The sequence below is a fragment of the Shewanella sp. NIFS-20-20 genome (assembly GCF_019209865.1).
In the GTDB taxonomy this organism is placed as follows: Bacteria; Pseudomonadota; Gammaproteobacteria; order Enterobacterales; family Shewanellaceae; genus Shewanella.
Window position 1 is genome coordinate 57,672 of sequence record NZ_JAHUTT010000006.1, and the last position, 57,671, is coordinate 115,342.

The 57,671-nt window shown below is 48.7% G+C and carries 49 protein-coding genes (2 of these 49 cut by a window edge); 23 read left to right on the top strand and 26 right to left on the bottom strand.

From position 1 onward, the window contains the following. Positions 1-2,852 carry the 3' portion of a bifunctional proline dehydrogenase/L-glutamate gamma-semialdehyde dehydrogenase PutA gene (putA, locus tag KU855_RS03275; protein WP_218528922.1) on the top strand. Its footprint begins 325 nt before the window's first position, so the window shows 2,852 of its 3,177 coding nt (coding positions 326-3,177); its start codon lies off the left edge, out of view; its stop codon occupies positions 2,850-2,852. A gap of 142 nt (positions 2,853-2,994) precedes the next feature. Here putA and KU855_RS03280 read toward each other — a convergent pair whose 3' ends face one another. Both KU855_RS03280 and KU855_RS03285 read right to left on the bottom strand, forming a co-directional pair. Beyond that, complete coding sequence (locus KU855_RS03280) at positions 2,995-4,242, bottom strand: NupC/NupG family nucleoside CNT transporter (RefSeq protein ID WP_218528923.1); 1,248 nt, start codon at positions 4,240-4,242, stop codon at positions 2,995-2,997. Positions 4,243-4,251: 9 nt separating this feature from the next. Further along, positions 4,252-4,812 carry an NAD(P)H-dependent oxidoreductase gene (locus KU855_RS03285; RefSeq protein WP_218528924.1) on the bottom strand — a complete coding sequence of 187 codons (561 nt, stop codon included), beginning with the start codon at positions 4,810-4,812 and terminating at the stop codon, positions 4,252-4,254. Between the two features lie 465 nt (positions 4,813-5,277). Between KU855_RS03285 and KU855_RS03290 the strand changes: the two genes are divergently transcribed. Beyond that, positions 5,278-6,303, top strand: a complete 1,026-nt coding sequence (locus KU855_RS03290) for a GTP-binding protein (RefSeq protein WP_218528925.1) — start codon at positions 5,278-5,280, stop codon at positions 6,301-6,303. A gap of 62 nt (positions 6,304-6,365) precedes the next feature. On the opposite strand, the gene KU855_RS03295 is transcribed toward KU855_RS03290, so the two are convergent. From KU855_RS03295 to KU855_RS03305, 3 genes are all read right to left on the bottom strand, one after another. Beyond that, complete coding sequence (locus KU855_RS03295) at positions 6,366-7,844, bottom strand: amino acid permease (protein WP_218528926.1); 1,479 nt, start codon at positions 7,842-7,844, stop codon at positions 6,366-6,368. Between the two features lie 82 nt (positions 7,845-7,926). Then, entirely contained in the window at positions 7,927-9,303 is a 1,377-nt protein-coding gene (locus KU855_RS03300; protein WP_218528927.1) for a glutamate decarboxylase, read from the bottom strand. A gap of 150 nt (positions 9,304-9,453) precedes the next feature. Continuing rightward, positions 9,454-10,413, bottom strand: a complete 960-nt coding sequence (locus KU855_RS03305) for a lysine exporter LysO family protein (protein WP_256260854.1) — start codon at positions 10,411-10,413, stop codon at positions 9,454-9,456. Positions 10,414-10,553: 140 nt separating this feature from the next. Between KU855_RS03305 and KU855_RS03310 the strand changes: the two genes are divergently transcribed. The 3 genes from KU855_RS03310 (at position 10,554) to KU855_RS03320 (ending at position 12,959) form a co-directional block, all read left to right on the top strand. Continuing rightward, positions 10,554-10,730, top strand: coding sequence for a helix-turn-helix domain-containing protein (locus KU855_RS03310; RefSeq protein WP_218528928.1), 177 nt, complete (start codon positions 10,554-10,556; stop codon positions 10,728-10,730). 175 nt (positions 10,731-10,905) lie between these two features. Next, entirely contained in the window at positions 10,906-12,270 is a 1,365-nt protein-coding gene (locus KU855_RS03315; protein WP_218528929.1) for a DUF5666 domain-containing protein, read from the top strand. Between the two features lie 206 nt (positions 12,271-12,476). Beyond that, positions 12,477-12,959 carry a NifB/NifX family molybdenum-iron cluster-binding protein gene (locus tag KU855_RS03320; protein ID WP_218528930.1) on the top strand — a complete coding sequence of 161 codons (483 nt, stop codon included), beginning with the start codon at positions 12,477-12,479 and terminating at the stop codon, positions 12,957-12,959. Between the two features lie 50 nt (positions 12,960-13,009). On the opposite strand, the gene cydC is transcribed toward KU855_RS03320, so the two are convergent. Then, positions 13,010-14,743, bottom strand: coding sequence for a cysteine/glutathione ABC transporter ATP-binding protein/permease CydC (gene cydC / locus KU855_RS03325; protein ID WP_218528931.1), 1,734 nt, complete (start codon positions 14,741-14,743; stop codon positions 13,010-13,012). After that, positions 14,743-16,551, bottom strand: coding sequence for a cysteine/glutathione ABC transporter permease/ATP-binding protein CydD (gene cydD, locus KU855_RS03330; RefSeq protein WP_218528932.1), 1,809 nt, complete (start codon positions 16,549-16,551; stop codon positions 14,743-14,745). The genes cydC and cydD overlap by 1 nt, the downstream gene beginning before the upstream one ends. Positions 16,552-16,863: 312 nt before the next feature. Between cydD and KU855_RS03335 the strand changes: the two genes are divergently transcribed. Beyond that, on the top strand, positions 16,864-18,336 hold the full coding sequence (locus KU855_RS03335) for a DEAD/DEAH box helicase (protein ID WP_218528933.1): 1,473 nt from the start codon (positions 16,864-16,866) through the stop codon (positions 18,334-18,336). Between the two features lie 81 nt (positions 18,337-18,417). Here the strand turns inward: KU855_RS03335 and dbpA are convergent, their stop codons facing one another. The 3 genes from dbpA to KU855_RS03350 all read right to left on the bottom strand — a co-directional run bounded on the left by dbpA (position 18,418) and on the right by KU855_RS03350 (position 21,692). Next, positions 18,418-19,821, bottom strand: coding sequence for an ATP-dependent RNA helicase DbpA (dbpA, locus tag KU855_RS03340; RefSeq protein ID WP_256260855.1), 1,404 nt, complete (start codon positions 19,819-19,821; stop codon positions 18,418-18,420). 173 nt (positions 19,822-19,994) lie between these two features. Beyond that, entirely contained in the window at positions 19,995-20,990 is a 996-nt protein-coding gene (locus KU855_RS03345) for an endonuclease/exonuclease/phosphatase family protein (protein WP_218528935.1), read from the bottom strand. A 30-nt stretch (positions 20,991-21,020) separates the two neighbouring features. Then, positions 21,021-21,692: a nitroreductase family protein gene (locus KU855_RS03350; RefSeq protein ID WP_218528936.1), complete on the bottom strand. Its 672-nt coding sequence runs from the start codon at positions 21,690-21,692 to the stop codon at positions 21,021-21,023. A gap of 400 nt (positions 21,693-22,092) precedes the next feature. Here KU855_RS03350 and codB point away from each other — a divergent pair, with 400 nt between their 5' ends. From codB to KU855_RS03390, 8 genes are all read left to right on the top strand, one after another. Continuing rightward, complete coding sequence (codB, locus tag KU855_RS03355; protein WP_218528937.1) at positions 22,093-23,364, top strand: cytosine permease; 1,272 nt, start codon at positions 22,093-22,095, stop codon at positions 23,362-23,364. Beyond that, entirely contained in the window at positions 23,361-24,641 is a 1,281-nt protein-coding gene (locus KU855_RS03360) for a cytosine deaminase (protein ID WP_218528938.1), read from the top strand. Before codB ends, KU855_RS03360 begins: the two co-directional genes overlap by 4 nt. Positions 24,642-24,811: 170 nt before the next feature. Continuing rightward, a complete protein-coding gene (kch, locus tag KU855_RS03365) occupies positions 24,812-26,026 on the top strand; it encodes a voltage-gated potassium channel protein (RefSeq protein ID WP_256260856.1) in 1,215 nt (404 codons plus the stop codon). 135 nt (positions 26,027-26,161) lie between these two features. Continuing rightward, positions 26,162-26,395, top strand: coding sequence for a hypothetical protein (locus KU855_RS03370; protein WP_218528940.1), 234 nt, complete (start codon positions 26,162-26,164; stop codon positions 26,393-26,395). 210 nt (positions 26,396-26,605) lie between these two features. Next, entirely contained in the window at positions 26,606-28,477 is a 1,872-nt protein-coding gene (locus KU855_RS03375; RefSeq protein ID WP_218528941.1) for a methyl-accepting chemotaxis protein, read from the top strand. A gap of 124 nt (positions 28,478-28,601) precedes the next feature. Next, positions 28,602-28,850 carry a GlsB/YeaQ/YmgE family stress response membrane protein gene (locus KU855_RS03380; protein WP_218528942.1) on the top strand — a complete coding sequence of 83 codons (249 nt, stop codon included), beginning with the start codon at positions 28,602-28,604 and terminating at the stop codon, positions 28,848-28,850. Between the two features lie 260 nt (positions 28,851-29,110). After that, positions 29,111-29,578 (top strand): rhodanese-like domain-containing protein, encoded by a 468-nt coding sequence (locus KU855_RS03385; RefSeq protein WP_218528943.1) that lies wholly within the window; start codon positions 29,111-29,113, stop codon positions 29,576-29,578. 155 nt (positions 29,579-29,733) lie between these two features. After that, positions 29,734-30,312 carry a histidine kinase gene (locus KU855_RS03390; protein ID WP_218528944.1) on the top strand — a complete coding sequence of 193 codons (579 nt, stop codon included), beginning with the start codon at positions 29,734-29,736 and terminating at the stop codon, positions 30,310-30,312. Between the two features lie 51 nt (positions 30,313-30,363). Here the strand turns inward: KU855_RS03390 and KU855_RS03395 are convergent, their stop codons facing one another. Then, positions 30,364-31,539: a type III PLP-dependent enzyme gene (locus KU855_RS03395; protein ID WP_218528945.1), complete on the bottom strand. Its 1,176-nt coding sequence runs from the start codon at positions 31,537-31,539 to the stop codon at positions 30,364-30,366. A 204-nt stretch (positions 31,540-31,743) separates the two neighbouring features. Here KU855_RS03395 and trxC point away from each other — a divergent pair, with 204 nt between their 5' ends. Beyond that, entirely contained in the window at positions 31,744-32,166 is a 423-nt protein-coding gene (gene trxC / locus KU855_RS03400; protein WP_218528946.1) for a thioredoxin TrxC, read from the top strand. 135 nt (positions 32,167-32,301) lie between these two features. Continuing rightward, complete coding sequence (locus KU855_RS03405) at positions 32,302-32,484, top strand: hypothetical protein (protein WP_218528947.1); 183 nt, start codon at positions 32,302-32,304, stop codon at positions 32,482-32,484. A 74-nt stretch (positions 32,485-32,558) separates the two neighbouring features. Here the strand turns inward: KU855_RS03405 and KU855_RS03410 are convergent, their stop codons facing one another. Both KU855_RS03410 and KU855_RS03415 read right to left on the bottom strand, forming a co-directional pair. Continuing rightward, positions 32,559-32,765: a cold-shock protein gene (locus tag KU855_RS03410; protein WP_218528948.1), complete on the bottom strand. Its 207-nt coding sequence runs from the start codon at positions 32,763-32,765 to the stop codon at positions 32,559-32,561. Positions 32,766-32,823: 58 nt separating this feature from the next. Then, complete coding sequence (locus tag KU855_RS03415) at positions 32,824-33,036, bottom strand: cold-shock protein (RefSeq protein ID WP_218528949.1); 213 nt, start codon at positions 33,034-33,036, stop codon at positions 32,824-32,826. 451 nt (positions 33,037-33,487) lie between these two features. Here KU855_RS03415 and KU855_RS03420 point away from each other — a divergent pair, with 451 nt between their 5' ends. Then, positions 33,488-35,491 (top strand): Cache 3/Cache 2 fusion domain-containing protein, encoded by a 2,004-nt coding sequence (locus KU855_RS03420; RefSeq protein ID WP_218528950.1) that lies wholly within the window; start codon positions 33,488-33,490, stop codon positions 35,489-35,491. 65 nt (positions 35,492-35,556) lie between these two features. Here KU855_RS03420 and lysS read toward each other — a convergent pair whose 3' ends face one another. Together lysS and prfB are read right to left on the bottom strand one after the other, a co-directional pair. Continuing rightward, complete coding sequence (gene lysS / locus KU855_RS03425; RefSeq protein WP_218528951.1) at positions 35,557-37,068, bottom strand: lysine--tRNA ligase; 1,512 nt, start codon at positions 37,066-37,068, stop codon at positions 35,557-35,559. Positions 37,069-37,129: 61 nt separating this feature from the next. Beyond that, positions 37,130-38,228 (bottom strand): peptide chain release factor 2 gene (prfB, locus tag KU855_RS03430; protein WP_218528952.1). Its coding sequence is split into 2 segments (ribosomal slippage): positions 37,130-38,152 and positions 38,154-38,228, totalling 1,098 coding nucleotides; the frame shifts between segments, so codons are not numbered across the junction. Between the two features lie 257 nt (positions 38,229-38,485). Between prfB and KU855_RS03435 the strand changes: the two genes are divergently transcribed. Next, positions 38,486-39,493, top strand: a complete 1,008-nt coding sequence (locus tag KU855_RS03435) for a pentapeptide repeat-containing protein (protein ID WP_256260857.1) — start codon at positions 38,486-38,488, stop codon at positions 39,491-39,493. A 294-nt stretch (positions 39,494-39,787) separates the two neighbouring features. Continuing rightward, positions 39,788-43,993: a formate dehydrogenase subunit alpha gene (fdhF, locus tag KU855_RS03440; protein ID WP_218528953.1), complete on the top strand. Its 4,206-nt coding sequence runs from the start codon at positions 39,788-39,790 to the stop codon at positions 43,991-43,993. A 64-nt stretch (positions 43,994-44,057) separates the two neighbouring features. On the opposite strand, the gene chrA is transcribed toward fdhF, so the two are convergent. The 3 genes from chrA to mltC all read right to left on the bottom strand — a co-directional run bounded on the left by chrA (position 44,058) and on the right by mltC (position 47,703). Beyond that, positions 44,058-45,236 (bottom strand): chromate efflux transporter, encoded by a 1,179-nt coding sequence (gene chrA / locus KU855_RS03445; RefSeq protein ID WP_256260858.1) that lies wholly within the window; start codon positions 45,234-45,236, stop codon positions 44,058-44,060. Positions 45,237-45,323: 87 nt separating this feature from the next. After that, the gene (gene rlmC / locus KU855_RS03450) at positions 45,324-46,466 is read right to left on the bottom strand and encodes a 23S rRNA (uracil(747)-C(5))-methyltransferase RlmC (RefSeq protein ID WP_218528954.1); all 1,143 of its coding nucleotides are present in this window, start codon (positions 46,464-46,466) and stop codon (positions 45,324-45,326) included. A 142-nt stretch (positions 46,467-46,608) separates the two neighbouring features. Beyond that, on the bottom strand, positions 46,609-47,703 hold the full coding sequence (gene mltC / locus KU855_RS03455; RefSeq protein ID WP_218528955.1) for a membrane-bound lytic murein transglycosylase MltC: 1,095 nt from the start codon (positions 47,701-47,703) through the stop codon (positions 46,609-46,611). Between the two features lie 309 nt (positions 47,704-48,012). Here mltC and KU855_RS03460 point away from each other — a divergent pair, with 309 nt between their 5' ends. The 4 genes from KU855_RS03460 to KU855_RS03475 all read left to right on the top strand — a co-directional run bounded on the left by KU855_RS03460 (position 48,013) and on the right by KU855_RS03475 (position 51,386). Then, complete coding sequence (locus tag KU855_RS03460; RefSeq protein WP_218528956.1) at positions 48,013-48,477, top strand: hypothetical protein; 465 nt, start codon at positions 48,013-48,015, stop codon at positions 48,475-48,477. Positions 48,478-48,554: 77 nt separating this feature from the next. Continuing rightward, complete coding sequence (locus KU855_RS03465; protein WP_218528957.1) at positions 48,555-49,442, top strand: DUF692 domain-containing protein; 888 nt, start codon at positions 48,555-48,557, stop codon at positions 49,440-49,442. A 3-nt stretch (positions 49,443-49,445) separates the two neighbouring features. Next, positions 49,446-50,258 carry a DNA-binding domain-containing protein gene (locus tag KU855_RS03470; RefSeq protein WP_218528958.1) on the top strand — a complete coding sequence of 271 codons (813 nt, stop codon included), beginning with the start codon at positions 49,446-49,448 and terminating at the stop codon, positions 50,256-50,258. Between the two features lie 108 nt (positions 50,259-50,366). Further along, entirely contained in the window at positions 50,367-51,386 is a 1,020-nt protein-coding gene (locus tag KU855_RS03475; protein ID WP_218528959.1) for a class I SAM-dependent rRNA methyltransferase, read from the top strand. 185 nt (positions 51,387-51,571) lie between these two features. On the opposite strand, the gene KU855_RS03480 is transcribed toward KU855_RS03475, so the two are convergent. The 8 genes from KU855_RS03480 to cobU all read right to left on the bottom strand — a co-directional run. Next, a complete protein-coding gene (locus KU855_RS03480; RefSeq protein ID WP_218528960.1) occupies positions 51,572-52,348 on the bottom strand; it encodes an AraC family transcriptional regulator in 777 nt (258 codons plus the stop codon). A gap of 26 nt (positions 52,349-52,374) precedes the next feature. Continuing rightward, positions 52,375-52,878, bottom strand: a complete 504-nt coding sequence (locus KU855_RS03485) for a YbhB/YbcL family Raf kinase inhibitor-like protein (RefSeq protein WP_218528961.1) — start codon at positions 52,876-52,878, stop codon at positions 52,375-52,377. A 243-nt stretch (positions 52,879-53,121) separates the two neighbouring features. Next, positions 53,122-53,553: a cold shock domain-containing protein gene (locus KU855_RS03490; RefSeq protein WP_218528962.1), complete on the bottom strand. Its 432-nt coding sequence runs from the start codon at positions 53,551-53,553 to the stop codon at positions 53,122-53,124. Between the two features lie 125 nt (positions 53,554-53,678). Then, on the bottom strand, positions 53,679-54,206 hold the full coding sequence (sodC, locus tag KU855_RS03495) for a superoxide dismutase family protein (RefSeq protein ID WP_218528963.1): 528 nt from the start codon (positions 54,204-54,206) through the stop codon (positions 53,679-53,681). 72 nt (positions 54,207-54,278) lie between these two features. Next, complete coding sequence (locus KU855_RS03500) at positions 54,279-55,112, bottom strand: cobalamin-binding protein (protein WP_218528964.1); 834 nt, start codon at positions 55,110-55,112, stop codon at positions 54,279-54,281. 173 nt (positions 55,113-55,285) lie between these two features. Next, the gene (cobO, locus tag KU855_RS03505) at positions 55,286-55,924 is read right to left on the bottom strand and encodes a cob(I)yrinic acid a,c-diamide adenosyltransferase (protein ID WP_218528965.1); all 639 of its coding nucleotides are present in this window, start codon (positions 55,922-55,924) and stop codon (positions 55,286-55,288) included. Next, the gene (locus KU855_RS03510) at positions 55,917-57,491 is read right to left on the bottom strand and encodes a cobyric acid synthase (RefSeq protein WP_218528966.1); all 1,575 of its coding nucleotides are present in this window, start codon (positions 57,489-57,491) and stop codon (positions 55,917-55,919) included. Before KU855_RS03510 ends, cobO begins: the two co-directional genes overlap by 8 nt. 63 nt (positions 57,492-57,554) lie before the next feature. Then, a protein-coding gene (cobU, locus tag KU855_RS03515) for a bifunctional adenosylcobinamide kinase/adenosylcobinamide-phosphate guanylyltransferase (protein ID WP_218528967.1) crosses the window boundary here: on the bottom strand, positions 57,555-57,671 show its 3' portion. Its footprint extends 414 nt past the window's final position; the window shows 117 of its 531 coding nt (coding positions 415-531); its start codon lies off the right edge, out of view; its stop codon occupies positions 57,555-57,557.

A 57,671-nucleotide genomic window follows, 5' to 3' on the forward strand; every position in this document is an offset into this window, starting at 1 on the left:
CCGATGCCTTAATTCAGGATAAATTGTCTGGCGCTAAATGGGACAAGCACATTAAGCAAAGCGAGTCAGTGCTCGTCAATGCATCCACCTGGGGGCTATTGATGACGGGCAAGATAGTCAAGATGGATAAAAACCTTGATGGTAGCCCGAGTCATTTATTGAAGCGCTTAATTAACCGTCTCGGTGAGCCGGTGATCCGCAAAGCGATTTACGCCGCCATGAAAGTCATGGGCAAGCAATTTGTCTTAGGCCGCAGCGTCAGCGAAGCGCTAAAAAACAGTCAAGACACGCGTCAATTGGGCTACACCCATTCCTATGATATGCTCGGCGAAGCTGCCCTGACCAGCAGCGATGCTCGCAAATATTTCAACGATTATGCTAACGCTATACGTACCCTTGGCAGTCATGAATACCATGAGCAGGATGCCCCCCGCCCCACCATTTCGATCAAATTGTCAGCCTTGCACCCTAGGTATGAAGTCGCAAACCGCGAGCGGGTGTTGAGCGAACTCTTTGATACCGTCATGGAGCTTATCCGCCTTGCTCGCAGCGTCAATATCGGCATATCTATCGATGCCGAAGAAATGGATCGCCTCGAGTTATCGCTGCAGCTATTCCAACAACTGTATCAAACTGAGGAAGTCCGTGGTTGGGGCTTACTCGGGTTAGTCGTGCAAGCTTATTCCAAGCGCGCCTTACCGGTATTGTGCTGGATCACCCGCTTGGCCAAAGAGCAGGGTGACATCATTCCGGTCCGTCTCGTGAAAGGTGCCTATTGGGACAGTGAGATCAAATGGGCTCAAGTGGCTGGCGAAGGTGGTTACCCGCTGTTTACCCGCAAGGCGTCGACCGATGTCTCTTATTTAGCCTGCGCGCGCTACTTATTAAGTGAGCAAACCGCCCATGCCATCTACCCCCAATTTGCGACCCATAACGCCCAAACGGTGGCCAGCATACTTCATATGCACGATGGTCAGCGCGCGTTTGAATTCCAACGCTTACATGGCATGGGCCAAGAATTGTATGACACCTTACTCAGCCAAAAACGCATCAACACAGTGCGGATTTATGCCCCGGTTGGCGCTCATAAAGATTTGCTGCCCTACTTAGTGCGTCGCCTGCTGGAAAACGGCGCCAATACTTCTTTCGTCCACAAACTGGTCGATCCTAAAACCCCCATCGAGGGCTTAGTGACACATCCGTTAGTGACCCTGAACAGCTTTAGCAGTTTTGCCAATCGTAAGATTGCGCTGCCCGCCGATATTTTTGGCCAGCAGCGACGTAATTCCAAAGGACTCAATATGAATATTCAATCAGAAGCCGCCCCATTTTTCAGCGCGTTAGCACAATTTAGCCAACACCAATGGCAAGCCGGTCCGCTGGTCAATGGCGAAACATTGGCAGGAACCATTCATCCCGTAGTGAGCCCTTTTGATACCCGCCAAACCGTTGGTCAAGTGGCGTTTGCCGATAAACTTGCCGTCGATATGGCATTATCTTCCGCCCACCATGCCTTCCCACGTTGGCGCGAAACCCCAGTTGAGCACCGCGCACAAGCCCTGCAAAAACTGGCAGATTTACTCGAAGAGAATCGCGATGAATTAGTCGCGCTGTGTACTCGCGAAGCAGGAAAAAGCCTGCAAGATGGCATTGATGAAGTCCGTGAAGCGGTCGATTTTTGCCGTTATTATGCCCTTAACGCCAAGAAAATGATGGCTCAACCCGAACTGATGCCAGGCCCCACTGGTGAACTCAATGAGTTATTTTTGCTGGGGCGCGGGGTCTTTGTCTGTATTAGCCCATGGAACTTCCCCTTAGCGATTTTCTTAGGCCAAGTCACCGCCGCGCTTGCCACCGGTAACTGTGTTATCGCCAAACCCGCAGAACAAACCAGTATCATAGGGTATCGCGCTGTACAGCTGGCGCATGAAGCTGGCATCCCCAACAATGTGTTGCAATTCTTACCCGGCACCGGCGCTGAAATCGGCGCACAACTGACCGCCGATCCTCGCATTGGCGGTGTATGTTTTACCGGCTCGACCCAAACGGCGAAGCGGATCAATATGACGTTAGCTGAGCGTAATGGCGCCATTTTGCCATTTATCGCCGAAACCGGTGGCCAAAATGCGATGATCGTCGATTCGACCGCCCTGCCGGAGCAAGTGGTCAATGACGTCGTGTCATCATCTTTTACCAGTGCAGGTCAACGCTGCTCTGCTCTGCGGGTGTTGTATTTGCAAGATGAAATCGCCGACCGTGTGCTTGATTTACTCAAAGGCGCCATGGATCAACTGATCATAGGCAATCCTGGAGAATATAAAACAGATGTTGGCCCGGTGATTGATGCCAATGCCAAGGCCGGACTCAATGCCCATATCCAGCATATTCAGCAAGTCGGACGCACCATTAAGCAACTGGAGCTGCCCCCTGAGTGTGAGCATGGCTACTTTGTAACACCTTATGCCGTCGCTATCGACTCGATCACCGTGCTAGAGAAAGAACAATTTGGGCCAATACTGCACGTTATCCGCTATCAAGCTGATAAGATTGATGATGTGATTAACGAGATTAACAATACGGGTTACGGCTTAACGTTTGGTATTCATAGTCGCAATGAAAGCCACGCACTGGCTATTGCTAGTCGTCTCAATGTCGGCAATGTCTACATTAACCGTAACCAAATTGGTGCCGTAGTTGGAGTTCAACCTTTTGGTGGTCAAGGTCTATCCGGCACGGGACCTAAAGCGGGTGGTCCTCACTACCTGAGCCGCTTTGTCACCGAAAAGACGCGCACTAACAACATTACAGCCATTGGCGGCAACACCACACTGTTATCCTTAAGCGATAATTAACCGGTAGTAAAGGCGTCTGCCTCACGGCTAAGTGACTCACAGATAAGTGACTCGCAGATAACAAAGAACCCAAGCTAGCTTGGGTTCTTTTGCCTCCACTCTTTAACAGCTAACGCACCGCTAGCCGCCAGTGACTGGCACCTTAGAAAGAGACAAATATACCGACCACAGTCGCCGACAATAAGTTAGCTAACGTAGCGGCTAATAACACCTTCATGCCCACGTCAGCAATGTAACCTGACTTGTTTGGGATCATCGTCCCCATGGCCGCCACGACCATAGAAACTGAACCAATGTTGGCAAAACCACACAGGGCGACGGTCATAATGGCCACCGACTTAGGCGACATCGCTTCACCTGTCGTGGCAATCACAGCTTCACCGCTGATATAAGGAGCAAAACCGGCATAGGCAACAAATTCATTTAACACCAGCTTTTGCGCAATAAAGGCACCGGCTACTGTGGCTTCTGACCAAGGCACCCCGATTAACCACGCCACTGGCGCAAAAGCATAACCTAAGATCAGCTCTAAAGTCAGACTCGGAAAACCAATATAAGCGCCAATACCGCCCAACATGCCGTTTACCATCGCCATCAAGCCGATACAGGCGATTAAGATGGCACCCACAACAACCGCAATCCGTAAGCCATTAATGGCCCCTTTGGCAATGGCATCGATAAAGTTAGTCGGCTTTTCATCATCAGGTAGCTCAGGCACATTATTCACGGGCTGCTCGGTCTCAGGCACCATTAACTTGGCAAATAACAAGCCTGCTGGCGCACTCATAAAGCAAGCCATAACCAAGTATTTCACTTCAACGCCCATGCCCGCAAGCCCGGCTAAAATAGAGCCTGCAATCGATGCTAAACCACCCACCATGATGGCGAAAATCTCTGACTTGGTCAGGTGTGGATGCCAAGGTTTTACAAATAAAGGCGACTCGGTCTGACCACAAACCGTGTTAGCAATAGCATTCATCGACTCCGCTTTAGACGAGCCAATGGCTTTTTGGAGGCCACCCCCTAAAATGCGAACGAAAAACTGCATAATACCTAAGTAATGTAGCAAGCTGACCAAGGCCGCGGTAAAGATAATCGCGGGCAATACTTGAAAGGCGAACACAAAGCCCAAGTTTTCCACTTGGAATGTCACCAAATTACCAAAGACAAATGAAATACCTTGCGCCGCGTATCCCAATACACTCGACACACCATTTGAAATAGCTAATAACACTTCACTACCAAACTCGGTCGCTAATACAAATCCCGCAATAACGATTTGAATAACTAATGCGCCAGCCACTGTGCGCCAATTAATACTGGCTTTAGCGTTTGAGCATAAATACGCCACGAGCAATAAAACGGCGACACCTAATAATGATTGCAACATTTCAGAACCTTATATTTTATTTTTATATTGACGAATAGTTTGTAACAACTGTTGGGCATGTTGCTGCGATAATTGCATTACTCGCTCTACATCCCCACCTTCGGCTGGTGTCGAATTCATTTCAAAAGTCACGACAGTATCAACAATAGCCATTTGCGCCGCATGCACAGGATGCATCGCCGCGGCTAAATATTTATCCAGCTCAAAAAAATTAAAACCATCAGGGCCGTAGGAGGCGGCGGTCGCACCGCAGGTTATCGAGAGGATCAGCGGTTTATCTTTCAGTTTGCTGCCCGCTGGGCCGAAGGCGAAACCATAACTAAACACCTGATCAAACCATAGTTTCATTAACGCCGGGTAAGTTGACCAATAAAGTGGAAACTGCAGCACGACCAGCTCGGCCGACATTAATGCTTGCTGCTCAGCATCCACATCAATGCCATAGCTAGGATAAAGCTCGTCCAAACAGCGGCATGTGAGGGTTGGCTCGGCCTGCAATAATCGAATAATTTCCGCATTAGCTACGGATTGTTTTAAATCGGGATGACCCGACAGCAATAGTATTGACACAGCAACTCCAAAGAGACATCAGCGGTCAGCAAATAACACGATAACTTATGGTTGGAATAAATAAATCCAGACTGAAAGTGAGCAACAAATAACGCGCAATTTTTATACTCACCTAGCCATAGTAATCATTTTATTGAATAAATTTGAAGGCGTTTAATCAGGTATATCCTAAGGATAATTGCAACCAATTAGCCTTATAGCCCGCACTTGAACGACCAAAATAATATTGCATGTGATTATTTAATTCTGCATAACAAAAATATGACTATGTCAGTCAGCTCACACTAATTCACCCCCAAATGAGTACAACTGGAATAAACGTCGATATTTTAGTCAGCACTCCGCAAATATCTCTGTTATCTATGCCATGAGGTCCAGTTAATACTCACGCAAGCAATGGATGACAGCCAATAACATAAATCATGTTATTATTTTTCAACTTCTTGGGGCAGATTCGAGATAAGCATGATCGTAACAGCGGTGGCGGTAAACCTGATCACAGGTTTGTTGGGGGCAGGGAAAACCAGCCTAATTAAAGAGTTATTGGCACATAAGCCGCCGCACGAGCGCTGGGCGGTGTTAGTCAATGAGTTTGGTCAAGTCGGCTTAGATGCCGCGCTCTTGCCCCAAGTCAATCAGGTGCAGATCAAGCAAGTCGCTGGCGGCTGCATGTGCTGTGCCAGTGGTGTGCCCACCCATATTGCCATCAATCAAATTTTACAGCAGGCTCGCCCCCATCGTTTGTTGATAGAACCCTCAGGCTTGGGTCATCCACGCCAAATCCTTAAATTACTGCAATCAGAGCATTTTGCCCAAGTACTCAAGCTGCAAACTAGCCTGTGTGTCATCGATGCTCGAAAGCTCAAGGATGAGCGCTATCGCCAGCTCCCCAATCTTCAAGAGCAGCTCCATTTGAGCGATATAATTATTGCCAGTAAAGCCGATTGCTATGCTGATAACGAGCTGGCGACGCTTACAAGCTTTACTCGCAAGCTCGGCATTCAATCCCCCATCGTGGCCCATGGCCGCCAGCAATCCATCGCGGCGCAACTCATCCCAAAACTCAATCAAGCCTCAGGTCAATCAACCGCAGCCGAACAAGCCCCAAGGCCATTAAGCGTCATGGCGTTAGCTCAGCAAACACTTGGGCGCGACGATAACCAAGCGCCCGCTATTGCCTATGACCACTTAGGGATCTGCCACCATCAACAGCACCTCGCTGGGCATTACAGTGCGGGCTGGGTATTTGATTTGCGCTGGCAATTTGATTTGCGCCGTCTATTAACTGTGATCAACAGCATTCACGGCATCCGTCTCAAAGCAGTATTTATTACCCCAGATGGCATTGCTGCCTTTAACCGTGTCGATGATGACTTAACCATCACTGAACTCGATGACGCCTTAGACTCACGTATCGAAGTCATTAGTCAGCAAGCCATCGACATCGCTAGCATTAAGCAAGCACTCCAAGAGTGTCGAAGCCCCAATTAATGGCGCCCTTAAGACAAAAAACGCCAGCGAAGCTGGCGTTGTTTCTCAGAGCATCACCTTGATTAATCGCCCGTTTTCTCCGCGGGATCATCATCCAACATCCGCACGCCTGCGGGCAGTGGATTTTTACTACGCATCCAGTGATATATCACAAATGGAATAAACAAAGTCACCACAAAACTGATGACCAATATGGTCATATATTCCGATGCCGCCGCGCCCCCACCGAGCTGCGCTGGCGGCACAAAAGAAATCGCCAACGCAACAATAGAGATAATTAAGCCCGCAAACGCCACCCCCAGTTTCACCGGTTTGCCCCCTGGGATTTCAAAGGCGCGCTTTAGGGAACTATCACTGATGACCACCTTAATATAGGCGAGGAAGAAAATGATGTAGCCGACCACATAAATCACCACAGTCAATGAAATCGCGGTAAAGAATGAGACATTGGCTCCGCCGCCACCAAAGGTCAGTACCGCAGCCCAAATGGTCACGATAGCGCCTTGCAATAACAGAAAGTTCACCGGTACACCTTGGCTATTTGTCGCCGACAACCCTTTGGGTAACAACCCTTTTTTACCCGCTTCTAGCATCCCCCACGAAGGACCGACGACCCAAGCGGATACCTCAGCCACCACCCCTAAAGCAATTAACACGGCAATCACTCTGACCGCCCAATCCATGCCATGAGTAAAGTAATTAAACAGTCCTTCAAAGCCTTGTACTACGCCGATAGATAAGCCCAATTGCTTTTCAGGAACCACGGCACCAATGGCAACCCCACCGATGGTATTGAGCACAATGGCCAGTACAACCAACATGATTATGGCAATGGGGTAGTCACGTTTGACATTACTCATTTCATTGGCATGGGTCGCCGACGCTTCGATGCCAGCATAAGCCAGAATAAATGACACAAACACCACTAAGGTATTGAGCTGGGTAAAGTCTGGGATCACCGCGTCCATGGTGATAGGCATATCGCTGATGCCGCCGGTGGCAAAAAAGGCAATCGATAAGCCAAATAAGATACAAGCGGGGATCAAGATCCCGAAAATAAAACCAATTTTAGATATCATTGCCGTGTACTGAGTACCGGCAAACTGCGACAAGGTTAATCCCCAAAAGATCACCATGACCCCAATAAACTTAATGGTGTTGTTATCATTGAGCGCTGCCCAATCAAACACATAGGATAAGGCCCCTAAAATAAAGTAAATCATGGTGACGAAGCCAACGGTGATTTGGAACCATTGGAAGAAAATATTGGCAAAGCCCCATTTCTCCCCCAATGCATGCCCAGACCAAGTGAAGACCCCGCCGCGATCCCAGCCCTCAACAGTGGCCATTTCTGCCGCACATAAGGCCACAGGTAAAAACCAAAATACCCCAGCAATCACTAAGTAGAACACCAATGATATACCTGATGACGCAAAGGTCGGGTACTCGTAAACCGTCATTACCATGGTGGCGGTTAACGCAAAAAAACCAAATAAACTGAGGTGACGCACCGAACCCGGTGGATTGACTAAATGTCTCATGGCTATTTCCTTCTAACCTGTCGCCAACAGTAGAGTTTAGATGTTGGCGACAGTGGTTGACATCATTCCTAACTCATCAAACTCAACTGTGATTGAAGCTTTGAGTTGCGCCGGAATTAACTTGAGGATATTGCGTAAAGTGACTGACGGCAGCCTTAATGTCTTCCAGTAACAGGGCCGCCATATCTCGACTGACACCATGCCGGATCATAATGCGCTGGATCACTGTGTCATGACGATGACTTGGCAACGGATAAGAAGCAATTTGCCAACCGCGCATCCGCACACGATCAGAAAGATCGTAGAGGCTAAAGCCATGGTCGCCAGCTTTAAGGGTGTAGCTCAATGCCGGTAAGCCACCACGTCCATCGTAAAAGAGTTCAAAGGGGCCAATTTTAGCAATTTCATCGGCCAACCATTGAGCGGTATCCATACAAGCTTCTTGAATGCCTTTATAACCGGCAAAGCCTAACCGCATAAAGTTGTAATATTGAGCCACGATTTGTCCGCCAGGACGCGAGAAATTGAGGGCAAAGGTCGGCATATTGCCGCCGAGATAGTCGACATTAAAGATCAAGCCTTCGGGTAACTCTTCCTTAGCGCGCCAAATAACCCAACCCACTCCCAGTGGCGATAAGCCATATTTATGACCTGAGGTATTGATGGATTTCACCCGTTCAATCCGAAAATCCCACTTGAGATCGGGTTGCACAAACGGCGCAATAAAACCACCAGAGGCAGCATCCACATGAATGGGAATATCCCAACCAAACTTGGCCTCAATCGCGTCGAGGACTTTAGCGACTTGCTCAACCGGCTCATATACACAGGTAAAGGTCACACCCAAGGTGGGCACCACGCCGATGGTGTTTTCGTCAACATAGTCTTTAATTTTATCAGGATTCATGCACACCTCGTCACCATCGAGTGGGATCTCGCGTAGTTCCACATCAAAATAACGAGCAAACTTATGCCAACACACTTGCACGGGACCACAGACTAAATTGGGCTTACTGGTATCCAGCCCTTTGGCCTCACGCAAGGCGCGCCAGCGCCATTTCATGGCCAAGCCCCCAAGCATCGCCGCCTCGGAAGATCCTGTGGTAGAACACCCTAAGGTTGTTTCAGCTTGTGGACTATTCCACAGCGCAGCCAGAATATGTACGCATCGGGATTCCATTTCAGCCGTTTGGGGATATTCATCTTTATCTATCATGTTTTTATCGACACATAAATCCATGATTTCATGGACCTGTTCTTCCATCCATGTCGAACAAAATGTGGCGAGATTTTGCCGAGAATTACCATCCATCAGCAATTCATCTTTGATCATTTGCGCAATAACTTGCGGCGGGTGACTGTCGGCAGGCAACTGAAATTTAGGTAATACGGTTTCAGTCAGGGGATCTTGATAAATATCTTCGGCATGTTCCGATTGACGCTGACTATGCAAGCCCATTTGAACTCTCCTTGGTTAAATGACCTCCTTAAGATAGACCAAACCTAGCTGCATAACAGTTTATGAAATGAATTTAATTGCAAGGATATTGCAACAATACCCAGCAACCAATTTGAAAAATTGAGCGAATTTTGTCGCTGAGTTAACTAGTTAAAGTGTCATAAAGAACACCACTAAAACCGGCACCGCCATACTCAAAATAAAACCACTGACGATGGCAACGGGGACAAACTGATTGCCGCCAGCTTGCTGGATCACCGGCAAGGTAAAGTCCATGGCCGTCGCGCCAGCATAACCTATGGTGGTGTGCGGGTAACGACTGATTAACGCTGGGATCAATAAAATTGCGACTAACTCACGTAATAATTCGTTGAGGAATGCGGCGGTGCCTATCACCGGCCCCAAGTAATCACTGACTAAAATCCCGGTTAATGAATACCAACCAAAGCCTGATGCCAAGGCCAACCCCTGATTCCAGCTAAAACCTAATAGCCAGGCCGCCAACATCCCCCCAGGAAATGCTGACAACATCACCACCAAGGCCAGTACCATCGCCTTAGGATTAACGATGATTTGCTTTAAGGACATCCCTGAATTGCGTAAACCGATGCCAATTAACAGCAGCAGTAATAACAAGATAAATTCACTGCCAGCATCCACCCAAAACAGGCCCGTTGGCACCAGAGCGACCACAACTAACCCTACCGCTAAACCTGCCAATACCGACCCAATTAATTTGCCCGAGTCGGTTAACATATGCCGCAGTGGCAATGGCACTCTCTGAGCCTTCACTGTGGGACGCCATAAGCTATCTAACAAAGGTAAGGCCAACAAGTTGGTGGCACTGATACACACAAACAAGGTTCCGGCGATGGTCAAAATTTGGGTAAGATTTTGCCCCAGCTGATCTAACTTAGCTAAACTCATGCCCATTAAAAACAAGATCACTACCACTAAGTGACCACAGCTTTGATTAATCCGCTCGAGCCACAGGGCTTGCTTGATAACAAACATATAGCCCATCAATAAGGGAATTAATACAAACAATAAACCTGATAACATACCTTTGCCTTCACGTAACCAATGCGCCACTTTACCGAGTGTTATCAAACAAGTAAAACCTTACGCATGCAATTAATGCGCTTGGCAATTTACCCCTTGGATCTTTGACTATACTTTGCTCAGGCCTGACATTTTTTTAGCGATTAACGTCAGGTCATTAGCCCAAGGATCACAGAGGAAATGGAATCATGAGTGACAAACTACTGACATTGGATGAAGTGTGTAAAATTTTGGATAAATCCCCCACCACCATAAAACGCTACGCTCGTGAGAATTTACTCAGCAGTGTCGAAGAAGGCGATGACATTCGCTTTCCTGAAGCCGAAGTGATGCGTTATTTAGACTTTGCAAAACGCTTAGGCTAGTTCAATTTTTTGACACTTTCGTGCCCGCCATTGCGGGCACACCTCCTTAGCAGCAACACATGTATCAAACAGTTACAGCAACCTTACAATTGGATTAACTCAGCTTCATTTGCTAGAAAAAACACCTAATACAGAGTATTATTGCGGCAATTTTAGCAACCTAAGAGCATCCCCCATGAAGCGCAGTATCTTCATTTTACCTTTAATCGCTGGTTTATCAGCCTGTGGTGGTTCCGATAGTGGTAGTGATAACGGTGGTAATCCAACCCCGCCGCCAACACCTACCCCGCTGGCTAAAGTCATCTCTGGCGAACTGACCGCGAAAAATGGCAACCTGCTAACCATTAATCAACAAACCGTCGATGTGAGCAGTGCCAGCGTGAACCCAGTTCCAAGCCGCACTCAGCCACAGCTAAACCTTGCCGACTTAAGAGTCGGTATGCAATTAACCGTGACCACCGACGGCAACATTGCCGACGCCATCATTTTTGATAGCCTGATGACAGCCCCTGTCACGAGCATAGATAGCGACAACAACCTGATGGTTGCAGGCATGAAAGTGTTAACTAACAATGCCAAACTTGAGGGTGTGACCTCCATTAGCCAACTGGCCGATAAATTTGTCGAGATCAGCGGTTATGCTGTGGATGGTAAAACCATCCAAGCGACCTTTATTGAACTGGAAGATGATACGACTCAAACTGAGCTCGAAGGTGTGGTCACCCAACTGGATACGGTTAATAACACCTTTATGTTGAACCAAGTCAAAGTCTCAGGGGTATTACCTCAAGGCATCAAACTGGGTGACTGGGTAGAAGTTGAAGGTGAATTAACCGACACCAATGGGGTATTTAGCCTCAGCGCCACCGACATTGAAATCGACAATCCAAGTTTCGATGACTTGCTAGACAATGATGATGATTTAGAAGTCGAAGGCATTATCAGCTGGATCAGCCCAAAGATGGATCACTTAGTGATCAATCAAAATCAATCGGTCGCTATTTTAACTAATACCCAATTCGATGATGGTACTAAAGCCGATCTTAAAGTGGGGGCCAATATCGAAGTTGAAGGCACTTGGGACTTAGGTGCGGCCAACATCAAAGCCAGCAAGATTGAATTTGACGATAACGATAGCATTCCAGAATCAGAGATAGAGAATATTGAATTTGAAGTGCCAGGTAAGCCAGTATTAAGTGCCGCCAAAAACACCATCACTATGAATGGCATTACCTTTTTGGCCACACCTTACACTGAATTTGATGATGTCCAATCAAACCAGTTAAACGGTCAAACTTGGGTTGAAATGTCAGGTTATGAGCAAAATGGCCAACATATTGTGCTGGAAGTTGAGCTTAGTGAACAAGATTCTCAAATCGAAATCGAAGGCGTGGTATTGAACGCTAATGGTACCCCTTCAATCTTCGGCTATAGCGCTAGCGATGATAGCTTAAATGGCTATGTGGGTCAGCGCGTTGAAGTTGAATGTACCTTAGGTGCTAACAATGAAATCTCTAGTTGTACCAAAGACAACGACTAAGCACTGATTGTCATGCTTGATGTTATAAAGGCTGCTATGCAGCCTTTTTCTTTTTCAGTCAGCGCATTTATGGAGATTAACCCTAAAGTGCGAAGGCAGGCACAGACCTTAAGGGTGGGATTGGGCACACTAAGCGCCTTATTGACTATCCCTTTTTAGCGCGGCAACGGAGTCAAGCGCTTGCCCTGCTATTTACCGAGGTAATTATGCTAGCAATTCCCATCAGTCGCGATCATATGGCCAGCCACTTTACCAAGGCTAAAACCATTGCCCTGTACGATAGCCATGGTGCCATCAGCCAGTTTGATAATCCGGCCATCGATCCTAACGCGAAAAGCGGCTGCGCCGCCAAAAAAGCCATGTTGAACCTCATTAAGCGTCAAGGGGCAAAGGCCATCATAGTGCAGAATATTGGTGAGCGGATGCTCGGCAAATTACTCAGTGCGGGTATTGCGGTGTATCAAGGAGATTATCGCCAAGGGATCGACCAACTGCGGGCACAGTTTGCAGCAGGTCAACTGCCCTTGATGGATATCAGTCAGGCGCGAGTATCCCTTAATCATGCCAAAAAAGGCGGCTGTGGTGGCGGTTGTGGCTGCTCAGGTCACGATAAGGCGCCAAGCTTACTCACCGCCCCAGAAATGGCCCCAGAAAGCCTGAGATTCAACCACTTCAAAAGCATCAACTAAAACCTATGAGGCTGGTAAGCCAGCCTCACTTGATCCCCGTTATCCCGCGGCTAAATCCGTTGATATAGGCTTTGATAATAAGCATTGGTAGCTAACAGGTGGCGGTGATCGCCACTGGCCGTAATGACACCATTATCGAGCAAATGAATGTCATCCATGAAATTCATCGCCGTCAAACGATGACTGATCATTAACACGGTTTTGTCTTTGGCAAAATCAAATAACAAGGCCAGAATTTCTCGCTCAGTGCGTTTATCCAAGCCCTCAGTCGGCTCATCCAATAATAATAAGGGAGCATCACGCAATAGCAGCCTAGCAATACCAATCCGGCGGCGCTCCCCTCCAGACAATTGACGGCCACCATCCCCGAGCCATTGCCCTAGCGGGTTATCGCCTTGAGTGAGTACCCGCAGGCCAACGCGCTCTAAGACCGCCAATAGCTTAGCATCACTGATCGTTTGATCGGGTAATAGCGCCATTTTAAGGTTATCGCGCAAACTGGCGCTGAGTAAAACCACCCGCTGACTCATCACCGACATACCCGAGCGCAAACTCAACTCTTGAAAATCAGCAATGGCAGTGCCATCAATCTTGATGTCACCACTCTCAGGCAGCCAATCGCGAGTTAACAATGCCAGTAAACTCGATTTACCCGAGCCCGTTTGCCCAAGTAATGCCACCTTAGTGCCGGCCTTAACGTCGAGATCAATGCCATTGAGCACTGGGACGTCGGCGCGATAACCAAACCTTAACTGCGAAATACTGATCTTGCCGTGACTGATAGTCGCGGCGCTTGCACCAAAGCTCACATTCGACGTTTGCGAGGTTAATTCATCTAAACGCTGCGCGGCTAACACGCAAGAAGATAAATGCTGAAACGCCCCCGCCAACGGCATCAACATTTCTAAGCAGGCCATGGCCGCAAACACCATTAACGCAAACATAGGTCCTGGGGGCACATGCTCTCCCACCCCCTTTGCAGCCAATACCAGCATCAATAGAATGACAGCGCCGCTGGCGACCACTAAGGCCGCTTGACTTAAGGCGGTCACCTTGGCCATCTGGTGTTGGCTGAGTAATAATGCCTGCTCAGCATTATCGAGTTGGGCGCGATAACGCCTATCCGCTCCAAATAAAGTCAATTCCGCTTGGCCTTGAATAAACTCAACCAGCTTAATCCGATATTGACGCTTGGTATTCACCAGCGCGCGACCATGATCTTTACCCAACCAATAAAACAGCGCCGGCAATACGCACCATGCCAGCAATAAGGCCGCCACCAAGATCTTGGCTAAACCGGCATCAAACCATGATAAAAACCCATATAAACAAGCCATCATAATCAGCGCCGCGACCACAGGGGTCAGCAAGCGCAAATAGAGATGATCTAAGGTATCAATATCCGCCACTAAGCGGTTGAGCATATCCCCTTGGCGTAGGCCTTTGAGGTTGGCCGCGCTTAATGGCATGATTTTTTGCCACACATGCACCCTCAATTCCGTCAAAAGTCGAAAGGTCGCCTCATGGGTCACTAAACGCTCACCATAACGACTGGCGGTGCGAGTGATGGATAAAAACCTCACCCCCCCCGCGGGGGTAAAAAAGTTAAATGCTTGCGCCGTCGCGACGGTTAAGCCCGCCACCGCCGTGGCCGATAAAAACCAGCCGGATAACGACAACAAGCCAAAACCTGTGGCCAAGGTAGTCACACTCAGCAAGATCCCAAGGCTCATGAACAGGGCTTGACGGGAAAATAATTTCACTAGCGGCAATAACACTCGCATTAGCTGTGCTCCTGATGATCACCCATCGATGAAGGAAACAAGGGTCTTGGCTGGGCACTCATGACGCCATCATCTTCAAGCTCACTTAACATGTCTTTAAATACGCCGGGGGTATGTGCTAACTGCTCAAACGAGCCTTGCTGCACCAATAAGCCTTGATCCAAGACTAAGATGGTCGGTTGCTGTTGCAGTAAATCTAATCTGTGGGTCACCAATAAACAGCCCTGATGCGCCGTTGCCTTAGTTAAGGCCTTGATCACTTGTTGTTCACTGTGAAAATCTAAACTGGCCGTGGGTTCGTCGAGCAAATACAAGCGCGGCGACAAGGCCAACGCCCGAGCCAAGGCTAGGCGCTGCGCCTGCCCCACCGAGATCCCGCCACTATGCTCATCGATTTCTTCGGTTAACCTATCCTGAAACTCAGCGATATGCGCCGCTGCCAATAATGAGCGGCAGTCATCATCACTTAACTCAGGCATTCCCATGGCCACATTGTCACGCACTGAACCAAAAAACAGTTGTGGCTCTTGGCCTAACCATGCCACCTGTTGGCGCCAGTGCGACATATCTAAGTGCTTCAGCTCCACCCCATTGACAGTCAATTGACCTTTGTAGGGCAAAAATCCAAGTAATGCGTTAATTAATGTGCTTTTGCCGGCGCCACTGGGGCCAACTATGGTTAAGGTTTGCTCGGGCGTCAACTCAAAACTAATGGGGCCTAGCAGCACTTGATCATCATGACTCATTACCATTAACTTATGGGCGCGAATGGTCAGCGCCCCTTGGATTTTTGCATCACCATGGCTAAGATTTTCATCATGGGATAACAAGGTTAACACTGACTCCGCCGCACCGACCGCTTGCGCTTTGGCATGATAATGCGTACCCATATCTCGTAAGGGTTGATAAAATTCAGGCGCAAGGATCAGCACAAATAAGCCCACAAATAAACTTAAAGGTTCACCGTAATGCCCAAAATTTAAGTGACCTAAATAGCTGAAGCCAAAATACACTGCCAACACCGCAATCGACACCGCCGCGAAAAACTCTAAGACCGCCGAGCTTAAAAAGGCCAGTTTAAGCACCGACATGGTGCGGCTGCGAAACTCTTCACTGGCAGAGGATATTTGACCGAGCTCAGCCTGACCACGGTAAAACAGCTTGAGAGTACTTAACGCACTGAGCCTATCCATAAAATGGCCACTTAAGCGGGACAATGCCTGAAAGTTTTTGCGATTCGCTTCAGCCGCGCCCCACCCCACCAAGATCATAAACAGCGGGATCAAAGGCGCGGTTAACAGCAAAATCGCTCCCGCGGCCCAGTTCAATGGAAACACCACCAGTAATATGATCACCGGGATCATTGCCGCTAGGCTCATTTGCGGTAAATAGCGCGCATAAAAATCTTGTAAGTCTTCAACTTGTTCGAGCACCATGCTGGCCCAACTGCCGGCGGGGCGCCCTTTGATATACGCTGGGCCCAAACGCGCCAATTTATCGAGCACCGCGGCTCGCATGGTTTGGCGTAAACGCATCCCCGCCATAAATCCCAAACGCTCACGCCCATAGGCTAAGGCGGCGCGCGCGATAAATAACCCCACTAAGGCAAGGTATTGCGCCACAAACGCCGAGGCGCTGTCACCCGCCATGATCACCCCTTGCAGCACGTCGGCTAACAAATATGCTTGAGCCACCAAGGCCAAGCCATTGGCTACCCCCAATAGCACAGTTAACTGCACATACCGACCACAGGCCTTTTGCTGCTGTTTGAGCCATTTAATCAGTTGTTGTTCCCGCGACTTATCCATGACTTATGTATTACCACTATGACCGCTTGCTTCTAGGCAGTCAGTATCGCAGGCCACAAGGCAGAGATAAACCAAGATGCTGACTTTTGTTAGCCGACTCACATAAATTGATTTAGATCAATTAGCGGCCGTTAACCTCCACTGTTAGCGCGGTTTCATGGCCGCAAACCATGCCCGTATTGTTTATTTGATAGCCATTGTGCTCAAGATCAGGTAAGCTGCCCGACCTTCAGGCGCCATTGTGTGACTTAATGTGTGCCAGCCGTATTTGGCGTATGCGCTTTTTGGCAATACGCAACAAGAGATTAATGCATGAGCTTTGCCTCCCTGGGTCTGTCGGCCCCGATTTTAAAAGCGGTAGCGAAACAAGGTTACCAAACTCCTTCCCCCATCCAAGCACAAGCCATTCCAGCAGTATTGACTGGACGCGATATTATGGCTGCAGCCCAAACCGGTACGGGCAAGACCGCAGGTTTTACCCTGCCGATGTTACAATTATTAAGTCGTGGCGAGCGTGCTCGCGGCGTCAGTATTCGTGCCTTAGTGCTCACTCCTACGCGTGAGTTAGCGGCACAAGTCAGCGAAAACGTCAGCCAATATAGCGCCCATTTACCCTTAAAAAGCACCGTGGTTTTTGGTGGCGTCTCCATCAATCCGCAAATTGCTGAATTACGCCGCGGGATGGATGTGCTGGTAGCAACACCTGGTCGTTTGCTGGATCTGCACCAACAAGGCGCGGTGAAGTTCGACAAGCTCGAAATTCTGGTATTAGACGAAGCCGATCGCATGCTGGATATGGGTTTTATTCACGATATCCGCCGCATCTTAAAAGTGCTGCCACCTAAGCGTCAGAACCTGATGTTTTCGGCGACCTTTAGCGATGACATTCGTGCCCTAGCCAAAGGGTTAGTGAACGATCCTGTTGAGATTTCAGTCACCCCAAGAAACAGCACTGCCACCACAGTGACTCAGTGGATCACCACTGTCGACAAGAGCCGTAAGTCGGCGTTACTCACTGAGCTGTTCGAGCTGTATGACTGGAACCAAGTGCTGGTGTTTTCACGCACCAAACACGGGGCCAACCGCTTGGCACGCTATTTAGATGAGCGCGGCATTTCAGCGGCTGCCATTCATGGCAACAAGAGCCAAAATGCCCGCACGCAAGCCTTAGCAGATTTTAAAGCTGGTAAGGTAAAAGCCTTAGTTGCCACCGATATTGCCGCCCGCGGCTTAGATATCGAGCAACTTCCTCAAGTGGTGAATTTTGATTTACCTCAAGTGGCCGAAGATTATGTGCATCGCATTGGCCGTACTGGCCGCGCAGGTGCCACAGGCCAAGCCGTATCTTTGGTGAGCAGTGAAGAAACCAAGATGCTGCGGGATATTGAAAAGCTGATCCGTCAAACCTTAAACCGTAAAGTGTTTGATGGCTATGAGCCGTCACAAGCGGTACCGGATAGCCCGACCAGCCCAAGCCCAGCGAAAAAGCCGGCACAAAATCGCAACCGTGGCGCGGCGAAGCCAAAAACCGCCGGTGCAGGCCAGCGTGCTCGCCAAGTAAACCCCAAAGCCGCCAACAAGAGTGGAACCAACCAAGGCCATGGGGCGCGCACCGGTCAGTCACGCAGCCAAGCTAAGCCGAGTGGCGAAAACTCAAGCCCTTACGCTAACAGCAAACCCTCACGTCAAGCCGGTGCCGACAAGCATCAGGACAAGGGCAGCAAGCCTGTCGCCAAAGGTAACAAGGGCAATTATCAAGGCCAGAGACGCAGTCATTCGGCTTAACCGAATCGCCTAACTCGCCATGACATCATAAAAAAACGCCGCTAACTCAGTTAGCGGCGTTTTTATTGGCGCGTGGTCGCGCTAGCGATTTTGCATTAAGGTCGCGCGGAAGTTTTTACCTTTAAGCTTTCCTTTTGCCAAGATGGCCAAGGCTTTACGAGCCAAAGGACGCTTAACCGCCACGAAGCTGCGAATATCTGTGATCATGATTTTACCGATATCATCGCCACTGAGTTGCTTATCAGCCGTTAAGGCACCCAGCACATCCCCAGGTCTTAGCTTGTCTTTCTTGCCACCGTCGATGAGTAAGGTGATCATAGCCGGCTCGGCTGGCGCACGGCTTAACACGCTCTCGCTTGGCAAGTGATCATATTGAATACTGATGTCCAAGGTTTCTTCTAACAAGGCAATTTTGTAATCGTCATTGCTGCGGCAAAAGCTGAATGCTTTACCTTGCGCGCCGGCGCGTCCGGTACGACCAATGCGGTGCACATGCAATTCTGGCTCATGAGCCAATTCATAGTTAACGACCACATCCAAGTTATCGATATCTAAGCCACGAGCGGCCACATCGGTTGCCACCAGCACATTGATACTCTTATTCGCAAATTGCACTAAGGTCCGATCGCGATCGCGCTGATCTAAATCACCATTGAGGGATAAGGCGCTAAATCCCCAATTTTGCAGACTGTCTGCCACTTGTTGGCATTCACTCTTAGTATTACAAAAAACGACCGCTGATTGCGGCTGCTCAGCCAACAGTATTAAGCGCAAGGCATCTAAGCGATCGCTGCGCTCTAACTGATAAAAATGCTGAGCAATCGCCAGATTATCGTGGCCACCGGCCACTTCGACCATTTCAGGTTGGGTCATAAAACGCGCCGCCATGGCGTTAATTTTTTCAGGATACGTCGCACTAAACAGCAAGGTTTGGCGATAATGAGGCGTGCTGTCGACAATGGCTTGCAGCGGCTTTTCAAAGCCCATCTCTAACATACGATCGGCTTCATCGAGCACCAAGGTCGTCAGGTGGCTTAAATCTAAACGGCCCCGCTCTAAGTGATCTAATACTCGACCAGGCGTACCAACAATAATATGGGCGCCGTGCTCTAATGAACCAATTTGCGGGCCGACTGCCATACCGCCACACAAGGTCAGTACTTTGATATTATGGATACCACGAGCGAGATTTCTGATCTCTTGCGCCACCTGATCGGCCAACTCACGGGTGGGACACAAAACCAAGGTTTGGATCCGAAAACGCTTCACATCCAATTTATTCAGCAGACATAAACCAAAGGCAGCAGTCTTGCCACTTCCTGTTTTAGCTTTTGCGATCAAATCTTTGCCATTTAATGTCAGTGGCAAGGATGCGGCTTGAATGGGCGTCATTTGGGTATAACCTAAGGTCGTTAGGTTAGTCAGCAGCTCGGTACGCAAAGGCAAGCTAGCAAATAGACTGGTTTCAGAAACTGGTGCGGTCAAGGGTAAACCTCTAGCCCGAAGGCGAGTAATAAAGACAAAAACGGCGCCGACTAGGCGCCGCACATGGCGACAATCATAGCAAATTGCCACTGTCTCAGCCATGAATAACTGGGGGAGATCAGCGCTAGACTTTCAAATAATTCCCATCAGCAACCGCAAGACGGTTACGCAAGCTAACGGCGTAATTGCACGCTAACCATCACCGCGGCGTGATCGGTACTGTGGCTATCTAAAGCATAATCTGGGCGTAATAAATGGCGGTCAAATACTTCATAGCCTTCAACGCAGGCTAATTGCAACGAATAATGCGGCGCAAAGTCTTGGCTCAATAACACATAATCGAGCACCCGCCCTTGGCCACCATAATAATGGGTCGGTATGGGCGCTAAACTCTGGCCAGTTTCTTGTTGATATAGTTGGAAACTATCGTGCAATTGTAATGAGATTGTCGCCGGATTGGCCGCGGACAAATCCCCTGTCATCGGGGTTAACAGTCCCGCTAATAAATCGCTAGACAGCGCATCATTAAAATCCCCCATTACCAGCATAGGCAAACCATAGCGCCGATAGCGCTCGGCTAAAGCACCATGCAACAAACTGGCTTCACCGAGACGCTGCAAGGCCGACGCGCCGTGAGAATAATCGCTGTTAATGGCGCCGGTAGCCGTGGCATTCAATTGTGGCCGTTTCGATTTAAAATGGATTACATAACAATCGCAATGACCGAGACCGGCAATATCAACCTCGACCCATAACGGCTGACGACTAAATTCAAAATCTGGACTCACCCCGAGCTGCTGTCTGGCATCGGCACTGATGTTAATTGTGCCCAGCTCGATAATGGGATAACGGCTCGCCAGCGCTGTAACCGGTTGGTGGTAAATGTAGGCGTCTAATAATTGGGGTTCATCAATCACGGCAAAGTATTCATAACCGGCTTCAGCCATGAGCTGGCGCAACTCGGCGACACTAAAGACCTCTTGAAACCCGACGATATCCGGTTGATGTAAGGCTAAATAGTCACTAATCCAACGACACTTTTGCTGCCATTGCGATGCCGAATAGATATTAAACTGCTCGTAATAAGCCAACGGGGGCGCGATAAAATTCAATAAATTGATGGTGGCAATCCGAATGCCTTTGTCGCCCCTCAGCTGTGGTTGCATCATTTTCTCTTTGGGTTGTTTGCGCTGATTTACTTATAAAAAACTGACTAACTGTTCAATCGGTTTCTTATACTTAGCGTGCTCAGGCACCGTGGCATCAGCCCGCGGGTAGCCGGCCACAATAAGTATATAGGGTCGTTCATTGTCGGCATCCCGCCCACAAATGTCAGTTAAAAAACTCATGGGCTTGGGGGTGTGGGTTAAGGTGGCTAACCCCGCATGATGCAGAGCCTGAATTAAAAAGCCAGTCGCAATCCCTACCGACTCATGGACATAATAATTTTGGGTATGACCATCTTCATGCTGACCGCCGCGTTTTTGGCTAAACACGGCAATTAACCAAGGGGCTTCACTCAAATAAGGTTTACTGGCATTGGTGCCCAAGGGCTTGAGTGCCGACAACCATTCTTCGCCACCTCGGCCCTCGTAAAAGGCACTTTCAATGGCCTCGGCTTGGGCGCGGATCTGCAATTTAATCTCGTCACTCTCAATAGCAACAAAGTGCCACGGTTGATGGTTAGCGCCATTAGGTGCCGTGCCCGCTGCTAATAAACATTGCTCAATAATGGCTCTATCTACCGGTCGAGAGCTAAATTGACGAATGGAATGACGCCGTTTTACCTCGTGGTAATTAGCCTCGGCGCGACTGAGCATGTCTTGAGGAGAGTATTCAATAAAGTCCGTTAATGCTTGATGTTCATTCATGCTCACTCCGAGTCGATGGTAATTTTTTCAGCCGTTATCCTCCAGACTAAGCTAAGCCAGCAGCAACATCAATATTCGCCGCCGCTGGGATCAGCGTCAATGCAACAGCGAGGGGCATAGCGACGACACATCCAAAAAACACCCTTATTTTCAGGTAATAAGCCAAAAAAACATCCACAAACAGCAACAATGAAATGCCAGATGCTATAAATGCCTACACACCACTAAAGTTGAGTGCTTTTTAGGGTTATTTAAAAAGCATTAAATACAGTAACTTAAAAAGTACATATGGACTTATAGCACATCAATTAAGTTTTTAGTTGACCGGCGCCAATAAATCAATAAAATGCGCGCAATTTGCCTAAAATGTGTGATAACAAAAAAAATATGAGGTGGGAAAATGAGCAATGATAATAATTTTAGTTTGGGCCAGGTTCCGCTCTCTGCACGCCAAAGCACGCTGTCGTTAACTATGGTGATGTTAGGCCTGACTTTTTTCTCCGCAAGCATGTGGACCGGCGGGACGTTAGGTACCGGTCTTAATTTGAATGATTTTCTTCTCGCCGTGATCATCGGCAATCTAATCTTAGGTATCTACACTTCCTGTTTAGGCTATATTGGCGCCTCCACTGGCTTATCCACACACTTACTCGCTCGTTACTCTTTTGGAGAAAAAGGCTCGTGGTTACCCTCACTGCTGCTGGGAGGAACCCAAGTCGGTTGGTTTGGCGTAGGCGTGGCCATGTTTGCTATTCCCGTGCATAAAGCCACGGGCATTGATACCCAAGTATTGATCTTAGTCTCCGGCGTGTTAATGACAGCCACGGTTTATTTCGGCATTAAGGCATTAATGGTGTTATCCGCCATCGCCGTGCCAGCCATCGCTTTACTCGGCGGTTATAGCGTGATTGAAGCCATTGCTAGCATTGGCGGTATCTCGGCACTGCAACAATTAACTCCGGATGCGCCCATGAGCCTGACCTTAGCCATTGCCATGGTGGTCGGGTCGTTTATTTCTGCCGGCACCTTAACGGCGGATTTTGTTCGTTTTGGACGTCACGCGAAAACAGCAGTTGTGGTCACTATGGTGGCCTTTTTTTTAGGCAACACCTTAATGTTTATCTTTGGTGCGGCAGGGGCTGCTGCGACTGGCCAAGCCGATATTTCAGAGGTGATGATAGCCCAAGGGTTACTGATCCCAGCCATCATAGTGCTTGGGCTTAATATTTGGACGACCAACGATAACGCTCTTTATGCATCAGGCTTAGGCTTTGCCAACATCACAGGGCTACCAAGCAAATACTTATCGGTTATCAATGGTGTCATCGGTACCTTATGTGCGCTGTGGCTGTATAATAACTTCGTCGGTTGGCTCACCTTTTTATCGGCAGCCATCCCACCTATCGGCGGCATTCTGATTGCCGACTTTATTAAAAATCGCCAGAAATACACTGATATTGCTAGCACCTTACACCAACAAACCATGGTAAATTGGTCTGCAATTATTGGGGTTGCCATCGGCGTAGCTGCGGGCCATTTATTGCCCGGCATCGTGCCACTTAATGCCGTATTAGCTGGTGCCGGCAGTTACTTATTACTCGATACCTTGAGCTGCCGTTTGCGCCAATTGCCGACGCAAGCCAACCAAGATAAATGTCAGGAAAATTCATGAATAACACCTTACTCATTACCAATGTCACCCTGCGAGGTCAGTCTGGTCTTAAGCAAATTGTCATTGAAAATGGTCGCTTCAGTGCCATTTATGATGGCGATGCAACTGTCGATATTGACGCGACCGTGCTCGATGGTGAGGGCGGCATGGCGATGGCGCCTTTTTGTGAGCCACACATCCACTTAGATACCACCCAAACGGCTGGCGAACCTAACTGGAATATTTCAGGCACGTTATTTGAAGGGATTGAGCGTTGGGCCGAGCGTAAAGCCCTATTATCTATCGAAGACGTCAAGGCGCGCGCCAAGCAAACCTTGTCTTGGCAGATTGCTAATGGGATCCAGCATGTACGCACCCATGTCGATGTTTCTGATCCCAGCTTAACGGCGTTGCGCGCCATGCTGGAAGTGAAAGCCGAGATGAAGGAGCTCATCGAGCTGCAAATCGTTGCCTTTCCTCAAGAAGGTATCTTGTCTTACCCCAATGGTAAGGCCTTGATGGAAGAAGCCTTAATTCTGGGTGCCGATGTCATTGGCGCGATCCCTCATTTTGAATTCACCCGCGAATATGGCATTGAATCTCTGCACTATATTTTTGAATTAGCGCAAAAATATGACCGCCTAATCGATGTCCATTGTGATGAAATCGATGATGAGCAATCCCGATTTATCGAAACCTTGGCCGCTTTAGCCCATCAATATCACATGGGCCACAAAGTCACCGCCAGCCACACCACGGCGATGCATTCTTATAATGGCGCATATGCGTCTCGCTTATTCCGCTTGCTCAAGATTTCTGGCATTAGTTTTGTGGCTAACCCGTTGGTGAATATCCACTTGCAAGGCCGCTTTGATGATTACCCGAAACGACGCGGTGTCACCCGTGTCAAAGAGATGCTGGCCAGCAATATCAATGTCTGTCTTGGTCATGATGATGTGTTTGACCCTTGGTATCCGCTGGGCACCGCTAATATGCTGCAAGTACTGCATATGGGGCTGCATGTATGTCAAATCATGGGTTATGAGCAACTCGATACGTCCTTAGATTTAATTAGCAGCCATAGCGCCAAAGCGTTGGCCTTGGGCGAACAATATGGGATTGAACTGGGCCGCCCAGGCAACTTAATCATTCTACCAGCCGACAGTGATTTTGATGCCCTACGTCGTCAAGTCCCGGTGCGTTACTCTGTTCGTGGCGGCAAAGTTATCGCCAGCACCGAACCGGCGGTCAGTCGCATCTATCATCAGGGAGAGCAAGTGATCGATTTTCGCCGATAAACCAGCCTAAATATCTCATCATCCTCAATGGTATCCGATGGATACGAGAGGATGATGAGTTCACTAACACACAGATTAATTATCGGTAGTAAAGTTAAGCTCTTAGGATTTTTATCCTATACTGGCATCAAATCCTTTTGCACCCAATGCCGTTGAAGCACTTTAAGCATTTGTTCAAAAAAATCATCAATCTGTGGGTATCTGTCCGCCATAACTTGGTAGCTATTGCTGTGCTACTCAATGGCTTACTGATTTTTAAAACCGTTTATGGCATGTCTGGCAATGTCTTTGAACTCTTTCATATCTCCAATTTCTCCGAAGCTAATATCGCCTCGCTCACCAATGCCCCTTGGTTTATGCTGGGGGTATTTTTAGTCATCAACTCCATTGGCTTAGTCTTCCGAGCTCGCATCGCTTGGGTCATGAGCCTAGCCTTGCTTGTCACCACCTTACTCTTTACGTGGCACTTCTTGCCGGATCAACAACACAGCATCAACCTGTGTATTGCAAGCTTGCTATTTCTCATCTTACTGCGCAAAGACTTCAATCGTAGTAGTGTCACGGCTGGCGGGATTTTCTCGCTGATAACCTTCGTGATTTTAGTGGCGTATGCCACCTATGGTAGCTTGTATTTCGGTGATGGTTTCAAGCCAAAAATCGACAACATCATGACGGCTTTTTATTTCTCGATGGTCACCATGACAACGGTAGGTTACGGCGATATATTGCCCGTCAGCGAAGCTGCTCGCATCTTCACTATTTCGGTGATTATTGCCGGCATTACCGTATTTGCCACCTCGGTCACCACCATTTTTGGACCGCTCATTCGTGGCGGCCTTAATAAACTGGTTAAAGGAAACAAAATACCCATGAAACGCGAAGATCACTTTATTGTGTGCGGTACCTCGATGATGGCCATGAATACCATCAACCAACTACATCAACGTGGACTCGATGTCACCATCATTACCAATCGTCCAGAAGATGAGTTTCCCTTGATAGAACAAAGCCTCGATGGCAAGTTTGACATCATTTCCGGTGACAGTAGCGACAGTTCGGTATTAAAAAAAGCGGGCATAGAAAACTGTCGCGCCATATTGGCTTTGGCAGAAAACGATGCTGACAACGCCTTTATCTTATTGTCTGCTCGCGATATTAGCGCCGACGTCAAGACAGTCGTTATCGTCAATGACAGCAAAAATATAAATAAAATCAAAATGGTACAGCCAGATATTATTTTATCGCCTCAATTATTTGGCAGTGAAGTCTTGGCGCGCATGCTCAATGGCGAGGAGATAGATAATAAGGTGTTAATCTCGATGTTACTCAACTCTGGTCACGGTATTTTTGATAAAAAAGACTCCGCCGAGCCGAGCCCTCATTAGTTTGGCCAGGCAATGACTCAGCCAAAGCAACCTCTACTGAGGTCGCACACCTAAGGATTGACCATGACGCCAACTTGCTAACACGATATGATAGCCAGCATAATTTCTGCTGCGCTGCACTAAGCCCCCCTATTTATGAACAAAGAAAAACTCGGTTTATTTATCCTCGCCATCGTTATTTCGGCATTTGGCATTTACGCCTTCGAAGGCAGTCGTCAGGTCTTAAGCGAGTTCGGTATTGATTCACCCTGGCCAATCATTGGCATATTTGCCTTATTAGGGCCATTAACTTGGTGTGCTAATCGCTGGTTTTGGCCAACCTTACTTGTGTGTATCACTCTACCATTAACCATCATTTTCTTCGGCTAGGCCAACGAACATCTAGCGGCTAACCCAAAGTAAACACATACTTTTTATCGCCGCCACTCCATTTAGCCAGCAGATGTTTGAGAAAGTTCAAACATTGCCAGTGAATATCTATGAGTAAAGGCTAAATTATGTCACTATCCGCGCCATTCTTTGTTATGCCGGCATTGATTTGCACTCAAGCGCCTGCGCATCATCTTTAGTTGTTAATTTATGAAATCTTGGTCGCTCAATACGAAAATACTCCTCGCCACTATTTGTGCTTTAACCGCATTAACTGCCTTATTAACATGGCAAAGCTACAGTCATAAGAAGGACACCTTAACCCAAACCAGTCTGGCGCAAATGCAACAGGTGGCGAACCTTGAAGCCAACCGCATCAGTGAGTGGTTGCAAGTCCGTAAAAATATTCTCAATGCGATGGCGACCCACATAAGTGGCGACATCAGCACCCATTTACAGCAAGGCCAAGCCTCAGGCAATTTCCAACTCAGTTATTTCGGAGAAAGCAACGGTCAGATGCATGATTCTGATATCAGCATAGATCGCACCGGTTATGATCCCCGCCGCCGCACCTGGTATCAAGCCGCGACGGCAGCCAATGATCTGGTGGTCACCGAACCTTATGTGGATGTTGCCTATAACATTACCGTGATCACGCTTGCCAAGGCGGTGGCCAATGGGGTTGTCGGCGCGGATGTCTCCATTGCTGGGATAGTGTCTCAAATAAGCGCCATGCCGTTGCCCGCGAATGGCCAAGCCATTTTAGCCCATAACAATGGCACCACGATTGCCTATCAGGATAGCCGCAAAGCCTTAATGCCCTTGACGCAGATTGATGACCAACTGCACAGCAATATTGCGCAAATTAATCAAACGAGTGGCGCATTTTACCCACTGCTGATGGATAGCGATCAACGCCAAAAATTAGTGTGGGCCCAACCCATCCCCAATACCCAATGGCAATTGTTGTTAATCTTAGACAAGGACACCTTAGACGCCCCCTTGCTGCAGATGCTGTGGACTCAGTTAGCCATTGCCGCGCTGGCACTGGTGATCAGTGTCTTAGTGATCCGCTATTTAGTGCAACTGTTGTTGGCACCATTGGCGCGGGTAACCGATGCCCTGTCATTAATCGCCGCAGGCAGTGGCGATCTCAGCCAAAGATTAACCATTGAGCACCATGATGAGGTCGGGGAGCTCGCCACCAGTTTCAACCAATTTGTGATCACCCAGCAGCAGTTAATCAGCCAAGTGCGACAGCTGAGTATTGAATTAGAAGCGGATGCTAACGTGGCATTAAGCACTAACCAAATGGCCAGCCAAGAACTCGACAAGCAGCAGCAACAAATAACCATGGTGGCGACCGCGGTCACCGAAATGGCCAGTGCCACTCAAGAGATAGCAATGAATGCCGAGCAGACCGCTGCGGCCGCGCAACAATCAGCGTCCAGCAGTCATCAAGGGCACTCACAAGTAGAGCAAACTCGGCAATCGATTAATCATTTGGCCAGCGAGGTTGAAAGCGCCACCGGTATCATTCACGAGCTCAACCGCCACGCACAATCCATCTCCAGCATTTTAGGCACCATCCAAGGCATTGCCGAGCAGACTAATTTACTGGCGCTCAATGCCGCCATTGAAGCCGCGCGCGCAGGCGAGCACGGTCGCGGCTTTGCCGTTGTCGCTGACGAAGTGCGCATATTGTCACGTCGCACCCAAGATTCGACCTTAGAAATTCAAGCCACCATCGAAACCCTGCAACACACCACAGCTCACGCAGTCACCATGATGCAAACCAGTCAGCAACTGGCCCAGCACAGCGTGGCCGATGCCGATATTGCCGCTCAAGCCTTAACGGAAATCGCCCAAGCGGTTGCCGTGATCTCCGATATGGCGGCTCAAATTGCCACCGCGGCCGAAGAGCAAACCCAAGTGAGCGCCGAAATTTCTTACAACGTCGTGGTCATTAAAGATGTGAGCGAAGAAGTCAGCAACACCGCCAATCAAGGCTTAGCACACGCTGAAACCCTTAAAATCCGTGCCGACAAGCTCAATCAGCAAGTGGCAACGTTTATTCTTTAACAGTATCAAAACATCGCTAGGCCGTGAAAGTTTAGCGGCCTAGCGATGTTTTGCCCCCGCCGCCCCACCAGGGCAGAAGCTGTCCTATACTCTTCTTCGGTACTTATTGATCTAAGGAGAATATATGACAGTGTCAGCCATCATAGTCATGTTAATCATCGGCGCGGTCGCCGGCTGGTTAGCAGGCAAAATCATGCAAGGCAGTGGCTTTGGCCTTGTGGGCAATATTGTTGTCGGAATTGTTGGTTCATTTTTGGGAGGATTTGTATTTGGGCTACTCGGACTCGCTTCCGTTGGCATCATAGGTTCGATTATCAGTGCGACAATAGGTGCAGTGTTACTCTTGTTTATTATCCAAAAAGTCAAAGGTTAAACCAGGCGCCGCACTAAGGATGGTGCAGGCCGCTTCCCCCTCGAGTTAACCCTTTTAATAAATTTTCATGTCTAAAACGTATTACTGTCACCAAGCAAAAGCGCGATTAATCCCAATAAATATCGATAAATCCAAAGGTTATTCTTTAAAAAATAAGTAATTATAAAAATGTCGTCTCGTCAAAGCATCGCCATTGCACCGAGAGATTAATCCAGCCAAGAATGATAAGGACAAACACAACCATTAGAGAAATGATCATTATGCGCACCAAATATATCAGCACCTTGGCCTTAGCGACGTTATTCTCCGGCGCGGTTAATGCCAGCAGTTATAACCCCGAACTGGCAGCCAGTTATCAAACGTTTTTCGCCCCGATTAAAGGTGCCGCCGCCGGTAAAAACCTCGGTTTGATGAGCCCCGAAGCCTTTGTCAACAGCATCAAAGCCGGTACTGATCTGGTGGCCATCGATATCCGTACGCCCGCCGAAATGGACATCTTTGGTTTATCTTTACCGGGCAGCTTAGCCATGTCGGCTGAAACCGTGTTTTTACCCGAAAATCTCGCCAAACTGCCCACCGATAAGCCGGTCGTGATTATTTGTAAATCTGGGGCGAGAGCCACGGCCATCGGCACGGCGCTGCGTCATGCAGGTTTTGATAACGTTAGAATTTTAAAGGGTGGTTTTAAAGGCTTAAGTGGCTATTTAGGGCCAGTACAAGCCAACTAAGCTGTCGGCCCATGAGGGTGTGAGGGCGCAAGTGTTCGGCTCTCATCCCTTGAACTGGCAATCGCGGCATTTGTGGTTTAAGGTAAATTGTTAGTGTTAACATCAATGAATGTCACAAGAGGCTTTTCTCCTCGATAAGTCTTGGGAGCACGACAATGAAAATCCTAAACGCGTACCCTATTCATAAAATTGATCACCTGACTCAACCCCATCATTTAACGAATATCAATCTCGAGTCGGCGGCCAGCGAAGTGTTTCTCGACTTTCACCATGCTCCGCCCAGTATGATTGATGCGGACACTCAAGCTATTGGTGCGCAGGAAATGATGCGCCACGAGCACTGCGCCATAAAGATGGTCATCGATCGGGATGAAGATCTTATCGGGATTATTACCCAAGAGGCCTTATCCCCTCAGGCTATCACCCAACATCAGAACAAATTCACGCCAAAAGGCGACATCACAGTGGCCGATTTGATGTCCCCAAGAGATCAATTAATCGCATTGGATTTTCAACAACTGCTATCGAGTACGGTCGGGGATATTCTGAATACGCTCAAGCTGTCAGGTTTGAGTCATTGCTTGGTCGTCGATAACCAACAACACGAAATTCGCGGCTTAGTGGACGCTGCCGATATCGCAGAGCGCCTGCACATCCCTGCGCCGCAAACTTCATCCAAACCATCATTTCTAAGTATTTTTAAATATTTAGGAGGTAAGCGTCTCGCCCAATAAGCCGGGATGCTCACTAACGACTCAGCTCACGTTGAGATGAGTCGTTATCAATTAAAGGTAATAATCTTTAAGCGGCGGAAAACCGTTAAAACATACCGCCGAATACGTGGTGGTATAAGCGCCAGTTGTTAGCCAATATAATTTATCTCCGATGGCCAAATCTTGTGGCAACCCATAGCGATAATGCTCATACATGATATCGGCACTGTCACAGGTGGGGCCAGCAATGACACAAGCGCCTAAGGGCCCGTGCTTATCGGTCACAATCGGAAATTTAATCGCCTCATCCAAGGTTTCAATTAACCCAGAGAACTTGCCGACATCCGCAAACACCCAGCGCTCATTAGAGTCACTCGATTTATGAGAAATCAGCACCACTTCGGAAATCAACACCCCGGCATTTGAAATCAGCGATCGCCCTGGCTCAAGGATGATTTTCGGCATTGTCTCTGGAAATGCCTGCGACAAATAGCCGGTGATCGCTTGGGCATACCCAGCTAATGCCTGGGTCTTATCCAAATAATTCGCCGGAAAACCACCGCCCATATTGATCATCGCCAACTTAATACCCGCTTGTTCAGACAAACGAGTAAAGAGTTGTGCCACTTGATTAATCGCAACTTGCCATGCACCAATATCTCGTTGTTGCGAACCGACATGAAATGACACCCCATAAGCTTCAAGGCCTAAAGATTGTGCCAATACTAATAAGTCATAGGCCATCTCAGGCTGACAGCCAAACTTACGTGATAATGGCCAATCGGCGGTGTCGTTGCCCACGGTCAGAATACGTACATAAACTCGGCTACCGGGGGCGGCTTGAGCCAACATACGAATATCGGCCTCTGAGTCAGAGGCAAATAAACGCACTCCACGCTCATAAAAGGCTTCCACATCTTGACGCTTTTTAATGGTATTGCCAAAACTGATGCGATCGCAGCTGACTCCGTGCGCCATCACCATCTCTAACTCATAGATAGAGGCAATATCAAAATTAGCGGATTTTTGATGCAACAAGGCCAGGATAGGTGCGCCAGGATTCGCTTTAACCGCATAATAAATATGAGCAAACGGGAAGTTTTTAGTCATTTCATCGTATTGTGCAGCGATAATCTCAGTGTCGATCACCACACAGGGCGTTGGCTTATGCTTAGCAAACTGCTTAATGCGCTCAAATCGCGATAACTCATAGTAATCAGTAACTTTGATTGACTTAAACTGGCTCACAAATAGATCATCCCTAGACTTTGATTTTCATTTATTGAGAAGTAAACGCTATTTACCCTCAACAAGCAATGAATACTTATGCGTCTTGGTCGCTTTTTTTTATAACACCCGATTAAGCCAGTCTCGAAAGCCACTCCATGGGCTCGTCATAGGGCTAACATTTCGCTAAAATCATTGCTTCAACCAGTGATTAAAGGATGTAGCATGCTTATCTCTTGCCCTCAATGTGCCGGCTTAAATCGGGTTAGTGACCAGCGTTTATCAGATAACCCTCAGTGCGGCCATTGCCAATCACCATTACTCAGTGGTGTACCTATCACCCTGACCGCTCAAAACTTTAGCCGCCATGCCAATCAATCTGAATTCCCCATAGTGATCGACTTTTGGGCGGATTGGTGCGGCCCCTGCCAGAGTTTTGCCGCCACCTTTAGCGCCGCCGCGAGCCGTTTTAGCCAGCAATATCGCTTCGGCAAAGTCGATACCCAAGCTCAGCCACAATTAGCCGCCCAATTTGGTATTCGATCCATACCCAGTTTGATCATCATCAAGCAGGGCACGATTATCGCGCAACAAGCCGGTGCATTATCCGGGGCCGATCTTCAGCAATGGTTAATGGCCAATAGCTAATCTCATATTGGCGGCCAAACATGATAATTGTCAGCAATTGATAACGATCTACTTGCTCAAGGCGCATTGGCTTGCTAGCTTGAATACTATAAAAACAATTATGTTGTCAGCTGATGTAACCTACAGGACAAGACTATGAGTACTCGCGCCCCAATGAATCACCAAGGGGAGAATAAAAGTCCCAAAACCAATTATGAGCAAATGGCAGATGATTTTGTTGCCATGTTTACTGCCATAGCGAAGCAGAGACCAGAGCAGACAGCTGAAATACTCAGCCAGGATTTAGACGAAGGAAACAGCCCTAAACCGCTACCTTAATTGAAGAAAATCTAAACTGCAGATACAAAAAAGGTCGCTTATGGCGACCTTTTTAACTTCTTATTGGTGGCTAATTACAGCGCAACAACGTTAGAAGCTTGAGGACCCTTAGGACCTTGTTCCAGAGCGAAAGACACTTTTTGACCTTCAGCTAAAGTTTTGAAGCCATCAGAAACGATAGAACGGAAATGTACGAATACATCTGGACCGCCGTTATCTTGAGCAATAAAACCAAAACCTTTCTCTTCGTTGAACCATTTTACTGAACCAGTGCTAGACATATGATGCCCCTTTAATTATAGAAAACTAGATAAAATATTTGTCGAAGTAATTATATAATTACAGAGCAACAACGTTAGCAGCTTGAGGACCCTTAGGACCTTGCTCAAGCATAAAAGTAACCTTCTGACCTTCGGCTAAAGTTTTGAAGCCTTCAGAAACGATAGCGCGGAAATGTACGAATACATCTGGGCCGCCGTTATCTTGAGCGATAAAACCAAAACCTTTATCTTCGTTAAACCATTTTACTGAACCAGTGTTTGAATTAGACATTTGATGTCCCTTATAAATAATTAATTAAATGAATTTCCAATAGATTGGAATACTAAAGCTCGAATTATTAATATTTACGAAGAAGCGAAAGGAAACACTGAGGACAAAAACGAAACGAGAATGCATCTTAGGGTTTTGCTTGAACTTATGCTTATTTTAATAACTCTACTCTCAAGTAGCGGCAGAATAATAGCAGTGAGCGTTCGCCAAAGTAAAGCAGTATTTTGTTTATTTTTTGATAGCCTTCTAGCTGTCTAAGCCGGCGACTCCCTCTCTGCTGTCTCTGGTGTTCATACTCTCTACAAGCCCCATAAAGACTCGGTTTATGATGGCCAGCATCGATTGCAGAACAATTTTTATTCATGAAAATCTGATAGCTAGAACAAGATCACTCCAATTTAAGCCAAAACTCGCTACAGTGCGAAAAAAAATACTATCGCAGGGAATTGCAGTGAATTTTCAAACATGGCCTATTGCCAGGCAAATTGGAGTTTTAGCATTATTATTAAGCATTTTCATTTTAGGTGGTATCGGGGCCATTTCTTATTTTACCGCGGCGCAGTCATTACAAGATAAAGGGATATCTTCCGTTAAACGTCAAGTGCATAGTGTGTCAGAATTGCTCGAAATGCAGTACCACAGTCTGCTGAACATGGCCGAGCACAATGCCGACGTGTTTCGTAGCATGTATCCGGGTGAATTTTACCAAACCGATCGCAGTATCAAAATTCTCGATAAACAAACCCCAGCACTATTTCATGAAAAGGAATTAATCAACTCCGCCAAAAGTAAGGTGGATAGGTTTGCCAACATCACCGGCGGCAATGCTACCGTCTTTGTGCGGGTCGGCGATGATTTTCAACGCATTTCTACCTCAGTGGCCATGGACAATGGCCAACGCGCACTGGGCACATTTCTTGGCAAAGATCACCCCGCTTATGGGGCGTTAATCGCGGGGAAACCCTTTGCAGGTTATGCCGAATTGTTTGGTCGCGATTACATGGCCGTCTACCGCCCCATCACGGATAAACACGATAAGCTCATCGCCGTGATGTACATAGGGTTTGACATCAGCAATTCAATCGCACATTTACGCAATAGTATCAAACAACTTATGGTGGAAGAGTCTGGCCACTTTTTATTAGTTAATAACAATAACAACACGGTTATTTTTCATCATCAGTCGCCGTTTGGCACTCCAGTCTCCGCTGCGATCCTAAATGGATTGACCCCAAGTGAAATCACCACCAACGAGTATGAACGCCATTACCTCAATAATGAACAAGTGGCCATGTACGGTTTTGTCGAGGAAGTGAAAGGTTGGCATTGGAGCTTAGTGGCCCAGGTTCCTGCCCATGAACTCAATGAAGAAAGCCTGCAATTGCTGACCAGCAATAGCTTACTATCATTACTCGGCGTGGTTCTTATCAGTCTTGCCTTAGCCGCAGTGCTAGTCAATCGCTTAAAGCCGCTCCGGCAGTTGCAAACCAGTGTTGCCGCCCTTGGCGATGGCGACCTGCAACAAGCGTTAATTCAACCCCCAGCCCATAGCCGCAATGAAGTCGATGGCATCACCGCCAGCATTGCACACATGGCCACCAAACTCAGCGCGACCTTAATAGCCTTGAAACATTCGGTGACACAGTTAGATACCTTAGCCAATGACTCACGCCAGCAGGCTGATGTCAATCGCCAAGAAGCGCAAACCATGTTGTCTCAGACCGACCAAATAGCGGCCGCCATCGAAGAAATGTCGACCTCGATTAGAGACGTGGCTCAACATACCCAACATGGGGCGAGCATGAGCCAAGAGGTGGGCGGCTCGGCATCCGTCGGCCAGCAACAAGTGACTCAGCTCGTTAAAAACCTAGAAGATTTGCGCCAGCAAATTGATGACAGTCAGCACTCGGTCACGGAAGTTGAGCACGCCAGCGTGGCTATCAGCAAGATCACCCAAGTGATCAATGCTATCGCCGAACAAACCAACCTATTAGCATTAAATGCGGCGATTGAAGCGGCAAGAGCGGGTGAGCAAGGGCGCGGTTTTGCCGTGGTCGCTGACGAAGTGCGCTCACTGGCTAAACGCACCCAAGAGGCCATTGTTGAAATCGAACAAAGTATTCAGCAGTTACAACTGCAAGTGGGACACACCAAGGCGCAAATGGACACCAGCCAACAACTGGGCAGTCATTCGGCTGCCGAAGGCCAAAAAGTCGGGAGCGAACTTCATGCGATTACCAATAGCATTAATGAATTAGTTGGGCTCAGCGGCAATATTGCCTGCGCCACCGAACAGCAAAGTGCTGTGGCACATGACATTACCCTAAATCTGCATCAAATGACGGATTTGGCACGCTTAGGTGAAGAACGCAGCGGTCAAAGTCAGCGCGCTGCCACTGAGCTCGAGCAGCTGGCGCAACAGATTAAGATCCAAATCGCTAAATTTAACTGTTAGTGCGTATCGACACCGACAAAAAAGCCCAGAATATTCTGGGCTTTTTTACGACTCATGGAGCCAAATTAGGCTTGAGGACGCATCGCTGGGAACAGGATCACGTCACGAATGGTATGAGTATTAGTGAACAACATCACTAAACGGTCGATACCAATACCTTGACCGGCGGTCGGTGGCAGACCGTGCTCCAACGCCGTAATATAATCGGCATCATAGAACATGGCTTCATCATCACCCGCATCTTTAGCATCTACCTGAGCTTTAAAGCGCGCATCTTGATCTTCAGCATCGTTTAACTCGCTGAAACCGTTCGCCACTTCACGACCACCAATGAAGAACTCAAAACGGTCAGTAATAAAGTCATTACCATCGCTACGGCGAGCCAGTGGTGAAATATCAGCAGGATAACCGGTAATAAATGTCGGCTGCATTAACTGCGGCTCGGCGGTTTCACCGAAGATTTCTTCTAACAGCTGGCCACAGCTCCAGAAGGTTTCCACATCAATATGCAGACTCTTCGCCAGCGAGCGCATAAAGTCGAGATCTTTGACTTGCTCATAGGTCATGGCTTGGATAGTGGCATTGTCAGGATTGTAATGCTGAATCGCTTCGAGCATGCTCATTCTGGCATATGGGCCACCGAAATCTATGGTGTGTTCGCCATAAGGCAGCTTGGTATCACCGCACAAATCTTTGGCGATAGAGCTCAACATTTCTTCGGTTAAATCAATCAGATCGTTGTAGTCAGCGTACGCCATATAGAATTCCATCATGGTGAATTCTGGGTTATGACGCGGCGACAAACCTTCATTGCGGAAGTTACGGTTAATTTCGAACACACGCTCAAACCCACCGACAACTAAACGCTTGAGATATAACTCAGGCGCAATACGCAGGTACATTTCGATATCCAGAGCGTTATGATGGGTCACGAATGGACGCGCAGAAGCACCACCAGGGATGACATGCATCATCGGGGTTTCTACTTCCATAAACTCTTTTTTCACCATAAAGTTGCGGATAGCCGCCACCACTTTAGAGCGCATCATAAAGGCTTGACGAGAATCTTCGTTCACGATCAGATCAACATAACGTTGGCGATAACGCGTTTCTTGGTCGGTCAAACCATGGAATTTTTCTGGCAAAGGACGCAGCGCCTTAGTCAGCAACTGGTATTGTTCCATGTTGACGTATAAATCGCCTTTACCAGACAAGTGCAGCTGGCCAGTCACACCGATGATGTCACCAATATCCAGACCTTGATAACGTTCTTTAATATCACCTTGAACGCTCTTTTCGGCGTACGCCTGAATGCGGCCAGACACATCTTGGATCACTAAGAAGGGACCACGCTTAGCCATGATGCGGCCAGCAATACTGGTGGTAAAGCCTAACGCTTCCAGTTCTTCTTTGGTGTTGTGACCGTACTCAGCCTGCAGTTCAGCCGCTTTATGGGTGCGACGGAAAGTATTAGGGTGAGCGTTAGCAGGACACTGCGAACGGACATGCTCAAGCTTAGCGCGACGCTCGGCGATCAGCTTGTTCTCATCTTGGGTTACTTGCACTTGTTCAGTCATATCTTTCTCTCTGTGCCAACATTGGCCGGCGAACCGACCACCTGGTCAATCTGAATGGCCCTTACAGGCCGGACTTCAGGCTGGCCTCAATAAATTTATCTAGGTCACCATCTAATACCGCTTGGGTATTGCGGGTTTCCACTCCGGTACGCAAATCTTTAATACGTGAATCATCGAGCACGTATGAACGGATCTGGCTGCCCCAACCGATATCAGACTTAGCATCTTCAGCGGCTTGCTTTTCAGCATTCTGCTTCTGCATTTCCAGCTCATACAGCTTAGCTTTTAATTGCTTCATCGCGGTATCACGGTTTTTATGCTGCGAGCGGTCATTCTGACACTGCACAACCGTATTGGTCGGCACGTGAGTAATACGAATCGCCGATTCGGTACGGTTAACGTGCTGACCACCGGCACCAGAGGCTCGATAAGTATCGACGCGCAAATCCGCGGGGTTGATATCAATCTCAATTTCATCATCAATTTCAGGGTATACAAACACTGAGCAGAATGACGTATGGCGGCGACCACCGGAATCAAATGGTGATTTACGAACCAAGCGGTGAACACCGGTTTCAGTGCGCAACCAGCCAAAGGCGTATTCGCCACTGAACTTAATCGTGGCACTCTTAATACCCGCAACGTCCCCGTCTGACACTTCAATCAGTTCTGGCGAAAAATCGTGGGCTTCGCCCCAACGCAAGAACATTCGCAGTACCATGTTGGCCCAATCTTGAGCTTCCGTACCACCCGAACCCGATTGAATATCCAAATAACAATCATTGTTGTCATGTGGGCCTGAGAACATGCGGCGGAATTCGAGTTCAGCCAAACGCTTTTCAAGCTCGGCCAATTCGGCTTCAGCATCATTGAAGGTATCTTGATCGTCTTCTTCAACGGCTAATTCCAGCAGACCTTCAACATCTTCAAGACCCGTGTCTAAGGTGTCGATGGTTTCTACCACAGCTTCGAGACTTGAACGCTCTTTGCCTAAGGCCTGAGCACGCTCAGGTTCGTTCCATACTTCAGAGCTTTCCAGCTCACGGCTCACTTCTTCTAGACGCTCTTTCTTGGCGTCATAGTCAAAGATACCCCCTAAGAAGCTGGGTGCGCTCGGCCAGCTCCTTAATCTTAAATTTCACAGGATTGACTTCAAACATGATGATTTACTTTCGAGTTGGAGTTAAAAGGCGATAAAGGCGGCATTTTACCCTAATTCCATCGCGAATCACAGATGAATAGCCATCAAAACTACTCAAGTTTTTCCCCTAAAAATACCGCCTCCCTCCGCCCGAATATGAGATCAACTCGCCATCAATTCGAGGCACCACCCTATTTGCGCTAAATTTAGAGAGATTTTTATTCATATGTTGAGCTTAAAGATTCGGATTCAGCCTCGGCTGGAAAAATTAGCATTATGGCGTTAGCGACTATACTCAACAGCATGGACGAAATAAAAACATGTTGTTACAAGGAAGATAACGGACATGAGTGCCACGCCCCCGCGCTAGCCTCAGGCTTGTGCTATTGGCACGATCCAAAACAGCTCAAAGATAGCCCTGACACCGCCAAACAATTAGAAGAGTTTGCTCATCAAGGTGGCATGCTTCGTGGTATACATTTGCGTCATGCCAACCTCGAAGGCATCGACTTAGTGCATCACCACAGCAAGACTGGCTACGATATGAGCCATGCCGATCTTTATCGCGCCAATTTGCAAGGTGCGCATTTATTCAATCTCAATCTCGACAAAGCCAATGTCATGAAAGCCGACTTACGTGACGCTAACTTACATTTAACCAAACTCTCGCAAGCCAATCTTCTCGGGGTCAAATGGGCCGGAGCCAAAATTGAAAATGTGCATATTGGTGGCGATATTATTCAAGAGCAACAAGCCTATCGCGCGTTAAAACTCGATGAACATGAGATAGCGCAGGATTATTTCGAGCAAGCCGAAGAAATTTACCGTGATTTACGCAAAGCGGCTGAGCATGAAGGCTTATTTGCCATGGCAGGGGAATATATTCAAAAAGAACTCACCATGCGTCGCCAACAGATGCCCAAGTATAGCCAGCAACGAATGGTCTCTAAACTCATTGATATGTTTTGCGGTTATGGCGAAGCACCCCTTAGGGTCATCTTCTTTTCGCTGGCGCTGATTGTATGCTGCGCCTGTGTGTATTTCTTCACTGGATTAATGTTTAACGGCCAGACCCATGTGGCCCACGCCAACATGCAATTTTCTGAGTATCTCTCATTATTCTTTAATTGCTTATATTACTCAGTGGTCACATTTACCACCTTGGGCTATGGCGACTTCACCCCGGTGGGATTTTCCAAGGCGGTGGCGGCCTTTGAAGCATTTACCGGCAGCTTTACTATCGCCTTGTTCGTCGTGGTCTTTGTAAAGAAAATGACACGCTAAAGCAGCGATGGGGGCTAAGTCACATGATTTACCGTAACTTAATAACGGCATGCGAGCGCCGCCCCTAAAAAAACGAGATCCCCATCAATCCAACCTAGACCACAACGACGCGCACCCTACACTAACAACCAAAACGTGAGTCTTGCCACGAATCCATCACAAAGATCGGCTGGCATGACCTGAGACCCTGCTTGCGCTAGGTATACTTTGGACAAAGCGACGCGTCAGTATTGAACTATCAATAACTTATCGCATCTTTGCTCGCTATCCTAATTCCAGATGAAGGCCCAGCACATGATGACTCTCGTGATTGATGATCAGACACTGCAGACAAATGCCGGCGATACCCTACTGCAAGCCTGCCTCAAGGCAGGCATTAACCTACCGCATTTGTGCGCCAATCCGGGAGCCGATGAGTCAGGGCAAACCCACCATCTTTGTACGGTAGCCATAGCAAGTGAAGATGGCTGGCAATACCGCCATGCCTGCAGCACGCCAGTGAGCGATGGTCTCACCGTCGTGACCCAATCGCAAACCCTGTCAAACATGCGCCAACAAGCCTTACAACTGATCCTCAATGACCATTTTGCCGACTGTGAAGCCCCCTGTCAGCAAGCGTGTCCGGCAGGCGTCGATGTCCAATCATACCTGTATCACATGGCCCAAGGCGATCACCAGCAAGCAGTAAAGGTGATCAAGCAAACCTTGCCGATGCCACTCTCCATTGGCCGCGTATGTCCGGCCTTTTGCGAGAGTGAATGTCGCCGCAGCTTAGTCGATGAACCATTAGCAATTCGCCAGTTAAAACGTCATGCGGCGGATATCGATCTCGACAGTGAACAACCGTGGATGCCGGAGCGTGCCGCCGATACCGGCAAAAAAGTCGCCATTATCGGTGCGGGGCCGGCGGGTTTGAGCGCGGGCTATTTTTTATCGAATCAAGGCCATGATGTCACTCTTTTTGAGGCGATGCCCAAGGCGGGCGGCTGGTTGCGCTATGGCATTCCAGAATACCGGTTACCGAAAGCTATCCTCGATAAAGAAATCGAGCTGATGTGTGCTAACGGCCTTAAGATTGAAACCCATACCCGCTTAGGCCAACACATCCAACTTCAAGAGTTAGTGGCTGATTTCGATGCAGTCTGTCTGGCCATTGGCGCTCAAAAAGCCGTCGCCATGGACTATCCTGGCGCCGATCTTGCCGGTTGCTACCTTGGGGTTGATTACCTCAAAGACTTTTGTACCGAGCAGACATTAGTTACCGGGAACAAGGTGGCTGTCATTGGTGGCGGTAATACCGCCATCGACTGTGCCCGAACTGCGGTGCGCACCGGCGCCGATGTGACCTTAATTTATCGCCGGACCCGTGCGGATATGCCTGCCGAGCCTTATGAAATTCACGAGGCTGAGGTCGAAGGGGTTAAGTTTCACTTTTTAACGAATCCGCTTGAAAACCTGAGTGATGATCACGGCCGAGTCAAGGCCATCACCTTGAGCAAGATGGCGTTAACCGAACCCGATGCTTCCGGGCGGCGCTCACCAAAGGCCACAGGTGAAACCTTCACCGAAGACTTTGATACCGTGATAGCCGCGGTGTCGCAAACCCCGGATATGGACTTTTTAAGCCAACCGCAAAACCAACTATCTAACGGCAAATTAGCCCTGACACGCTGGAATACCTTTGCGGGCTGTGAACACACCATGTCCGCAGGGATTGAAAAACTATTTGTAATTGGCGACTCACGCCGAGGGCCAGCGACCGCGGTTGCCGCCATTGGCGATGGCCGCCGCGCCAGCGAGGCGATACATAAGCAACTCACGACTGGCTTAGTGTGCGATCTCGTGCAACAGCCGTTCAATGCCACTAAAGGCAAACTCAGTAATCCGCAACTAGATCCCAGTCTCTATGCCAATGTCGCCAAGCATGAGCGCTTTAAGATGGCTGAGTTATCTCGCCAAGCGCGCCAAGGCAACTTTGACGAAGTCGAACTGGGCTTCAGTAACGATCACGCCTTACAAGAAGCCGCTCGCTGCCTTGAATGTGCTTGCCAAGCCAATACTCAGTGTTCATTAAGAGACTATGCCACCGAATATAAAGTGGACTCATCTAGCCTAGACACTCAAGACTGTCAGCGTTTTATGGTCGACAAGAGTGCCGCATTTATTCAGTTTGACGCCAACCGCTGTATTAGCTGTGGCGCTTGTGTCGATATGTGTCAACGCCAAAGCGGCCATCACGCCATTTGCTTTGAGCCCAATAGCTTTAGCGCTGTCCCCAATGACAATGGGGCACTACTGCGACGCGCGCCGCGTGCCGGTTTTAGCGCCCGGATGGCTGATAGCCAGTGTGTGCAATGTGGTAACTGCGTCCAAGTATGCCCCACCGGCGCCCTGACCGATGCCAGAGATAAATCCCAAGCGCGCACCACCCAGCTCGATACGGTATCGACCATTTGTACGTACTGCGGCGTAGGCTGCCGCCTTAACATGCATGTCGATCGTGCCAACAACACCATTAAACATGTGGTCGGTGACAGTGAATCACAAGTCAATGAAGGCATGCTCTGCGTTAAAGGGCGCTTTGGCTTTGACTTTATCGGCAGTGAACAACGACTCACCACGCCGTTAATCAGGCGCAATGGCCAACTGGAGCCGGCCAGCTGGGAGCAAGCCATTAGCCTGATAGCTAAACGTTTTAGCGACATTAAGGCGGTACACGGTGCCAAGTCCATTGCCGCCTTGTCTTCGGCGAAAGCGACCAACGAAGAAAACTATCTTCTGCAGAAATTTGTACGAGCCGTATTAGGAAGCAACAACATAGATCATTGTGCCCGCCTGTGCCACGCGTCAACCGTCAGCGCCCTTAATGCCAATTTGGGTAGCGGCGCTATGACCAATGATATACAGGGCATCAAGCACGCAGATTTGATCTTTATCTTAGGCTCAGACACAGAGTCAGCGCATCCGATCATCGCCTCACGAATAAAAGAAGCCGTGAATTATCACCAAGCTCGCTTAGTGGTAGCCGATCCGAAAAAAGTCTCCATCGCCGATAAGGCCGAGCTGTATATCAGCCACAAACCTGGAACGGATGTCATGCTGCTTAACGCCATCATGCAGCAAATCCTGATCCATCACTGGCATGATACCGCCTACATCGAACAGCGCACCGAAGGTTTTGAACTGCTGAAAACTGAACTAATGAAAGCAGATTACAGCTTAGCGATGGCCGCAAAGATCACTGGCGTTAGCGCTGATGACATCGCCACGCTTGCCCGCATGCTGGGCACGGCCACAAAAACCGCCGTGTTCTACGCCATGGGGATCACTCAGCATACCTCTGGCCATGACAATGTGACCGCCATTGCCAACTTGCAGCTTTTACTCGGCAACATAGGTATCAAAGGCGCAGGCATTAACCCGTTGCGGGGCCAAAGCAATGTTCAAGGCGCCTGCGATATGGGAGCCCTACCCGACTATTTGCCGGGCTATCGCCGCTACCACGACAGTGAAAACCTCGCCCGTTTGTCTGACTTATGGCAAGCTCCATTGAGTACCGAGGTCGGTATTGCCGCCACCCATATGATGAAAGCCTTGGCGCATGGGCAACTAAAGGCGTTGTATATCATGGGCGAAAACCCGGTACTGAGCGACCCCGATCAAGCCCATGTTATCCAAGGCCTCGCAGCAGCTGAATTTGTGGTGGTGCAAGATATTTTCTTAACCGAAACAGCCGCCTACGCCGACGTCGTCTTGCCCGCTGCGGCCTTTGCCGAGAAACGTGGTCACTTCACCAACACTGAGCGCCGAGTGCAGCAATTACAACAAGCGGTCAATCCTCCTGGGCAAGCACTGCCAGACTGGCGCATTATTCAGGCGATTGCCAATGCCATGGGGGCTAACTGGCAGTATGATTCTGAAGAAACGCTGTGGAGCGAAGCGATTAAAGCCACCCCGCAATATCGTGGCATCTATTGGGACAGACTCAGACCCATAGATAAGGTCGCCAAACAAGGTTTGCAATGGCCTTGCATCAACGCCAGCGATCCGGGCACCGCAATATTACATCAAGACTGCTTTATTCGAGGTAAGGCCAAGCTCGAACCCGTTAGCTATCGATTACCCGCCGAACTGCCTTGCGATGACTATCCATTAATCCTCTCCACCGGACGCTTACTGGAACAATTCCATACCGGCACTTTGACGCGCAAAACCGCGGGGCTTGATATGCTCGCGAGTCCCAAGGTCATGATCTCGGTTTATGATGCCGAGCAATATGGCATTGAAAACGGGGATAGCCTAGAGCTGAGTACGCGTCGCGGCACTATTACTATTGATGCCTTTGTGAGTAAACGCGCGCAAGTGGGGGTACTATTTTTGCCATTCCATTTCGCCGAGGCCGCCGCTAATAAACTCACGATTAATGCCCTCGATCCTGTGGCTCAAATCCCCGAGTTTAAAATTTGTGCCGTTAACCTGCGCAAATTAGCCACCGTCTAAGGAGGGCTGGCTGCGTTATCAATACCCCCAAGAGCAATATTGATAACGCAGCACTTTGGGCAGACTAACTCATAGAGCCAGTGAGCTTGAGAATAGCGCCTAATAAAGAGAAGCCAAGGACCAATAACACAATGGAAGGGCGGCGCCAACGCAACAAGGCTAGGCCGCAGATCACTATCGACATTTCGGTAGAATTTGTCACCGCACTGGTAAACACTGGGTCGTACAAGGTACTTGCCACTAACCCCACCACCGCGGCATTAAGACCCGCCACCGCCGCAGCAATGCGCGGGCGTTGACTGATGGCATGCCAAGCCTGTATGCATCCCAGCAATAACAAAAATCCCGGTAAGAAAATCGCGCTAGTGGCGACGAGCGCTGCCATCAAAGAGGATTGTGGTAAGATTTCAGCGCCAAGGTAACTGGCCAAACTAAACATCGGACCGGGTACCGCTTGCGCTAAGGCATAACCACTAAGAAAACTCGTCTGACTCAAGCTGTGACTCACGGTATTCTCAAGAAGTGGCAACACCACGTGGCCCCCGCCAAAGACTAAACTGCCCGCTTGATAAAACTGGGCAAACAGCGACAGCAAGCCGTTATCATTGAGGCTCAATTGCCACAAACTCATGACAAGTAACAGTAAAAATGCCCCTAACCAGCCGCCATTAATCGCTAACGAACCTTGAGAAGTTGGCAAATGCTCACTCGATGGCTGGCGATTAAACACCAATATGCCGGCAATCGCTGCGGCAACTAACACCAGCATTTGAGCCAATAACCCCGCGGTCAGTAACATCACCACCGTCGCACTCAGCATGATCAAGCGCGCGGCTAACTTGCCACAAAATTGCTTAAAGAGCCCAAGGACGGCATCGGCGACCACCACCACGGCCAATAACTTTAAGCCATGGGTCCCCCCTTGGACCCAATCAAGATGCCAATAAAGGCTACTGGTCGTGGCAAATAAATACAGCAGTAAAAAGGAGGGTAAGGTAAAGCCAATAAAGGCGGCGATAGCGCCTGCTACTCCCGCTTTATGATGGCCGATGGCAAACCCCAATTGCGAAGAACCTGGCCCGGGTAAAAACTGACTTAAGGCAACTAAACTGGCAAACTTGCGTTCATCTAGCCAAGCTAAATGCTCAACGAAGGTATAGCGAAAGTAGCCGATATGCGCAGCAGGGCCACCAAAACTCACCCACCCCAGCGTGAAAAACCGCACAAATACTTGCCAAATCATCTTGCCGCTCACTCAATAACCATTTCGGTTAGCATATGACACTTTAATGACATTTCAATGACATTTTATGCTTTCAAGAAAACTCACTCAGTCAGGCTGACGTTCGAGCAGCGCCATGACTTCAAAATGATCTGTGTGTGGGAACATATCGAATAGCTGTAGTCGAGTCACTTTATAGCCATGAATATGTTCAAGATCTTGCGCCATAGTCTTGGCATTGCAGCTCGAATAAATAATGTGGGCTGGGGCAAATTGACTCAATGATTGACACAAACTCGCTCCAATGCCGCGACGGGGCGGATTAACAATAATCACGTCGGGGACATCTTGCGCCTGCTGTCCCGAGGCAAACTCGGTCGAATCTAAGGCGGTAAAACTCACATTGCTGAGCCCAAGTTCCATCGCCGACATACTGGCGCAGGCGATCGCCTCGGCTTCAATTTCAATCCCAGTTAGCGCCGTCTTTTGGCTAGCGCAGTGCAATCCAAAGCCGCCCACACCACAAAATAAATCCCAGACGGATGTCGGATTTAGCTCTGCGGTCCAATCGCGAGCCGTGGCATATAGCTGGGCGGCAACCTCTGGATTGGTTTGGAAAAAGCTTTTTGGTCGAATATATAAAGGCACCTGATTTAACACTTCGGCGAGGCGAGTTTGTGCGGTTAAAAAGATTTCTTCATCGCCTTCTAAGCGTGCCATATGCACCGGCTGTAAGTTAACCGACACCACTTTAATTTGCGGATATTCGGCCAACAGTCGAGGCAATTCACGTTCGATACGGCCAATAGCTTGCTCGCTTCGTAACACAAATCTCAGCATATACTCGCCATTGACTTGGCTTCGAGTCAGCAATACAAACTTGAGCTCGCCTTTGGCTTTATCGACTCGATACGGCGGAATCCCAGCTTGCTGCACAAACTGCTGCAAGCGCGCTAATAATTGCTGCATATCGGCAGGATACAAAGGGCAATCACACAGGCTAACACTGTGCCCTTGCGGGCTGACTATGCCTAATATCGGTTGATGCGCCGCCCCCAGCGCCACCATTTTAGCCTTATTGCGAAAGGCCAAGGCCGCGCCTGATACCGGGGCTAACATTGCGGCCGGCTCGACATGCGGCAACAAGCCTGCCAAGGTGGTCATTTTGCGTTGCAATTGCTGCGCCATCGGCATCGCCAAATGGGGGCAAGATAAACATTCAGCGGCGGCAAAATGGCGACATACAGACATGGCATAGACTCATCATAAAAATAGCGGCACACTTTACCGCCTTTGCTTTTTCGGCTCAAGCTAAGTGTAGCGAAAACACCGACTCAGGGGCTTAGCGTGACCTGCCAACGTCAAAATGACGCAATAACCGCCCGCAAATGACTTATAACTGACCTTGATTAAATGCCTGCTGAAACTTCACCACTTTTTGTAAATAACGCCGCGCTTCCGCTTTGGGGTGGCGAGTGGTGAGCGCCCAATAGAGTTGCTGCGGCTGTAAGCCATTAATATCCTTAACCGCACGCTTTCGATCGCGATTAAAGGTCGACAACACCCCGCCAGCACCGCCGTTATAAGCAGAAATCATACTGTAATGCAGGTTAGTAGGATGGCTAATTCCTTTTAAATAGCGCTGCTTTAATAATTGAAAATACGCCACACCAGTATCGATATTATTGGCAGGATCAAATAAGTACGCTCGGCTCGGCACCCCAGAGCGACCTTTCACTAATGCAAATACATCGGCCCCCGCCGTCTTAGGCATCACTTGCATCAAACCGTACGCACCGGCATGACTCACGGCATAAGGATTAAAACTGCTTTCGGTTTTAATAATGGCGTAAATCAAGTCTTCGCCTATGCCATATCGCTGTGAGGCAGCACGGATCAAATGCGCATATTGGTATTCGCGCTGGGCCAAATGATCCCGCACCATATCAATTTCTACGTAATGCACCGACGTCCCCGCCTGCTGTTGGCGATGTAATTTATGGGTCAGTAGATAGTCGGCAAAACGCTGCGCCCGCCATTGCCATTCAATCGTGTGACCTTCGTGATCAACTACCTGCCCCATTAAAAATGGCTTACCACTGAGTGGTAGCTTGGCATCACTGAATAAATCAACCTTACTGGGATCGCTGCTCATTAATAGGGTTTCGATGATGGCATAGCGCAAGCTTTGCTGGGGGCGATGACGGTCAACCGTGCTGACATAAATCTTGCCTTTATCAAAGTCAATGTGTGCCCGAGTTCGGTAACCATCGATATATTTCACATAGTGATGCTTACTGGCCTCGAGATAATTGCTTTCTCCCCACTCTTTTTTTACTTCATTGGCAAAATATTGGATCAGCGCCTCAAATGCTTGTTGATCTTGATAACTCGGGCCGATCATTGGTTCATTTTCACATGCACAATCAGAAGTCTGACTACAGGCTGTCAACACCAATAGCGTCACCAGCATCAGTAATTTGTTCATATTCTATCGCGATGAATTGTCATGACCAGATCATAACATCACTCATTAGTGGCATATATCTCATCATCCTAATTGCTTGAAATACTTCTACATTATCGAATTTATTGTTAAAAACCTTATAAAAATTGGATCTTTTCCGCAACAAACTGAAAGGGCTTAGCAAGTTCTGCGGTCTGATATGGCAACCTGTAGTTACGATCACCTAGCTTAAATGTCATCGCAGCTCAGTGGCTATTACCAACTACGCTTAATTAAACATATTGTTAACACAGCGCGGATTTAGACATCACCGACAACGAGGAACAACCAATGAAAATTAATACTCAAGCTGCTCTTTCTGGCGCTAGCCTTGCCTTAGCAATGGCGGTACTTGCCGGTAGCGTTAATGCTGCCGACCCCATGCCAACGGCAGCGATGGATAGTGACACCACGGATTTAGTCCATTGTTATGGCGTCAATGTCTGCAAAGGCCATAATGATTGTAAAGGTGCGGACAATGCCTGCGCTGGTCATGCTAGCTGCAAAGGCAGTGGTTTTGTCGCCATGCCATCGAAAAGCTGCGCGGATGTTGGCGGCGAAGTCAAAGACAAATGGGTCGGTAAAGTCACCAAGGCCGATTTAGTCCATTGTTATGGCGTCAATGTCTGTAAAGGCCATAATGATTGTAAGACGGCTGAAAATGCGTGTGCCGGTCACGCGACCTGTAAAGGTCATGGTTTCGTGGCCACCCCAGCGAAAGCCTGTGCCGATATTGGCGGCAAGATCGGCGAATAATCGTGCCGTGATGCGAGCGAGTGCTTGCTCTAGTTAGGGCAATCACTTAGCTCGCCCCCAAGGTCTTGCACCATGGAATGCTGCAAACAAATGTTATCCGATATTGTATTGACCAAGGAGTTTCTGTGTCATCGACATTCCCCTATTTAGGTTTCGGCTTAGGGTTGCGACCCAGTCATTTTGAGGATGTACTAAACGGCCCCGTCAGCGCTGACTGGTTTGAAGTCATTTCCGAGAACTTTATGGTCGCGGGCGGTAAACCTAAATATTACTTAGATGCCATCGCCGAACGTTACCCCATAGTGATGCACGGTGTTTCCATGTCGATTGGCAGCCAAGACCCCCTCGATTTTGATTACCTCAAAGCCCTTAAAACCTTAGCTAATCAGGTGCAACCTCAGTGGATTTCTGACCATTTGTGCTGGACCGGTGTTCATGGCATCAATAGTCATGATCTCCTGCCCTTGCCTTATGATGAACACACTATAGCCCATGTCGCCGAGCGTATTAGCCAAGTGCAAGATTTTCTTGGACGCCAAATTTTAATGGAAAATGTCTCAAGCTACCTTAGCTATCAAGCCGACGGTATGAGTGAGTGGGAGTTTGTTAATGAGGTCGCCCGCCGCGCAGACTGCAAATTACTATTTGATATTAACAATATTTATGTCAGTAGTCGTAATCACGGTTTCGATGCAATCGACTACTTAAATGGCATTGATAGCCAACGAGTGCAGCAATTTCACCTCGCCGGACATAGTGACTATGGCGATTATGTTATTGATACCCACGACCAAGATATATGCGACGATGTGCTTGAATTATATCGCGCCGCCCACCTGCGTTTTGGCCCCATCAGTACCATGATAGAACGTGATGGTAATATACCTGATTTTGCCAGCCTCAACGCCGAATTAGACAAGGTGAAGCATATTGCGACCACCACTAAGCAACAACGGGTAGGTTAAGCCATGACTCAACCTAAGATGCTTGAGCAAATGCAAACCGCCTTTATGGACTTCTTATTAGTACCAAGCGATGACCATCAAGCTCAACTAAGCGCTCACATTCATAGCGACTCTCAAGCCGACTTGCAGCAACGACTTGGTATTTATGCCAGCGCCTATCGGCTCAGGTTAATTGAAGCCATAGAAACAGATCACCCCTTTTTAGGCCTGTATCTCGGCGATGAGATGTTCGACTCCATGGTCAATGCTTATATTGAGGCTTATCCCTCAACCGCCCGCTCACTTCGCCAATTTGGTGACAAGCTACCCACCTTTTTAGCGGAACATTCTCAATGGCGTCAGTACCCACAATTAGCCGAGCTCGCCCAGTTTGAACGCTTGCTTCTGGCTAGCTTTGATGGCGCCGACAGCGATCGATTAGGCTTTAGCGACCTACAAGCCGTGGCGCCACCCTTATGGCCAAGCTGCCGAATTGGTTTTCATCCGAGCGTGCAATTATGCAACCAACACACCAATGCTGTGGCGATGTGGCAAGCCTTAAAAGTCGATAATCCGCCACCAGCACTCGAACAGCAAGCCTATCATTGGTTATTATTTCGCAACCATGAGCGCCTGACCGAATTCATCTCCTTAACGCCTTGGCAGGCCGAGCTTGTACAACACTTGCTTGAGGGGCAGAATTTTGCCGAACTGTGCGAGCAACTCCAAGCCTATTTCAGTGTTGATCAGATCCCAGTCCAGCTGATGGCTTGTCTCCAGCACTGGTTTCACCTTGGGGTGATCAGCCGCCTGACTTACGAAGATAATGGAGCATAAAACTCATCACGCTGGGCTGCCGCCGAGCGTGTTCGATGAGATCTTTGGTTACATATTTGCTATTATGCCCCAGTCAACGTCGACTATTTCAGCCAAAGAGCCTTCCCCATGTCCATTACTCAGGCACTGCAACATGCCTTGCAGCAACGCCAGACTTTTTTGTCTTCCGCCCAGCAACACAATACAGATTGTTATCGAGTATTTCATGGCACAGTTGAGGGATGCAATGGTCTGAATATCGACCGCTATGGCGACGCTTGGCTAGTGCAAAGTTTTCACGATCCTTTAGATGAACAGCGTCTCGATGAGATCCGCCAGTGCCTATGCGCACACCTTGATTTACCAGTGATCTACAATGACCGCTCTCGTGGCCATTCGCGCATCAATAACGATCTCAGTCCCGAGCACGATGCCTTCGCCCGCGAAGAGCATATCATGCAAGAAAATGGCATCCAATTTACGAGCCGTTTACGCCACGAAGGCCAAGACCCACTGCTGTTTTTAGATATGCGTATCGGCCGCGAATATATGCTGCGCCATGCGCAAGGTAAACGCGTCTTAAACTTATTTTCCTATACCTGCGGTATCGGTACCGCCGCCGCAGTCGGCGGGGCGACTCAAGTCATGAATGTCGACTTTTCATCGTTTGCCTTAGCCGCCGGCAAACGCAATGCCGACCTTAACCAAGTGACCTCGGTGTGTGAGTTTGTTCAAAGCGATGTGTTTCCGGCCATCCGCCAATTAGCCGGACTTACCGTCGGTGGGCGTCGCCAGCAAAAACTCCCTAGCTACCCTAAGCTTGCGCAGCAACAGTTTGATTTAGTGTTTCTCGACCCACCGAGATATGCCAAGAGTCCCTTTGGTATTGTTGATTTGATCAATGATTACCAAAGCTTATTTAAACCTGCCTTATTAGCCACTAAACAAGGCGGCACCATCGTCTGTTGCAATAACGTCGCCAAAGTCGATAAAAATGCCTGGTTTGAGAGTCTAGTGCGCTGCGTCAACAAACAAGGATTAGCGGTGAGTCAGGCCGAATGGCTCGATTGCTATCCCGACTTCCCCGCGTTTGATGACAATCATCCGTTGAAAATTGTCGCCCTGAGCATTGTCGACCAAAGCGAATAAAGCGACTCGATGACAGCCTATTGCCCTTAGCCAATAGGCAAAGGGCAAAGACAAAGGACAGTCTGCTCAGCTCTGAGGGAGCCATCTCACTAGCGCCTGCGGCGCAAGCTTGCAACCTTGGCCCAGTCAATGGCATGACACAACACCACTGACATACCAGTAAGCCTACGAGTCGAATGACTCAGTTAACCGTAATGCGTCATTAAGGTATTAGCATACTGACTAGGTGTCACCCCAAATTGCTTTTTAAAGCGTGCACTAAAGCGGCTTTCTGACTGATAGCCACACGCTTTGGCGACATCATCTAAGGCTTGCTCTTGTTGCAATAAAGCGAGGGCATGATTCATCCGTACTTGTGCCAACAGATCACTAAAATGTTCACCTTCTTGAGCCAATTTGCGAGTCATGGTGGCGCGACTCATACCTAACCTCTCCCCTGCTGACGCCAAGGTATGGTTGCCACTGGGATCGCTCAACAATAATCGGGTGAGTTTATGTTTGAGGGTTTCATGTTGGTCGCTAAACAAACTCGATAAGGCGCCAATGGCAGCTAACTCGGCATATAAACCGTGCACAAACGCAACTTGCGCCGCCTCACTCAGAGCCTGCTGCGGCAACTGCCACAGGGTATCAAAACACCACGCCAACGCAGGGCTAACCGCCAGCATTGGTGATGCCAGTTGCCGCTGTCGGGATTGCTGCAACATGTGGGGCGGCGGCGGAGTAAGCAGGCTCAAGGTGCGAGAGTAAAACTCACCTTGATGAGGATGATTAACAAAGGTCAGGTATTGTCCTGCCGGACTCAGTAACCAATGCAGTTTATTCAGTGGCCACTCTTGCTGTTGCCACCACAGAGCTTTACTGCCCTTTTGCACCCAAGTAATGGTTGGGGCAAACAACTGCACATTATGCAGCGCTTGCCGATGACAACTCTTAAAGCTGGTCATTTGATAAACTGACATTGCTTACCCCAATCCCCTCTTAATCATTACTCTTGCACATAAATAGCCGTCAACGTCGCCGATGCAGTGGCGGTCGCATTGAGCATAAAACCAACCATGGCGGCAGAAGGATTGTCAGGTAAATCAAGGCTAGCCACCGGCAGAGCCCACAAAGTAAAGTGATATCTGTGCATGCCATGGCCCGCGGGCGGACAAGCGCCACCGTAACCTAAACTACCATAGTCATTCAGAAGCTCTCTGGCACCGGCGATGCTTCCAGAGGCGCCGCGGCCCAGCGAAGTGATACTGGCGGGAATGTTCACCACTTGCCAATGCCACCAACCAGACCCCGTTGGTGCATCAGGATCAAACACGGTAATGGCGTAACTTTTGGTGTCGGCCGGAGCGCCTTGCCAACTTAATTGCGGTGACAAGTTTTGCTTGCCGTCACCAAAAGTAAAGGGATCGGCCATCGGCTGGCCTTCAAAAATGTCGGCGCTGGTTAAAGTCATGCCGACGCTGTTTTCGCTCAGTACATGTATTGCTCTCATCACGCTATCCTCTTTGATTTTATCGCCTAAGAATAGCCCCATTTTGACAGCAACACACCTCCAATAGGCTCAATTTTAATTAAATATTACGAATTTTGAGCCGATGAGTAATCAACTGCCAGTAAACGTCAATATCGCTATGAGCGAGTGGCGAGTGTAAGCAGTCATTCGGCCAATGGGGCGACTTGCGGGCGCTGACCGCCCGCTCACGCCTGAGCCGCTGGGTTGAGATAGTCTTATGGCTTAGCCAACCGAGGAGCTAAGCGATATTGAATGTAGCGAGGAGGTGAGCTCGGGTTGCTGAGCATTTTTAAGGTAAAGTCGATAAGCTGCGGCACAGACTAATATCAGCAAAGCCACGATAAAAAGCTTACCAAAACTCAATAACCACATGGGTTGATTCTGCGCCGGCGCCAGCTGAGGCTCCATGGTTTTGGGCTTGGCTTGTTGGCAGGTGTCAATCGCCGAGTTAATGGCTCTGACGTTACCATCGGCTTGCCTATCTAGCTGAAACAAAATGATATCGCCAATCACAGGGGTTCTGCTGGACTGTTTCAAGGATGAAATATGGATAAATACATCTCGTCCGGCATTAACGCTAATGTCGGGCTTAATGAAACCATAACCTTTGTCATGATGCCAACGCACTAATTTTCCTTTGAGAAAGCTACCCAATACTCCTCCCACAGTGAGAAGGCGCTCTATGGCTCGCCTTCTTAAATAAGAATCACAGTCTGTCAGGACAAACCGCTGCTGACAAGAGTGTCAGCAGCGATATTTTTTAGCCGTCAATTAAGGACTTATTGGATCACGCCACAGGCGACTCGCGCACCACCACCGCCAAGAGGGGCCGGATGATCCGAATGATTATCCCCTCCCATGTGCACCATTAAGGCTTTACCTTGGACATCCTTTAGCGTCAACCTTGGCGCTAACACCGGCGTGTTAGTCGTACCATCAGCATTGACACTTAAGCTCGGCAAGTCACCCTTGTGGTTATCTTTGGTCCAAGGGTAACCGTGTTTAGCGGTATTATCGGGATCATAATGTCCACCGGCAGCGCCGCCTAATACGGTTTTCCCATCTTTGCTACTGGATTCACAACTGCCATTTGCATGGACATGAAAACCATGCTGGCCAGCGGTTAATCCGCTGAGCTTGGGGGTAAACACTACACCATAATCGCTATCGCTGATAATGATCTCGCCTATGGGTTGGCCGCCGTTAGTGGTCAATAACGCCATATCTACGACCACATCCTCAGCACAGACGGGGGCGATAAAGATAACGCTGGTCAGAAAAGTACTCGCTATTAGCCTCTTGTTCATGGCTGACTCCTTCGATAAATAATTCCATAAGAGTGTAACGACAATGGCAAATAAGCAAGACGATGACTCACTTTACTTTCTTGCCTGATCTAAGGCTTGGCAAACCTGAGTTATGCCTTGCAACACTCTCGGCGTGGGCCGATGCAACAAATCGGCATCCAACTGAATGATATGTTGCCGTTTTACCGCCGGAATACTTGGCCATTGTTGCCAATCAATCCCAGCAACATTGCCTTGATTACCACTTTGCAGGATCACCTCGGGGGCTGCCATGATGACTTGCTCGACACTGACTTGGGGGTATTCAGTGGCTGATCCCGCAAAAATATTATCACCATGACAAACCGTCAATATTTGTTCAATCCAACTGCCGTTGGCAACGGTCATCAGCGGCTTAGGCCACAACTGGTAAAACACGCTCACAAGAGCACTCTGCTGATAATGTCGCTGCAATTGGTCTAACTGCGCTTGATAGTGGCTGGCAGCTTGCTGAGCGTTCGCCTCTAATCCCGTTAATTGCCCAAGCTTGATCAGCGTGGCGCCGATATCAGCCAAGGTTTTGGGGTCAGAGTTAACTAAGGCAATCCCTAACGACTTAAGCCGCTGTATATCTTCCGGGCGGTTGCCTGATTGCCAAAACACCACCAAGTCAGGCTTAAGTGAGATTATTTTTTCGATGGAAATCCCATAATACCCCCCAATCGATGGAATTTTTTTAGCGGCCTCAGGGTAATCGGCATGATCGGTCGCGGCCACAATTTTGGAACCCGCACCAATGGCAAAAAGTAGCTCAACGCTATGGGGCGACAAGGCAACAATCCGCATTGCAGGCTCGGTGGGCGTCGCGGCCAACGCATCGTTGGCGACGGCCAGTAATAACAAACCACAAAGTACTAATGCTTTCATTAATTATTATCCAAACCTCTCGGCTGATATTGACAAACATCAAACCAGCACATAACACTGACGCGATAGGTCATAGGGCTCATTGGCGTTCGCCCCCGCGCGCCACGTCGACGTAGACATAGCACAGGGTGAAAAGGAGGCTAACACCTATTGAACGCCCTAAAAGACCCGCGTTAATAGTCAAAACCTACTTGCGCTTTAACCCCATTATCAAAGGCATGCTTGACCGCTAGCACTTCACTCACGGTATCGGCGATATCAAGCACCGCGCGATGACAAGCCCTGCCGGTAATGATCACGTGTTGCATTTTAGGACGGTTATTTAGCGCATTAATGACCCTATCGACATCGAGATAATGGTAGCTCAGCATATAAGTGAGCTCATCGAGCATGACGCAATCTACGCTGTCATCACTGAGTAACTGCTCCGCCTGTTGCCACGCCGCTTCTGCCGCCGCCGTGTCTTGCTGTTTATCTTGGGTTTCCCAAGTAAAACCGCTGGCCATCACATAAAACTTAACCCCGGCTTGCTCCAATAAGTTACGCTCACCGCACTCCCAATTGCCTTTGATAAATTGCACCACCGCGGCACGTTGCCCGTGACCAACAGCCCGCGCTATCGTGCCAAAGCCAGAGGTTGACTTGCCTTTACCATTACCAGTAAGCACCAACAAAATCCCTTTTTCCTCTTGCGCGGCGGCGATTTTAGCGTCCACCCCAGCTTTGAGTTTTTTCTGCCTTTGCTTATGACGCTCGGCTTTGGTTTCTGTCACTTTGGTTTCTGAGCTTGCTCTCTCTTGTTGCTTATCCATAATGCGATTGATTTCCAGTATCTAAACTAAGTTGCAGCAGTGAAAAATCTAAGTGTTGCGCTAAGGTATCGGCCAGACGATTGAGGTTGTCTTCCCGTAATGCCTCCATGTCGATGGCCTGTTGGCTGTGATTCAGACCCGCCCATTGCAGTAGCAGGTTCGCGGCTTCGGGATGATCAAACAGCCCATGCACATAAGTGCCTAAGATTTGATTATCATCGGAAAGGACGCCATCTTGACGTGCGGCATTGGTGTGATCGCCATCGAGACTAACAATCTGGCTATTGGCTCGCAGCAAGTGGCTCACACCACAATGAATTTCATAGCCTTTGAGCTTAGCGGCTTGCCCATTGAGCTGGAGAGTCCCGGTGACATTAAGCAATTGTTTGTGCGCTTGCAGTTCGGTGATCATCGGCAATAACCCTAAGCCTTCACTCACGCCAGCCTCACCCTCGATGCCTTGGCTATCATCAATTTCTAGTCCCAACATTTGATAGCCACCGCAAATCCCAATCACCTTACCGCCATAGCGCAAATGCCGTTTAATCGCCACATCCCAACCTTGTTGATACAGGTACGCTAAGTCATCTCTAACTTGCTTGCTGCCGGGAATAATAATCAGATCCGCGGCCGGCAAAGGCGCTAACTCGCTACTGGCATGCACTAAGGTTAGCTTGACTCTTGGGTGTTGCCGCAGCGCATCAATATCGGTGTGATTACTGATCCTCGGCGTGACTAATACCACCACATGAATACTGGTTTCGCTGGAGCTTGGCATGGGTAAATTGGCAAAACCATCCTCGGCATCTAATTGCAAATTGTCTAAATAGGGGATGACTCCAATCACAGGTTTACCGGTACGCTCCTCCAGCATCTTAAGTCCAGGCTCGAGCAGACTGATATCACCGCGAAAGCGGTTAATCACAAACCCTTTGACTCGTGCCTGCTCTGAAGGAGACAACAGCATTAAGGTGCCAACTATTTGAGCAAACACCCCCCCCTTGTCAATGTCGGCCACTAAAATGACCGGGCAATCGACCGCTTCGGCAAAGCCCATGTTGGCCATATCACCCGCGCGTAAATTGATTTCGGCAGGACTACCCGCGCCCTCGACCAACACCAGATCAAATTCCTGTTTCAGCCCATGGTAAGAGCTTAAAATGGCATCGAATACTTGAGCTTTAGCCTTGAGGCTATTAGGGCCGAAAAACTCACTAGCAGCCACCGAACTGAGCACTTGACCTTGAACGACCACCTGCGCCTGAGTGTCAGACTGAGGCTTAAGTAACAGCGGATTAAAATCATTGCGTGGCGGCTGATAACAGGCGGCGGCTTGCAATGCTTGAGCGCGACCAATTTCGCCGCCCTCAATGGTCACCGCACTATTCAGCGCCATATTTTGTGGTTTAAAGGGGGCCACTTGCAGACCTTGACGAGCAAAGATGCGACATAAGCCGGCCACCAAGGTGGTTTTTCCGGCATCAGAGCTGGTGCCTTGCACCATTAAACAGCTAGCGCTGGCGGCGGGCTTGACTATTGAAGTGTTCATTGAGACCAATTTGTTCATGCACCATCCTTATCGGGAGCTGGGAGACGTTATTGTTGTTATTAGAGTCATTCTGGCGAGATGTTATTTCAGCACCAAAGGTAATCCGGCCACTACTAAGGTTACCTTATCGGCTTGCTGCGCGATCGCTTGGTTAAGCCAACCGGCTTCATCACTAAAACGGCGTGACAATTCCCCTAG

Coding starts and splice junctions, on each gene's coding strand:
- KU855_RS03280 (WP_218528923.1), bottom strand. CDS start 4,242: ATGTTGCAATCATTATTAGGTGTCGCCGTTTTATTGCTCGTGGCGTAT.
- KU855_RS03290 (WP_218528925.1), top strand. CDS start 5,278: ATGATCGTAACAGCGGTGGCGGTAAACCTGATCACAGGTTTGTTGGGG.
- KU855_RS03295 (WP_218528926.1), bottom strand. CDS start 7,844: ATGAGACATTTAGTCAATCCACCGGGTTCGGTGCGTCACCTCAGTTTA.
- KU855_RS03300 (WP_218528927.1), bottom strand. CDS start 9,303: ATGGGCTTGCATAGTCAGCGTCAATCGGAACATGCCGAAGATATTTAT.
- KU855_RS03310 (WP_218528928.1), top strand. CDS start 10,554: ATGAGTGACAAACTACTGACATTGGATGAAGTGTGTAAAATTTTGGAT.
- KU855_RS03315 (WP_218528929.1), top strand. CDS start 10,906: ATGAAGCGCAGTATCTTCATTTTACCTTTAATCGCTGGTTTATCAGCC.
- KU855_RS03320 (WP_218528930.1), top strand. CDS start 12,477: ATGCTAGCAATTCCCATCAGTCGCGATCATATGGCCAGCCACTTTACC.
- cydC (WP_218528931.1), bottom strand. CDS start 14,743: ATGCGAGTGTTATTGCCGCTAGTGAAATTATTTTCCCGTCAAGCCCTG.
- cydD (WP_218528932.1), bottom strand. CDS start 16,551: ATGGATAAGTCGCGGGAACAACAACTGATTAAATGGCTCAAACAGCAG.
- KU855_RS03335 (WP_218528933.1), top strand. CDS start 16,864: ATGAGCTTTGCCTCCCTGGGTCTGTCGGCCCCGATTTTAAAAGCGGTA.
- KU855_RS03345 (WP_218528935.1), bottom strand. CDS start 20,990: ATGATGCAACCACAGCTGAGGGGCGACAAAGGCATTCGGATTGCCACC.
- KU855_RS03350 (WP_218528936.1), bottom strand. CDS start 21,692: ATGAATGAACATCAAGCATTAACGGACTTTATTGAATACTCTCCTCAA.
- codB (WP_218528937.1), top strand. CDS start 22,093: ATGAGCAATGATAATAATTTTAGTTTGGGCCAGGTTCCGCTCTCTGCA.
- KU855_RS03360 (WP_218528938.1), top strand. CDS start 23,361: ATGAATAACACCTTACTCATTACCAATGTCACCCTGCGAGGTCAGTCT.
- KU855_RS03370 (WP_218528940.1), top strand. CDS start 26,162: ATGAACAAAGAAAAACTCGGTTTATTTATCCTCGCCATCGTTATTTCG.
- KU855_RS03375 (WP_218528941.1), top strand. CDS start 26,606: ATGAAATCTTGGTCGCTCAATACGAAAATACTCCTCGCCACTATTTGT.
- KU855_RS03380 (WP_218528942.1), top strand. CDS start 28,602: ATGACAGTGTCAGCCATCATAGTCATGTTAATCATCGGCGCGGTCGCC.
- KU855_RS03385 (WP_218528943.1), top strand. CDS start 29,111: ATGCGCACCAAATATATCAGCACCTTGGCCTTAGCGACGTTATTCTCC.
- KU855_RS03390 (WP_218528944.1), top strand. CDS start 29,734: ATGAAAATCCTAAACGCGTACCCTATTCATAAAATTGATCACCTGACT.
- trxC (WP_218528946.1), top strand. CDS start 31,744: ATGCTTATCTCTTGCCCTCAATGTGCCGGCTTAAATCGGGTTAGTGAC.
- KU855_RS03405 (WP_218528947.1), top strand. CDS start 32,302: ATGAGTACTCGCGCCCCAATGAATCACCAAGGGGAGAATAAAAGTCCC.
- KU855_RS03410 (WP_218528948.1), bottom strand. CDS start 32,765: ATGTCTAGCACTGGTTCAGTAAAATGGTTCAACGAAGAGAAAGGTTTT.
- KU855_RS03415 (WP_218528949.1), bottom strand. CDS start 33,036: ATGTCTAATTCAAACACTGGTTCAGTAAAATGGTTTAACGAAGATAAA.
- lysS (WP_218528951.1), bottom strand. CDS start 37,068: ATGACTGAACAAGTGCAAGTAACCCAAGATGAGAACAAGCTGATCGCC.
- KU855_RS03435 (WP_256260857.1), top strand. CDS start 38,486: ATGGCGTTAGCGACTATACTCAACAGCATGGACGAAATAAAAACATGT.
- fdhF (WP_218528953.1), top strand. CDS start 39,788: ATGATGACTCTCGTGATTGATGATCAGACACTGCAGACAAATGCCGGC.
- chrA (WP_256260858.1), bottom strand. CDS start 45,236: ATGATTTGGCAAGTATTTGTGCGGTTTTTCACGCTGGGGTGGGTGAGT.
- rlmC (WP_218528954.1), bottom strand. CDS start 46,466: ATGTCTGTATGTCGCCATTTTGCCGCCGCTGAATGTTTATCTTGCCCC.
- mltC (WP_218528955.1), bottom strand. CDS start 47,703: ATGAACAAATTACTGATGCTGGTGACGCTATTGGTGTTGACAGCCTGT.
- KU855_RS03460 (WP_218528956.1), top strand. CDS start 48,013: ATGAAAATTAATACTCAAGCTGCTCTTTCTGGCGCTAGCCTTGCCTTA.
- KU855_RS03465 (WP_218528957.1), top strand. CDS start 48,555: ATGCTGCAAACAAATGTTATCCGATATTGTATTGACCAAGGAGTTTCT.
- KU855_RS03470 (WP_218528958.1), top strand. CDS start 49,446: ATGACTCAACCTAAGATGCTTGAGCAAATGCAAACCGCCTTTATGGAC.
- KU855_RS03475 (WP_218528959.1), top strand. CDS start 50,367: ATGTCCATTACTCAGGCACTGCAACATGCCTTGCAGCAACGCCAGACT.
- KU855_RS03480 (WP_218528960.1), bottom strand. CDS start 52,348: ATGTCAGTTTATCAAATGACCAGCTTTAAGAGTTGTCATCGGCAAGCG.
- KU855_RS03485 (WP_218528961.1), bottom strand. CDS start 52,878: ATGAGAGCAATACATGTACTGAGCGAAAACAGCGTCGGCATGACTTTA.
- sodC (WP_218528963.1), bottom strand. CDS start 54,206: ATGAACAAGAGGCTAATAGCGAGTACTTTTCTGACCAGCGTTATCTTT.
- KU855_RS03500 (WP_218528964.1), bottom strand. CDS start 55,112: ATGAAAGCATTAGTACTTTGTGGTTTGTTATTACTGGCCGTCGCCAAC.
- cobO (WP_218528965.1), bottom strand. CDS start 55,924: ATGGATAAGCAACAAGAGAGAGCAAGCTCAGAAACCAAAGTGACAGAA.
- KU855_RS03510 (WP_218528966.1), bottom strand. CDS start 57,491: ATGAACAAATTGGTCTCAATGAACACTTCAATAGTCAAGCCCGCCGCC.